Annotated in this window: 55 protein-coding genes (2 of these 55 only partly in view); 16 read left to right on the plus strand and 39 right to left on the minus strand. The window is 63.3% G+C overall.

Annotated elements, in window-relative coordinates:
• The 4 genes from BJN45_RS16550 to BJN45_RS16565 form a co-directional block, all read left to right on the plus strand.
• On the plus strand, positions 1-795 hold the 3' portion of the coding sequence (locus tag BJN45_RS16550; RefSeq protein WP_076097266.1) for a CobD/CbiB family protein. It extends 129 nt beyond the left edge of the window; 795 of the gene's 924 nt are visible here — the last part of the coding sequence; the start codon falls outside the window, past its left edge; it ends in the stop codon at positions 793-795.
• Positions 796-820: 25 nt separating this feature from the next.
• Positions 821-2,002: an acetyl-CoA C-acyltransferase family protein gene (locus tag BJN45_RS16555; RefSeq protein ID WP_076097396.1), complete on the plus strand. Its 1,182-nt coding sequence runs from the start codon at positions 821-823 to the stop codon at positions 2,000-2,002.
• Positions 2,003-2,201: 199 nt separating this feature from the next.
• Complete coding sequence (locus BJN45_RS16560) at positions 2,202-3,614, plus strand: circularly permuted type 2 ATP-grasp protein (protein ID WP_076097267.1); 1,413 nt, start codon at positions 2,202-2,204, stop codon at positions 3,612-3,614.
• Positions 3,615-3,617: 3 nt separating this feature from the next.
• Positions 3,618-4,565: an alpha-E domain-containing protein gene (locus BJN45_RS16565; protein WP_076097269.1), complete on the plus strand. Its 948-nt coding sequence runs from the start codon at positions 3,618-3,620 to the stop codon at positions 4,563-4,565.
• Positions 4,566-4,572: 7 nt separating this feature from the next.
• On the opposite strand, the gene BJN45_RS16570 is transcribed toward BJN45_RS16565, so the two are convergent.
• Positions 4,573-6,237, minus strand: a complete 1,665-nt coding sequence (locus BJN45_RS16570; RefSeq protein ID WP_076097271.1) for a Na/Pi cotransporter family protein — start codon at positions 6,235-6,237, stop codon at positions 4,573-4,575.
• Between the two features lie 110 nt (positions 6,238-6,347).
• Between BJN45_RS16570 and BJN45_RS16575 the strand changes: the two genes are divergently transcribed.
• Entirely contained in the window at positions 6,348-7,562 is a 1,215-nt protein-coding gene (locus BJN45_RS16575) for an NAD(P)/FAD-dependent oxidoreductase (protein ID WP_076097273.1), read from the plus strand.
• A gap of 22 nt (positions 7,563-7,584) precedes the next feature.
• On the opposite strand, the gene BJN45_RS16580 is transcribed toward BJN45_RS16575, so the two are convergent.
• From BJN45_RS16580 to BJN45_RS16640, 14 genes are all read right to left on the minus strand, one after another.
• Complete coding sequence (locus BJN45_RS16580) at positions 7,585-10,026, minus strand: two-component system response regulator (protein ID WP_076097274.1); 2,442 nt, start codon at positions 10,024-10,026, stop codon at positions 7,585-7,587.
• A complete protein-coding gene (locus BJN45_RS16585; protein WP_205750622.1) occupies positions 10,023-11,132 on the minus strand; it encodes a sensor histidine kinase in 1,110 nt (369 codons plus the stop codon). Before BJN45_RS16585 ends, BJN45_RS16580 begins: the two co-directional genes overlap by 4 nt.
• A 178-nt stretch (positions 11,133-11,310) precedes the next feature.
• Positions 11,311-12,927 carry an NAD(P)/FAD-dependent oxidoreductase gene (locus BJN45_RS16590; protein WP_076097278.1) on the minus strand — a complete coding sequence of 539 codons (1,617 nt, stop codon included), beginning with the start codon at positions 12,925-12,927 and terminating at the stop codon, positions 11,311-11,313.
• A gap of 6 nt (positions 12,928-12,933) precedes the next feature.
• Positions 12,934-13,395, minus strand: a complete 462-nt coding sequence (locus BJN45_RS16595; protein ID WP_076097280.1) for a c-type cytochrome — start codon at positions 13,393-13,395, stop codon at positions 12,934-12,936.
• Between the two features lie 79 nt (positions 13,396-13,474).
• The gene (locus tag BJN45_RS16600; protein WP_083651384.1) at positions 13,475-13,777 is read right to left on the minus strand and encodes a hypothetical protein; all 303 of its coding nucleotides are present in this window, start codon (positions 13,775-13,777) and stop codon (positions 13,475-13,477) included.
• A gap of 188 nt (positions 13,778-13,965) precedes the next feature.
• Positions 13,966-14,571 carry an urease accessory protein UreG gene (gene ureG / locus BJN45_RS16605; protein ID WP_076097281.1) on the minus strand — a complete coding sequence of 202 codons (606 nt, stop codon included), beginning with the start codon at positions 14,569-14,571 and terminating at the stop codon, positions 13,966-13,968.
• A gap of 7 nt (positions 14,572-14,578) precedes the next feature.
• Entirely contained in the window at positions 14,579-15,265 is a 687-nt protein-coding gene (locus tag BJN45_RS16610; RefSeq protein WP_076097283.1) for an urease accessory protein UreF, read from the minus strand.
• A 1-nt stretch (position 15,266) separates the two neighbouring features.
• The gene (locus BJN45_RS17700; protein WP_139326374.1) at positions 15,267-15,551 is read right to left on the minus strand and encodes a hypothetical protein; all 285 of its coding nucleotides are present in this window, start codon (positions 15,549-15,551) and stop codon (positions 15,267-15,269) included.
• Between the two features lie 10 nt (positions 15,552-15,561).
• Complete coding sequence (ureE, locus tag BJN45_RS16615) at positions 15,562-16,092, minus strand: urease accessory protein UreE (protein ID WP_076097285.1); 531 nt, start codon at positions 16,090-16,092, stop codon at positions 15,562-15,564.
• Positions 16,093-16,094: 2 nt separating this feature from the next.
• A complete protein-coding gene (locus tag BJN45_RS16620; RefSeq protein WP_076097287.1) occupies positions 16,095-16,820 on the minus strand; it encodes an LEM-3-like GIY-YIG domain-containing protein in 726 nt (241 codons plus the stop codon).
• Between the two features lie 5 nt (positions 16,821-16,825).
• Complete coding sequence (ureC, locus tag BJN45_RS16625) at positions 16,826-18,544, minus strand: urease subunit alpha (RefSeq protein ID WP_076097288.1); 1,719 nt, start codon at positions 18,542-18,544, stop codon at positions 16,826-16,828.
• Entirely contained in the window at positions 18,544-18,849 is a 306-nt protein-coding gene (locus BJN45_RS17905) for an urease subunit beta (protein ID WP_076097290.1), read from the minus strand. The genes ureC and BJN45_RS17905 overlap by 1 nt, the downstream gene beginning before the upstream one ends.
• Before the next feature lie 9 nt (positions 18,850-18,858).
• Positions 18,859-19,161, minus strand: a complete 303-nt coding sequence (ureA, locus tag BJN45_RS17910) for an urease subunit gamma (RefSeq protein WP_076097292.1) — start codon at positions 19,159-19,161, stop codon at positions 18,859-18,861.
• Between the two features lie 10 nt (positions 19,162-19,171).
• Entirely contained in the window at positions 19,172-20,014 is an 843-nt protein-coding gene (locus BJN45_RS16640) for an urease accessory protein UreD (RefSeq protein ID WP_076097294.1), read from the minus strand.
• A gap of 203 nt (positions 20,015-20,217) precedes the next feature.
• Here BJN45_RS16640 and BJN45_RS16645 point away from each other — a divergent pair, with 203 nt between their 5' ends.
• Complete coding sequence (locus BJN45_RS16645; protein WP_076097296.1) at positions 20,218-20,634, plus strand: hypothetical protein; 417 nt, start codon at positions 20,218-20,220, stop codon at positions 20,632-20,634.
• On the opposite strand, the gene BJN45_RS16650 is transcribed toward BJN45_RS16645, so the two are convergent.
• From BJN45_RS16650 to queF, 3 genes are all read right to left on the minus strand, one after another.
• Positions 20,612-22,945 (minus strand): hybrid sensor histidine kinase/response regulator, encoded by a 2,334-nt coding sequence (locus BJN45_RS16650; protein ID WP_076097298.1) that lies wholly within the window; start codon positions 22,943-22,945, stop codon positions 20,612-20,614. The two genes, BJN45_RS16645 and BJN45_RS16650, sit on opposite strands and share 23 nt — an antisense overlap.
• Complete coding sequence (locus BJN45_RS16655) at positions 22,942-24,054, minus strand: ABC transporter substrate-binding protein (protein WP_240494604.1); 1,113 nt, start codon at positions 24,052-24,054, stop codon at positions 22,942-22,944. Before BJN45_RS16655 ends, BJN45_RS16650 begins: the two co-directional genes overlap by 4 nt.
• 76 nt (positions 24,055-24,130) lie before the next feature.
• Positions 24,131-24,970, minus strand: coding sequence for an NADPH-dependent 7-cyano-7-deazaguanine reductase QueF (gene queF / locus BJN45_RS16660; protein ID WP_076097301.1), 840 nt, complete (start codon positions 24,968-24,970; stop codon positions 24,131-24,133).
• A gap of 47 nt (positions 24,971-25,017) precedes the next feature.
• On the opposite strand from queF, the gene BJN45_RS17810 reads away from it, so the two are divergent.
• Positions 25,018-25,176, plus strand: a complete 159-nt coding sequence (locus BJN45_RS17810) for a hypothetical protein (protein WP_170873116.1) — start codon at positions 25,018-25,020, stop codon at positions 25,174-25,176.
• A gap of 102 nt (positions 25,177-25,278) precedes the next feature.
• Here the strand turns inward: BJN45_RS17810 and BJN45_RS16665 are convergent, their stop codons facing one another.
• Positions 25,279-26,760, minus strand: a complete 1,482-nt coding sequence (locus tag BJN45_RS16665) for a PLP-dependent aminotransferase family protein (protein ID WP_076097303.1) — start codon at positions 26,758-26,760, stop codon at positions 25,279-25,281.
• Between the two features lie 115 nt (positions 26,761-26,875).
• Here BJN45_RS16665 and BJN45_RS16670 point away from each other — a divergent pair, with 115 nt between their 5' ends.
• The 3 genes from BJN45_RS16670 to BJN45_RS16680 all read left to right on the plus strand — a co-directional run bounded on the left by BJN45_RS16670 (position 26,876) and on the right by BJN45_RS16680 (position 30,058).
• A complete protein-coding gene (locus BJN45_RS16670; protein ID WP_076097305.1) occupies positions 26,876-28,102 on the plus strand; it encodes a benzoate/H(+) symporter BenE family transporter in 1,227 nt (408 codons plus the stop codon).
• 48 nt (positions 28,103-28,150) lie between these two features.
• Positions 28,151-28,549 carry a GNAT family N-acetyltransferase gene (locus tag BJN45_RS16675; RefSeq protein ID WP_076097306.1) on the plus strand — a complete coding sequence of 133 codons (399 nt, stop codon included), beginning with the start codon at positions 28,151-28,153 and terminating at the stop codon, positions 28,547-28,549.
• 231 nt (positions 28,550-28,780) lie between these two features.
• A complete protein-coding gene (locus BJN45_RS16680; protein WP_076097308.1) occupies positions 28,781-30,058 on the plus strand; it encodes an Hsp70 family protein in 1,278 nt (425 codons plus the stop codon).
• A 29-nt stretch (positions 30,059-30,087) separates the two neighbouring features.
• Here the strand turns inward: BJN45_RS16680 and BJN45_RS16685 are convergent, their stop codons facing one another.
• The 6 genes from BJN45_RS16685 to BJN45_RS16710 all read right to left on the minus strand — a co-directional run bounded on the left by BJN45_RS16685 (position 30,088) and on the right by BJN45_RS16710 (position 34,778).
• Positions 30,088-30,816 (minus strand): amino acid ABC transporter ATP-binding protein, encoded by a 729-nt coding sequence (locus BJN45_RS16685; protein WP_076097310.1) that lies wholly within the window; start codon positions 30,814-30,816, stop codon positions 30,088-30,090.
• Positions 30,797-31,453, minus strand: coding sequence for an amino acid ABC transporter permease (locus BJN45_RS16690; protein WP_076097312.1), 657 nt, complete (start codon positions 31,451-31,453; stop codon positions 30,797-30,799). Before BJN45_RS16690 ends, BJN45_RS16685 begins: the two co-directional genes overlap by 20 nt.
• The gene (locus tag BJN45_RS16695) at positions 31,450-32,118 is read right to left on the minus strand and encodes an amino acid ABC transporter permease (RefSeq protein ID WP_076097313.1); all 669 of its coding nucleotides are present in this window, start codon (positions 32,116-32,118) and stop codon (positions 31,450-31,452) included. Before BJN45_RS16695 ends, BJN45_RS16690 begins: the two co-directional genes overlap by 4 nt.
• A 45-nt stretch (positions 32,119-32,163) precedes the next feature.
• Positions 32,164-32,955: a transporter substrate-binding domain-containing protein gene (locus BJN45_RS16700; protein ID WP_076097315.1), complete on the minus strand. Its 792-nt coding sequence runs from the start codon at positions 32,953-32,955 to the stop codon at positions 32,164-32,166.
• A 22-nt stretch (positions 32,956-32,977) separates the two neighbouring features.
• On the minus strand, positions 32,978-33,655 hold the full coding sequence (locus tag BJN45_RS16705; RefSeq protein ID WP_076097317.1) for a FadR/GntR family transcriptional regulator: 678 nt from the start codon (positions 33,653-33,655) through the stop codon (positions 32,978-32,980).
• 253 nt (positions 33,656-33,908) lie between these two features.
• On the minus strand, positions 33,909-34,778 hold the full coding sequence (locus BJN45_RS16710) for an outer envelope protein (protein WP_076097400.1): 870 nt from the start codon (positions 34,776-34,778) through the stop codon (positions 33,909-33,911).
• Positions 34,779-35,178: 400 nt separating this feature from the next.
• Here BJN45_RS16710 and BJN45_RS16715 point away from each other — a divergent pair, with 400 nt between their 5' ends.
• The 3 genes from BJN45_RS16715 (at position 35,179) to BJN45_RS16725 (ending at position 37,840) form a co-directional block, all read left to right on the plus strand.
• The gene (locus BJN45_RS16715) at positions 35,179-36,207 is read left to right on the plus strand and encodes an ABC transporter substrate-binding protein (protein WP_076097319.1); all 1,029 of its coding nucleotides are present in this window, start codon (positions 35,179-35,181) and stop codon (positions 36,205-36,207) included.
• A gap of 65 nt (positions 36,208-36,272) precedes the next feature.
• Positions 36,273-37,052 carry an ABC transporter ATP-binding protein gene (locus BJN45_RS16720; RefSeq protein ID WP_076097321.1) on the plus strand — a complete coding sequence of 260 codons (780 nt, stop codon included), beginning with the start codon at positions 36,273-36,275 and terminating at the stop codon, positions 37,050-37,052.
• Positions 37,053-37,063: 11 nt separating this feature from the next.
• On the plus strand, positions 37,064-37,840 hold the full coding sequence (locus tag BJN45_RS16725) for an ABC transporter permease (RefSeq protein WP_076097322.1): 777 nt from the start codon (positions 37,064-37,066) through the stop codon (positions 37,838-37,840).
• Positions 37,841-37,887: 47 nt separating this feature from the next.
• Here the strand turns inward: BJN45_RS16725 and BJN45_RS16730 are convergent, their stop codons facing one another.
• Both BJN45_RS16730 and BJN45_RS16735 read right to left on the minus strand, forming a co-directional pair.
• On the minus strand, positions 37,888-38,349 hold the full coding sequence (locus BJN45_RS16730) for a nucleoside deaminase (RefSeq protein WP_076097324.1): 462 nt from the start codon (positions 38,347-38,349) through the stop codon (positions 37,888-37,890).
• Between the two features lie 52 nt (positions 38,350-38,401).
• Positions 38,402-38,626: a hypothetical protein gene (locus tag BJN45_RS16735; protein ID WP_076097325.1), complete on the minus strand. Its 225-nt coding sequence runs from the start codon at positions 38,624-38,626 to the stop codon at positions 38,402-38,404.
• Between the two features lie 202 nt (positions 38,627-38,828).
• Here BJN45_RS16735 and BJN45_RS16740 point away from each other — a divergent pair, with 202 nt between their 5' ends.
• The gene (locus tag BJN45_RS16740; RefSeq protein WP_076097327.1) at positions 38,829-40,799 is read left to right on the plus strand and encodes an ATP-binding protein; all 1,971 of its coding nucleotides are present in this window, start codon (positions 38,829-38,831) and stop codon (positions 40,797-40,799) included.
• A gap of 23 nt (positions 40,800-40,822) precedes the next feature.
• Here the strand turns inward: BJN45_RS16740 and scpB are convergent, their stop codons facing one another.
• From scpB to BJN45_RS16790, 10 genes are all read right to left on the minus strand, one after another.
• On the minus strand, positions 40,823-41,602 hold the full coding sequence (gene scpB, locus BJN45_RS16745; protein WP_076097329.1) for a methylmalonyl-CoA decarboxylase: 780 nt from the start codon (positions 41,600-41,602) through the stop codon (positions 40,823-40,825).
• Complete coding sequence (gene guaD / locus BJN45_RS16750; protein ID WP_076097331.1) at positions 41,593-42,936, minus strand: guanine deaminase; 1,344 nt, start codon at positions 42,934-42,936, stop codon at positions 41,593-41,595. Before guaD ends, scpB begins: the two co-directional genes overlap by 10 nt.
• 1 nt (position 42,937) lies before the next feature.
• On the minus strand, positions 42,938-44,299 hold the full coding sequence (locus BJN45_RS16755; RefSeq protein ID WP_076097333.1) for an 8-oxoguanine deaminase: 1,362 nt from the start codon (positions 44,297-44,299) through the stop codon (positions 42,938-42,940).
• Positions 44,296-45,216 (minus strand): ABC transporter permease, encoded by a 921-nt coding sequence (locus tag BJN45_RS16760; RefSeq protein WP_076097334.1) that lies wholly within the window; start codon positions 45,214-45,216, stop codon positions 44,296-44,298. Before BJN45_RS16760 ends, BJN45_RS16755 begins: the two co-directional genes overlap by 4 nt.
• A gap of 21 nt (positions 45,217-45,237) precedes the next feature.
• Entirely contained in the window at positions 45,238-46,293 is a 1,056-nt protein-coding gene (locus BJN45_RS16765; protein ID WP_076097336.1) for an ABC transporter permease, read from the minus strand.
• Entirely contained in the window at positions 46,280-47,821 is a 1,542-nt protein-coding gene (locus BJN45_RS16770; protein ID WP_076097338.1) for an ABC transporter ATP-binding protein, read from the minus strand. The genes BJN45_RS16765 and BJN45_RS16770 overlap by 14 nt, the downstream gene beginning before the upstream one ends.
• The gene (xdhC, locus tag BJN45_RS16775) at positions 47,818-48,840 is read right to left on the minus strand and encodes a xanthine dehydrogenase accessory protein XdhC (RefSeq protein WP_076097340.1); all 1,023 of its coding nucleotides are present in this window, start codon (positions 48,838-48,840) and stop codon (positions 47,818-47,820) included. Before xdhC ends, BJN45_RS16770 begins: the two co-directional genes overlap by 4 nt.
• Positions 48,837-51,182, minus strand: coding sequence for a xanthine dehydrogenase molybdopterin binding subunit (xdhB, locus tag BJN45_RS16780; RefSeq protein ID WP_076097341.1), 2,346 nt, complete (start codon positions 51,180-51,182; stop codon positions 48,837-48,839). Before xdhB ends, xdhC begins: the two co-directional genes overlap by 4 nt.
• Complete coding sequence (xdhA, locus tag BJN45_RS16785; protein ID WP_076097343.1) at positions 51,179-52,660, minus strand: xanthine dehydrogenase small subunit; 1,482 nt, start codon at positions 52,658-52,660, stop codon at positions 51,179-51,181. The genes xdhB and xdhA overlap by 4 nt, the downstream gene beginning before the upstream one ends.
• Positions 52,661-52,754: 94 nt before the next feature.
• The gene (locus tag BJN45_RS16790) at positions 52,755-53,249 is read right to left on the minus strand and encodes a nucleoside deaminase (RefSeq protein WP_076097345.1); all 495 of its coding nucleotides are present in this window, start codon (positions 53,247-53,249) and stop codon (positions 52,755-52,757) included.
• 162 nt (positions 53,250-53,411) lie between these two features.
• Between BJN45_RS16790 and BJN45_RS16795 the strand changes: the two genes are divergently transcribed.
• Positions 53,412-54,491, plus strand: a complete 1,080-nt coding sequence (locus tag BJN45_RS16795; RefSeq protein WP_083651385.1) for a BMP family ABC transporter substrate-binding protein — start codon at positions 53,412-53,414, stop codon at positions 54,489-54,491.
• 96 nt (positions 54,492-54,587) lie between these two features.
• On the opposite strand, the gene BJN45_RS16800 is transcribed toward BJN45_RS16795, so the two are convergent.
• Together BJN45_RS16800 and BJN45_RS16805 are read right to left on the minus strand one after the other, a co-directional pair.
• Positions 54,588-55,133: an NADPH-dependent FMN reductase gene (locus BJN45_RS16800; protein ID WP_076097346.1), complete on the minus strand. Its 546-nt coding sequence runs from the start codon at positions 55,131-55,133 to the stop codon at positions 54,588-54,590.
• Positions 55,134-55,221: 88 nt separating this feature from the next.
• Positions 55,222-55,767, minus strand: a complete 546-nt coding sequence (locus BJN45_RS16805; protein ID WP_076097348.1) for a glutathione peroxidase — start codon at positions 55,765-55,767, stop codon at positions 55,222-55,224.
• Positions 55,768-55,918: 151 nt separating this feature from the next.
• On the opposite strand from BJN45_RS16805, the gene BJN45_RS16810 reads away from it, so the two are divergent.
• Positions 55,919-56,009, plus strand: partial view of an adenosine deaminase gene (locus tag BJN45_RS16810; protein ID WP_076097350.1) — the 5' end (the start) only. The gene runs 944 nt beyond the window's last position; 91 of the gene's 1,035 nt are visible here — the first part of the coding sequence; its start codon is at positions 55,919-55,921; its stop codon lies beyond the right edge, outside the window.

Below are 56,009 nucleotides of genomic sequence, written 5' to 3' on the forward strand. Positions count from 1 at the left end.
CGGCACCATGGTATCGCCGGCTGGCTGGTGGCCGTCGCCCTGCCGGTCGTCCTGCTCGGCCTGCTTTACCTGGCACTGCATACGCTGAATCCGCTGCTCGGCTGGGTGCTCAATGTCGGTGTGCTCTACCTGACCATGGGTTTTCGCCAGTTCAGCCACCATTACACCGAAATCCAGCTGGCACTGCGCCTCGGCGATCTCGATCGGGCCCGCCTGTTGCTGGCTGAGTGGCAGGATCGCTCGACCCAGGGCATGAGCGCCCGGGAAGTCGCCCGCCTGTCCATCGAGGGAGCGCTGGGGGCTTCACATCGCCACGTTTTCGCCGTGCTGCTCTGGTTCATCCTGCTGCCGGGACCGTGCGGTGCGCTGCTCTACCGGCTGGCGCTGATCGTCCGCGATCGCTGGACAGCAGACAGTCCGGCGGAGCACAATGAATTCCCGGCGTTCGCCCGGCGCGTTTTCGGTATCATCGACTGGTTGCCGCTGCGCACAACCGCAGCCGCCTTTGCCGTCGTCGGCGATTTCGAGGATGCCGTTCATTGCTGGCGTACCCAGCCGGCGATGTGGCCGGATCGCGATCTTGGCATCGTCCTGGCGAGCGGCGCTGGTGCGCTGGGCGTCCAGCTGGGCGGCTCGGTCGTGGATGAAGGCGAGGTTTCTGATCGCGCCGATCTGGGGCTGGGCGATCCAGCCGATGTTGATTTCATGCAAAGTGCCGTCGGCCTGGTATGGCGGGCCACGGTGCTGTGGATGTTGTTGCTCTTTTTGTTGGGGCTTGCCAGCCTGGCAGGTTGATAAAAATTTTTACGAGGAGTTCTACATGAGCAGAGAAGTTGTCGTTCTGAGCGCGGTTCGTTCCCCCATCGGTTCCTTTGGCGGTTCCCTGGCCGACTTCGATACCAGCGAACTGGCCGGTATCGTGATGAAGGAAGCCGTGGCGCGCTCCGGTGTCGATCCCCAGCAGATCAACTACGTTACCGTCGGCACCACGATGCCGACCGATTCCCGCTACGCCTACGCTTCCCGTGTTGCTTCCATCCAGGCCGGTCTGCCGATGGAGTCCGTCGCCATGCAGGTTTCCCGCCTGTGTGCCTCCGGCCTGCAGGGCATCGTCACCACCGCCCAGAACATCATGCTGAACGATGCCGACTACGGTATCGGCGGCGGTGTCGAAGTCATGTCCAAGGCCGCCTACCTGCTGCCGGCACTGCGTTCCGGTGCCCGCATGGGTGATACCAAGGCAATCGACTCGATGGTTGCTGTCCTGACCGACCCGTTCGGCGTTGGCCACATGGGCATCACTGCGGAAAACCTGGCTGCCAAGCACGGCATCACCCGCGAAGCGCAGGACGAATTTGCCGTCGAGTCGCAGCGTCGTGCTGCTGCTGCCATCGCGGCCGGCCATTTCAAGTCGCAGATCGTGCCGATCGTCAAGCAGACCCGCAAGGGCGAAGTGGTTTTCGACACCGACGAATACGTCAAGGCTGGCACCACGCTGGAATCGCTGGCCAAGATGAAGCCGGCTTTCAAGAAGGACGGTACCGTCACCGCCGGTAACGCTTCCGGCATCAATGACGGCGCAGCCTTCTTCGTGCTGGCTGCTGCCGATGTCGCTGCCAAGGCCGGTTACAAGGCCCGTGCCCGTATCGCCGGTTACGCTGTTGCCGGCGTGCCGAACGACATCATGGGCGAAGGTCCGATCCCGGCGACCAAGCTGGCGCTGAAGAAGGCCGGCCTGACGCTGGATCAGATGGACGTCATCGAGTCCAACGAAGCTTTCGCTGCCCAGGCACTGTCGGTGTCCAAGGTGCTCGGCCTCGATCCGGCCAAGACCAACCCGAACGGCGGTGCCATCGCTCTCGGCCACCCGGTCGGCTGCTCCGGTGCCTTCATCGCCACCAAGGCGCTCTACGAACTGGAGCGTGTTGCCGGCAAATACGCGCTGGTCACCATGTGTATCGGTGGCGGTCAGGGGATCGCAGTCATCCTCGAACGCGCCTGATCCTTGTACGACATCCGCCAAAAACCCGCCGGAGCGATCCGGCGGGTTTTTTATTTGCACCAGCATGAATTCATTTGGCACCACAATGGGGCGGTGGCCTAAAACACGTTTTGCTAATTCGCTGATTCAATGTGCATTTGGGGCGTGGCACGGAATCTGCTGAATTCCATTCGAGAGCATCCTCAGTGACGAGTCCAAAATGAACTTCTATAACGAGATGTACGACGCCAACGGCGGGGTCAGGGAGCACTACAAGGGTTATGAGGCATGGCTGACGGCAACGCCGCCGGAGCGTATCGAGCGCAAGCGTGCCGAGGCCGATCTGGCCTTTCACCGGGTCGGCATCACTTTTGCGGTCTACGGCGAGGAAGCCGGAAAAGAGCGGCTGATCCCCTTCGATATCGTTCCGCGCATCATTCCGTCGAAGGAATGGAAATCGCTGGAACGCGGCATGCGCCAGCGGGTCAAGGCGCTCAACATGTTCCTGTGGGACATCTATCACGACCAGGAAATCCTCAAGGCTGGCAAGATTCCGGCCGAGCAGGTGCTGAACAATGCCCAGTACCGCGCGGTGATGCATGGCGTCGATGTGCCGGGTGGTGTCTATGCGCACATCGCCGGCGTGGACATCGTGCGTGCCGGTGAGGGTGAGTTCTACGTGCTGGAAGACAATCTGCGCGTGCCGTCCGGTGTCTCGTACATGCTCGAAGACCGCAAGATGATGATGCGGCTTTTCCCCGAACTGTTCGCCCGGCACAAGGTGGCGCCGGTGCAGCACTACCCGGACATGCTGCTGGAAAAGCTGCGTGCCGTTGCGCCGCAGGGGATTACAGATCCGACCGTCGTCGTGCTGACGCCGGGCGCCTACAACAGCGCCTATTTCGAACACAGTTTTCTGGCCCAGCAGATGGGCGTCGAACTGGTCGAGGGGCGCGATCTCTTCGTCAAGAACGAAACGGTTTACATGCGCACGACGCAGGGGCCGCAGCGCGTTGATGTCATCTATCGCCGGATCGACGACGATTTCATGGACCCGCTGGCCTTCCGCGCCGATTCCGCGCTTGGCGTGCCGGGTATCCTGAAGGCCTACCAGGCCGGCAACGTGACGCTGTCGAACGCCATCGGTACCGGTGTCGCCGACGACAAGTCGATCTACCCGTATGTGCCGGACATGATCCGTTTCTACCTCGACGAAGCGCCGATCCTGAACAACGTGCCGACTTACATGTGTCGCAAGAAGGATGACCTGGCCTACGTGCTTGATCACCTGTCGGAGTTGGTGGTCAAGGAAGTGCATGGTGCCGGCGGCTACGGCATGCTGGTTGGCCCGGCCTCGACCAAGGAACAGATCGAGCATTTCCGCCATTTGCTGATCGCCAAGCCGGAAGGCTACATCGCCCAGCCGACGCTGGCGCTGTCCAACTGCCCGACTTTTGTCGAGGAGGGCATCGCCCCACGCCACCTCGACCTGCGGCCCTTCGTGCTGTCATCGGGCAAGTGCGTGGACATGGTCCCGGGCGGCCTGACCCGTGTTGCCCTGACCAAGGGCTCGCTGGTCGTCAATTCGTCGCAGGGCGGCGGTACCAAAGACACTTGGGTTCTGGAGGATTAAGCCATGCTGAGCCGAACTGCCGATCACCTGTTCTGGATGTCGCGCTATATCGAGCGCGCCGAAAACCTTGCCCGCCTGCTCGACGTCACCTGGCAGATGTCGCTGGTGCCGCAATCCGAGGAAGCCGCCAACCAGAGCTGGGCCGCGATCATTGCCCTGAACAGCCTGGAAGAAGCCTATGCCGCCAAGTATTCTGCGGTCAACGGGGAAAATGTGCTGCGTTTCATGGTCAGCGACCATGACAACTACGCGTCGATTCACAGCTGCCTGCGCCTGGCGCGCGAGAATGCGCACGCGGTACGCGGCACGCTAACCACGGAAATGTGGGAAACGATGAACGCGACCTGGCTGGAAGCCCGGGAAAAGAGTTTCGAGCAGATCGTCAATGCCGGCATCGGCGACTACTGCGAATGGGTCAAGCTGCGTTCCTCACTGTCGCGCGGAACCACGCTCGGGACGCTGCTGCAGGACGAGGCCTTCCACTTCATCCGTCTCGGTACGCTGCTCGAACGCGCCGACAACACGGCACGCATCCTCGACGTCAAATACCATGTGCTGCGCCCGCATGGCGATGAAGGGGCGACCGATTTCTACCAGTGGGGCGCCTTGTTGCGCTCGCTTTCCGGTTTTGAGGTCTATCGCAAGGTCTATCGCGACGTGATTACGCCGGAGCGGGTCGCGGATCTGCTGATCCTGCACAGCGACATGCCGCGTTCGCTGCGATTCTGTCTCAACGGTGTGGTCAAGAACATCGAACTGGTCGCCAACAGCCATTCCGGCGAAACCCTGCGGCGGGCCGGGCAACTCTATTCGCAACTGCGCTACGGCCGCATCGAGGACATCCTGAAGGAAGGCCTGCACGAGTGGCTGACCGACTTCATGGATTGCATCTACCTGATCGGCGACGGCATCAGCAAGGACTTCCTGGTCCCGATGAGCGAGGCGGCCTGAGTCCGGTTCAGCTTGCCCTGATCAGCCCGTCTTCGCCGGTTTCCTGGCTGGAGACGGGCGCGCCCAGTGGTACCGGGCTCAGCGTATCGAGCAGTGCTGCCGCCTTGTGGGCCTGCTCGACCAGGCGGCGCAGGGCACTGAATCCGCTCATCACTTCGTCCATGCTGTCGATGTTGATCGTCCCGGCGGCGCCGGCTTCCAGCAGCCTGGCCTTGAGCGCGTGATAGTCCAGCTCGAAGCTGGCAAGTCGCTCGGCGTCCGGTAGCCGGAAATCCGGCAGCAGCGGATCCAGCTGTTCAAGCAGGCCAACCGCCTGATGCGCCAGCGCCCGGGCTTCGTCGTCCAGTGCCGCGTCAGCAATGGTCGGCAGGGCGGTATGAATCCTGCCGAGTTCGGCACTCAGTTCGTGGCAGGTATCGTAATAGCGATGAACGCGTAGCAGCGAGGCAAGATTGCGCGCGGTGTCCTGCGGCATCGGATGCCGATTTACCTCGGTGACGAAATCGACGATGGCCCGTGCCAGCGGCTGGAAGGGATCGACTTTCGGCCAGGCGGACGGGCCATCGCCATCGGGCGTGGCGCGCCGGCGTACGGTATCGAGAACGATGTTGCCCAGACGGGAAATTTCACGATGCAGCGCGTCGACCGCAAGAGCAGGCACCGCGCCGACGTTGCGGTCGATATAGCGTGGTTGGCCGATTTCCTCTTCCTGGGTGCGGAAACGGCCCTGGAGAAAACGGGCAAGACGTTCCGTCAGCGGCCACATCAGCACCACGCCAAGCAGGTTGAAGAGGGTATGGAACAAGGCCAGGCTGACCGCCGGCTGGGAACCCAGCTCCAGCCAGTCGCGTAGCATGCCGATGAGCGTCAGTAGTGCCGGCAGCAACAGCAGGGCGACGATGCCGGTCAATAAATTGAACATGACATGGGCGGTGGCGGCCCGGCGTGCGTTGGGTGTGGCGCCAATGGCGGCGAGCAGGGCGGTTGCCGTGGTGCCGATATTGGCGCCGATGACTGCTGCTGCGGCCTCGTTCATCGGCAGTACACCAGCTTCCGCCAAGGTCAGCACGATGGCCAGTACTGCAGCGGAGGCCTGCATGACCACGGTCAGCAGGATGCCAGCCAGCACGAAGGCAAGGATCGACAAGATCCCGTGCCCGGATAGCACGCTCAGGTCGAGCCCGCTGCCGCCGCCGGCAAATGCCTGCTGCAGGAAGCCGATGCCGAGAAACAGCACGCCAAAGCCGCCGATGGCGTTGCCGATTGCGCCGCGCCGGGTTTCCGCACCGGAAATGCGCAGCATGATGCCGATGCCGATCAGGGGCAGTGCCGCCGCTTCGAGTTTGAGCTTGAAACCGATGACGGCGACCAGCCAGCCGGTGAAGGTGGTGCCCACGTTGGAGCCGAAGAACACCCACAGCGATTGTCCCAGCGGCAGCAAACCGGCATTGACGAAACCGATGGTGGCCACGGTGATCGCCGTCGACGATTGCACCAGCGCCGTCGAAAAGATACCAAACAGCAGGCCGCGCAGCCGGGTCGAAGTCCATGCATGGAGCAGGCGCGCCAGCGAAGGGCCCAGCGCCAGCTTCAGCCCGTCGGTCATCATCGTCATGCCGAGCAGGAAGAGGCCGATGCCGCCAAGCATCGCGGGCAGGTTGATTCCGTCCATAACGCACCATACTGTTTGTCTGCCCATAGCGTGGCGCCAGATGTCCCCGCCGTCAAGCATTGCCACCGATGTTAGAATCCGCCGCCTGATGCCGAGCGAAGCGACGTGCCATGCAATTTGACGTGATCATCATCGGTGCCGGTGCCGCCGGCATGATGTGTGCCGCCCAGGCCGGCGCCCGGGGGCGGCGCGTGCTGCTGGTCGATCATGCCGAAAAGCTGGGCGAGCGCATCCGCATTTCCGGTGGCGGTCGCTGCAATTTCACCAACCGGACCGTCAGCGCCGACAACTACCTGTCGCAGAACCCGCATTTCTGCCGTTCGGCACTGGCCCGTTTCACCCAGCATGACTTCATCGCGATGCTGGACAAGCGTCGCATTGCCTATCACGAGCGCGAACACGGTCAATTGTTCTGCAACGATTCGGCCGAAGAGATCATCGCCATGCTGCGCGATGCCTGCGAGGATGCCGGCGTGCGCTGGGCGATGCCGTGTGCGGTGCAGGGCGTCGAACGCTTGGCCAATGACGCGGCGCTGCCTTGGCAGGTGCTCACCGACCAGGGCGCCTTCCGCAGCCAGTCGCTGGTCGTTGCCACCGGTGGCCTGGCGATCCCGAAAATCGGCGCTTCGCCCTTCGGTTATCAATTGGCCGAACAGTTCGCCATTCCCGTGGTGCCGCCGCGACCGGCGCTGGTGCCGCTGGCGCTGGCGCCGGAACTGCTCGAACCGCTGAAGCCGATGGCCGGCGCCACGCTCGATGCCAGCGCCAGTTTCGCCACGGCGGCCTTCCGCGAAAACGTGCTGATCACCCACCGCGGCCTGTCCGGCCCGGCCATCCTGCAGATTTCCAGTTACTGGCAGATGCAGGAATATCGCAGCGGCAAGAAGCTGCCGGTGGAGATCGACCTGCTGCCCGGCATCGACGCCGGTGACTGGCTGGAACAGCAGCGCCAGGGCCGCATTCATCTGCCCAACCTGCTGGCCGAACATCTGCCCCGGCGTTTCGCCCACGAATGGTGTGCGCTGGTCGGCGGCGACAAGGCCGTCAACCGGCCGATCGGCGAACTCGGCCGCCGCGACCTCGAACATATCGCCAGCCAGCTCAATGCCTGGTCGCTGATGCCGGCGGGCACGCTGGGTTTCGCCAAGGCGGAAATTACCCTCGGCGGCGTGTCGACCGCAGCATTGTCGTCAAAGACCATGGGAGCCCGGGAAGTGCCCTGCCTCTACTTCATCGGTGAAGTTGTCGATGTCACCGGCTGGCTGGGTGGCTACAATTTCCAGTGGGCCTGGTCGTCGGGCTGGGTTGCCGGGCAGTTCGCGTGAAGGTGCCGGCTGTGCATGGGGTTCAACGGGGCGGCAGGCCGCTGGCCAACAGCCGGAGCAGTTCGGCGTGGGGGATCGGGCGGGAGAACAGATAGCCCTGGCCTTCCTGGCAGCCAAGTTTTTCCAGCACCTCGGCTTGGGCGGCATGTTCGATGCCCTCGACGGTGATCGACATGTGCATCGCCCGGCTGAGTGCGACGATGGCTTCGACCACGGCGCGCTGATTTTCGCTTTCCGGCAGGCCGACGATGAAGGAACGGTCAATCTTGATGCGCTGGATCGGCAGGTCACGCAGTACGCTGAGCGAGGAATAACCGGTACCGAAGTCGTCGATGCTGACGGCGACCCCCAGATTTTCCAGTGCATGCAGTACGGACAGGCTGCGTTCGGTTGCCTGCAGTGTGCTCTCGGTGATCTCCAGTTCCAGGGCTTGTTCCGGAAATCCGGTTTCCGCGAGTACGTCGTGCAGGATGGCAATGAAATCGCTGCCGAGGAACTGGCGGGCCGAGACATTGACCGCCAGATGGAAGTCCACGCCCGCCGGCAGTGCGGCAACGAAGGGTCGCATCTCAACGCAGGCGTGCTGCAGTACCCAACGACCGAGTGGTTCGATCAGGCCACATTCCTCGGCGATGCCGATGAAGCTGGTCGGGAAAATGAGGCCGTGTTCCGGGTGTTGCCAGCGGACCAGGGCCTCGACGCCGACGATCCTGCGGCTGGTGAGATCGACGCGTGGCTGGTAATGCACCCGCAGGGCATCGGTGACCAGCGCTCGGCGCAATCCCTGTTCGACCTCCATGCGCTGTTGCGCCCGCTCAGCCATGTCGTTGGCGAAAAAGTGGTAGCGGTTGCGGCCCTCGGACTTGGCCGTGTACATGGCCATGTCGGCGGCGCGCATCAATTCCTGGCTGGTGGCACCATTATCCGGGTAGACGGCAATGCCGATGCTGCCGGTCACAGCCAGTTGCTCGTTGCCGAGCCGAACCGGCAGGCGTAGCTGTTCGAGGATCTTTTGCGCCAGCTGGGCGGCATATTCCGGATTGATGCTGCCGGCCAGGATGACGAACTCATCACCGCCCAGGCGGGCGATGGTGTCGCTGCTGCGCAGCAGCTTGCGCAGGCGTTCGCCGACGATGCGCAGCAGTTCGTCGCCGGCGGCGTGACCGAGCGTGTCGTTGATCACCTTGAAGCCGTCGAGATCGAGGAACAGCAGCAGGCAGCGCTGTTCGTTGCGCATCGCCTGCTCGATCGCCAGGCGCAGCCGGTCGTCGAACAGCAGACGGTTGGGCAGGTCGGTCAGCGGGTCGTGGTGGGCCAGGTGGTGCAAGCGTTCCTGTGCCTCGTATATGGCCGTTACGTCGGAAAAAGCAGTGACGTAGTGGGTCAGCCGGCCGGCACCGTCATGTACGACGCTGACGCTCTGCCAGGCGGGGAAAGCCTTGCCGTCCTGGCGGTGGCAGCGTACTTCACCCTGCCAGAAGCCGGGGCCGTTGGCCTGCAGGCAACTGCTGTGGCGGTCGAGCGCCGGCTTGGTGCGCAACAGGGTGTCAGGGTCATGGCCGATGGCGGCTTGTTCGCTGAATCCGGTGATGCGCGAAAAGGCGCTGTTGACAGCAACGGTACGCCGTTCGGCATCGGTGATGATGATGGCTTCTGCCGTCGTCTGGAAGACGACGCTGGACTGGCGCAGCAGGGTCTCGTTGCGGTGGCGCTGGGTGACGTCCTGGAGGATGCCGACCACCCGCCGGGCGTTGCCGTCGGCAGCGTAGGCCTTGGCGTGTGCTTCCATCAGCCGGGGTGGCGAGCTGTTGCCGGCAATCTGGAAAGTGAAGCAGACCGCCTCGCTGCTGCGCAAGGTGGTGCACAATGCAGTACTGATGCGTTCGCGGTCGTCTGCGGCGACACGGGCGAGGAAGCTGTCCCACGGTTCGTCCAGTGGCTGCGGCTGGTGGCCGAAAAGCATGCTCAGGTAACTGTCGCCTTTCAGGCGGTTGGAGCCGGCGTTCCATTCGAGCACGCCGAGGGAGGCGGCATCGAGGGCGAGTTTCAGGCGTTCTTCGCTTTGTTCGACGGCGACTTCATCCTCACGGCGGGCCAGCGCCATCTGGATCGTGGCGTGCAGTTCGCGCCCCTCGCAGGGCTTGATCAGGTAGCCGAAGGGGCGGCTGTCGAGGGCCCGGCGCAGGGTGTCATCCTCGGCATAGGCGGTCAGGAAAACGACCGGAATCTGGTGCCGGGCGCGGATGGTAGCGGCGGCCTCGATGCCATCCATGCGGCCTTCGAGGTGAATGTCCATCAGCACCAGGTCGGGCTTTTCCTCGGCCACCCGGGCGATTGCCTGCTCACCACTGGCGACCACGGCGCCGACCTGGTAACCGAAGCCTTGCAATTGGCGTTTCAGGTCGAAGGCGACGATGCGTTCATCCTCGACCAGCATCAGGTTGACCGGTATTCGGGCGGTCATGGCGCCTCCTTTGGATGGGTGTGCGGAAAGCTGATCGACATGCGAGTTCCCGTTCCGCGCGTGATTTCAGCAGTGCCGTGCAATTGTTCGACAAACAGCTGGACCAGTTGCAGGCCCAGCGACGAGCCTTGCGCCAGATCGGCATCCGGCGGCAATCCGACACCGTTGTCGCTGATGCTGAGGCGGATGCGATCAGTCGCCTTCTTGCAGAGTTCGATGACGATTTCGCCGCAACGTTCCCCGGGAAAGGCGTGCTTGTAGGCGTTGGTGACCAGTTCGTTCAACAGCAGGCCGCAGGGAATCGCACGTTCGAGATCGAGCTGCACTTCCTCTTCCGGCAGCGCCAGGCGCAGCGCGATGCGGTTGCCGCTGCTGCGGTAGCTGGCGCGGATCGACTGGACCAGGCGTTCCAGATAGTCACCCAGTTGCAGGCGGGAGAAATCCTTGCGTTCGTAGAGTAGCTGGTGGGTCAGCGCCATCGCCTTGACGCGGTTGCAGCTCTCGGCCAGGATCGCCCGCAGGCGCGGGTCGGCGGCATAGTCGGCCTGCAGGTTGAGCAGGCTGGTGATGACCTGCAGGTTGTTCTTGACCCGGTGATGGACTTCGTTGAGCAGCACGGTCTTTTCCCGCAGCGCGTCTTCCAGACGCTGCTGGGCGCGCTGGCGCTCGGTGATGTCGATGATCGACGCCAGCACCATGATGCCGGCTTCGGTGGCGATCGGGTTCAGCCCGATCTCGATGGGAAATTCGCTGCCATCGGCGCGGCAGCCGGCCAGGTCGCGGCCGATGCCCATCGGCCGTGGCTGCGGATCGCTGAAGTAACCGGCACGGAAGCCCCGATGGTGCTGGCGGAAGCGCTCCGGCACCAGGATTTCGACCGACTGGCCGATCAGCGCCGCGCGGCCGTAGTCGAACATGCGTTCAGTCTGGGCATTGACCAGCACCATGATGCCTTCCGGGTCGATCATGACCATGGCGCTCGGTGCCCACTCGACCACCCGGCGAAAGGAGTCTTCGCCAAGTTGCGGACTGCCGGGCAGCATGGGGGCGATCGGACACGACGAGCGCAGGGGCGTGGAAGGCGTGTCGGCGGGGTCGGCAGTCATGGCGAGCTCCTGGCAGGGCGAGCAGCAGGAATGGCGGGGCGGCTACAGGGAAAGCCACTGATTGGACAGTGCTTGCCGGTAAATGATTCACGCCGCATGCGCGATACTTGCGCAAGCCGCCCGCGACTGGCCGTCGTTGCTCCGGTTGATTACCGGTGAAACCAGGACGACGAGGGCTTCAGGCCCCGGCCAGCATCGCCTTGGCCACTGCTTCCGCCACCTTGATGCCATCGACGCCGGCCGAAAGGATGCCGCCGGCGTAACCGGCGCCTTCGCCGGCCGGGTAGAGGCCGCGGGTGTTGATGCTCTGGAAGTCGTCGCCGCGCTTGATCCGGATTGGCGATGAGGTGCGCGATTCGACGCCGGTGAGCACCGCGTCGGCCATGGCGAAACCGCGGATCTGCTTGTCGAAGGCCGGGATGGCCTCGCGCAATGCGTCGATGACGTAGGCCGGCGCGCAGGTGCTCAGGTCGGTCATGTGCACGCCTGGCTGGTAGGACGGATCGACCTGGCCGAGTGCGGTCGACGGCCGGCCGGCGAGGAAATCGCCGACGCGCTGGGCCGGCGCATCGTAGCTGCTGCCGCCGGCGATGAAGGCCTGGCTTTCCCAGTGGCGCTGGAAGTCGATGCCGGCCAGCGGGTTTTTACGGTAATCGCCGGGGAAGTCTTCCGGCTCGACATTGACCACCAGCGCCGAATTGGCGTTGCGTTCGGCGCGCGAATACTGGCTCATGCCGTTGGTGACGACGCGGCCCGGTTCCGAGGTGGCGGCGACCACCTGGCCGCCCGGACACATGCAGAAGCTATAGGCGGCGCGGCCGTTGGCGCAATGATGCACCAGCTTGTAATCGGCGGCACCGAGCAGTTCGTTGCCGGCGCTGGGACCGAAGCGGGCGTGGTCAATCAGCGTCTGCGGGTGTTCGATGCGAAAACCGATGGCGAATGGCTTGGCTTCGACATAGACGCCGGCTTCGTAAAGCATCTGGAAGGTGTCGCGGGCGCTGTGGCCGATCGCCAGCACGACGTGTTCGCTGGCAATCTGCTCGCCGCCGGCCAGTTCGACACCACGGACCTGGTGATTGTCGATGATGATGCGGTCGACCTTGCTGCCGAAGCGGATTTCACCGCCCAGCCCGGTGATCGTCGCGCGCATGTTCTCGACCATCTTGACCAGCCGGAAGGTGCCGATGTGCGGCTTGCTGACGTACATGATCTCTTCCGGCGCGCCGGCCTTGACGAACTCGGCCATGACCTTGCGCCCGAGGAAGTTCGGGTCCTTGATCTGGCTGTACAGCTTGCCGTCGGAAAAGGTGCCGGCGCCGCCCTCGCCGAACTGGACGTTCGATTCCGGATCGAGCACGTGCTTGCGCCACAGGCCCCAGGTGTCCTTGGTCCGTTCGCGCACGGCCTTGCCGCGTTCGAGGATGATCGGCCGGAAACCCATCTGCGCCAGCAGCAGACCGGCGAGCAGGCCGCAGGGGCCGGTGCCGATGACCACCGGCCGCATCTGCAGACCGGTCGGCGCCTGGGCGACATGACGGTAGGTCATGTCCGGGGTCGGCACGACATGGCGGTCATCGTGCAGGCGTGCCCGCACCGCGTCTTCGTCACGCAGCGTGACGTCGATCTGGTAGATCAGCACGATCGCCGATTTCTTGCGGGCATCGTGGCTGCGCTTGAAGATCGTGAAATCGAGCAGCTCGGTATCGGCAATGCCAAGGCGCTGGCAGATAGCCGGGCGCAATGCGTCGGCAGTGTGATCGAGCGGCAGTTTGAGTTCGGTCAGGCGCAGCATGGCGGATCAGCGGCTCTTGAAAGGCTTGTGGCAGTTCTGGCAGGTTTCATAAACGGCCTGGTAGGCGCTTTCGACCTGGGTCGGCGCCTTGTCCTTGCGCTGCGCGGCGACGAGCAGCGCATCGGTGGCGACGAAGAAGGCCTGGCGTTCGCGCTCGAATTGTTCCGGCTCGCGCCACACCTTGTCGGTGGCCTTGGTCGGCGGATAGTTGGTGTCCGGCCCGAAATGCGCCCACGGTGCTTCCCGCCGTTCGACCAGTTGCGTGGCCAGGGCGAGGAACTTGTCCGCGTCGTAGCGCTTCTCGCGCAGCATCACGCCCATTGGCTCGAAGGTCTTGATGATTTCCTTGAACGCGGTCTGCCGGGTTTTGACCGGCTGGCCGGGGCGGGTGTCCTCGACTTCGCCGCAAGCGGCGAGCAGGAGCAGCGATGCCAGGGCAAGCGCTTGAAATTTCTTGGTTTTTTGCATTTGAGCGAGTCGGGGAAATCCTTGGGGAAGGCCGGATTATACCCGCCCGCATGGCGCATCCCGATGCCCGACGCGCTTTCTACCAGGCGCGCGCGCCCTTCAGGTAGCTGCGGGTGGTGGCCGGTCGGCTGACGCTTTCTGTCGGCGCCGCAGTTTCCACGGCAGGAGTCTCGGCGGCGAGCGGCAGCAGGTGGTCGCGCAGGCGCAGCACCAGGACCAGCAGGTCCTCGTCCTCGGCCGCATCCTCTATTTCGTTCAGGCGCTGGCGGGCATAGGCCGGTTCCCGGGTCAGGCGTTCCAGGTCGACCGATGCGCCCAGGTTGCGTTTCACCTGCAGCTTGAAGCGTGCCAGCAACTGGGCCATTTCCATCTGCTTGTCCATTGGCGCTATCTCCATGTCGAAAACGATGGACTGAAGTAGCGAAAATCATGCCTGATGTTGCAATGCAATATAGGATTTTAAAAACAGGGGCTTGGGTATTCGTCCATTGGTTTGGAAGGGTTTTTGTTGTCTTGGTGTGGTGCGGTCAACGCCCGGAAATGGCCGGTTTTGGTGCGCTGCGGTATTGCTCAGAGCATGCCGCGCTCGCGAATGAAATCGATCACCGTCGGCAGGCCGTGGCCGGTTTTCAGGTTGGTGAAGACGAAAGGACGTTCGCCGCGCTGGGCCTTGGCGTCGGTCGCCATGACTTCCAGCGAGGCACCGACCATCGGCGCCAGGTCGATCTTGTTGATCACCAGCAGGTCGGACTTGGTGATGCCGGGGCCGCCCTTGCGCGGAATCTTCTCACCGGCGGCGACGTCGATGACGTAGATGGTCAGGTCGGAGAGTTCCGGCGAGAAAGTCGCCGCCAGGTTGTCGCCACCGGATTCGACGAGGATCAGCTCGACGCCGGGGAAGGCACGCTGCAGCCGGTCGACCGCTTCGAGGTTGATCGAGGCGTCCTCGCGGATCGCCGTGTGCGGGCAGCCGCCGGTTTCGACGCCGATGATCCGCTCCGGTGCCAGCGCCGAGTGATTGACCAGGAACTTGGCGTCCTCGGCGGTGTAGATGTCGTTGGTGACCACGGCCATGTCGATCTGCTCGCGCAGCGCCTGGCACAGGGCGAGGGTCAGGGCGGTCTTGCCGGAACCGACGGGGCCGCCGATGCCGACTCTGAGGGCTTGTTTGCTCATGTTTTTCCTAGGATCTGAAGAGACGGGAGTATTGGGTTTCGTGGCGGGCGCAGGCAATGGCGAAGGCCGGCGTGAAGTTCGACCATTCGCTTTCCGGCAGTTTCAGCGCGTCGACCGCAATATCCGGGATGCGCCCGCCGAGTTCGGCAAGCAGGCGCTGGCCGCTGGCCTGGCCGAGCGGCACTGCCTTCAGCGCAGCCATCACCTGGTTTTCCGCCCACGACCATAAATATGCGGTCAACGCCGCCGACGGCTCGATTTTCCATGCCGCGGCAATGCCCGACCAGCCGGTCGGAAAAGCGAGTTCGCCGAGGCCGGCCAGTGTTTCTTCCACGGTCGACAGCCCGGGATCGCGCAAATCGCGCACCAGCCGGTGCAACGAAAACCCCATCTGGGCCGTTTCCGCACGCAGTTCGGCGGATTCGCGACTGGCCAGGAATTCGGCGTTAAGGCGGGCAATTTCAGCGTTGTTTGCTGCGGTCCACGCATTCATCAGCGCAAAAACCAGCGGCGCTTCGTAGCGGCCGATGCCGTGTGCGAGCAGATCGGCAATCCAGCGTCCGGCACTGGCTTCATCGCGGATGACGCCAGCTTCGACCGCCCATTCCAGGCCTTGCGAATAGGTGTAGGCGCCGACCGGCAGTGCCGGGCTGGCCAGTTGCAGCAGGCGGGCGAGTTGGAGCGCCGGAGGCATATTACGGTTTCGCTGCCGCGTCTAACGGTGCTTCGTACGCTCGATCTTGACAGTACTTCAACGCTTTTCGCCCCGAGGGAACACCGTTTTTCATGTTTTTTGGGGCAATTGATGTGGTGTTTGACTCAGCTGCCATAATTTCACTAATCAGTTGTTCCGCTAATTTGCGCAGTTCATGGTCGTCTGATTGTGCTGCTACGGTATTTAGCTTGTTAACGATGCGGGCTCTTGGTGCCATCATTCCCAACGCTTCTATAGTTTCGCGATACCAATTTTTCCGACTCATTGAATTCTTTCTAGCACGGTTTGAATTCGTGGATTTTTGGCACCGACCGGTGTGGCCCATGGCCCGGGTTGTGCAGGTCGGCCGCGGGTTCGTCGCCATGATGCTGGTGACCACCGCCGTAGGCACCGGATTCCGGCTGGAACGGTGCCTCGGTTTCTCCGATCGTGCAGCCGAGGCCGCGCACCATGTCGGCGAGTACGTGGTCGGTCTGGAAGCGCAGCTTGCCGCCGTTGTCGGTTGGCAGGATGTGCACCGGCACGTGCCGGTTGCCGAGGTGGTAGGCGGCGCGGGCGAACAGCAGCGGGCTGTCGGCGACGGCCTCGATCAGTTTTTCCGGTGCGGCGAGAATTTCGACGACGGCCGAGCCGTCTTCGGCCGCCAGCTTGTCGCCGCCGTGCAGGTGGTCGCCGCGTTCGAGGAAGATGCCGGCTTCTTGGCCGGAGGCCAGCGTTACCTTGAGGCGGCTGCGTTTGCGTTCGTCGTAGGCGAGCGCCACCGAGTCGGTGGCGGGGGCATTGGTGCGTTGGTTGAGGATGAGCATGATTAAATATTGGCGTATCGGATTGGATTTTGACCGCTGAGTCCGACAGAGAAGCCGACATACATATTCCTTATCGACTCTGGTGCTACTCGTCCTTTGAACTCCCAGCGTCCGGATATATTGACCGTCGACACCTCTCTTGTTGAGTAAGGCAAGGTACCGGCGGGAAACCAACTCTCAACCTGATAAACCTCTCGTACCACTCCTTGATAAACGGCAAAAGCAAATTCAACTTCGTCCCGTTTTGGGCCAATTTTCCAGACGCCGCGTGTGGCTTCGTACAACTCTTGAGAGGACATGTCGCTTCGGAAGCGTTTGTTGATAGTAATAAACAGTGCTTTGTGCACAACTTTGACCGGTTTGGCCGTGAGCATCGAGATGATTTCTTTCGAGTGGATTCGACCGAACGAACGGCTGTGCAAGCCTGAAACCTTGTTGGTTAATTGCATCTTGCCGATGAGATCAATTGCGGATGCTTCCACTAGGGCAGCCTCGGCGTCAGACAAACCGTAGCGGAGAATATCGATCCTGGGTTCCTGCCCTGCATCTCTCAGTTCACGAATTTTCTGCACCTTTTCCGTTTCCGACACATCTTTCAAATGGTCGAATGCTCGATTGCCGACGCCTTTGCCGATGTAAAACGGCGTGTTGTTTCTGGGGTCGATATACAGGTAGACATACGAGCCGAGAACGGCGGTGACCTCAGGCGGAAAACCGATGAATGCCATATCTGTCAGAACAGGAAGTAACGTTGGGCCAGCGGCAGTTCGGTCGCCGGTTCGCAGACCAGATGCACGCCGTCGGCCTTGACCACATAGGTTTCGGGATCGACGGTGATTTCCGGGGTGGCACCGTTGTGCACCATGTCGGATTTCTTGACCGTGCGTGTGCCGGAGACGGCGATCAGCGGTTTTTGCAGATTCAGCGCGTGGACCGCAGGATTTTTCAGCGCCGCCTGCGAGACGAAGGTGACCGAAGTCTTCAATGCCTTGCCGAAGCTGCCGAACATCGGCCGGTAATGCACCGGTTGCGGCGTCGGGATCGAGGCGTTGGGATCACCCATCGCGGCGGCGGCGATCATGCCGCCTTTCAAAATCAGGCTCGGTTTGACGCCGAAGAAGGCCGGTTTCCACAGCACCAGGTCGGCCAGCTTGCCGACTTCGATCGAGCCGACGGTATGGGCGATGCCGTGCGTCAGTGCCGGGTTGATGGTGTATTTGGCAATGTAGCGCTTGATGCGGAAGTTGTCGTGGCGGGCATTGTCTTCCGGCAGCGTGCCGCGTTGCAGCTTCATCTTGTGCGCCGCCTGCCAGGTGCGGATGATGACCTCGCCGACTCGGCCCATGGCCTGCGAGTCGGAACTCATCATCGAGAAGACGCCCATGTCGTGCAGGATGTCTTCGGCGGCAATCGTCTCGCGGCGGATGCGGCTTTCGGCAAAAGCGACGTCCTCGGCAATGCTCGGGTCGAGGTGGTGGCAAACCATCAGCATGTCGAGATGCTCGTCGATGGTATTCACCGTGTACGGCATCGTCGGGTTGGTTGAACTGGGCAGCACGTTGGCCAGGCTGGTGGCCTTGATGATGTCCGGCGCGTGGCCGCCGCCGGCGCCTTCGGTGTGGAAGGTGTGGATGGTGCGGCCTTTGAAGGCGGCCAGCGTGGCTTCGACGAAGCCGGATTCGTTCAATGTGTCGGTGTGGATTGCGACCTGCACGTCCATCTCGTCGGCCACCGTCAGGCAGCAGTCGATGGCCGCCGGCGTCGTGCCCCAGTCCTCGTGCAGCTTGAGGCCAATCACACCGGCCTCGACCTGTTCGCGCAGGGCTGCCGGCAGGCTGGCGTTGCCCTTGCCGAGGAAGCCGAGGTTCATCGGGAAGGCTTCAGCGGCTTCGAGCATGCGGTGGATGTGCCACGGGCCGGGCGTGCAGGTGGTGGCATAGGTGCCGGTCGCCGGGCCGGTGCCGCCGCCGAGCATGGTGGTGACGCCGGACATCAGCGCTTCTTCGATCTGCTGCGGGCAGATGAAATGGATGTGGCTGTCGATGCCGCCGGCCGTGACGATCATGCCTTCGCCGGCGATGACCTCGGTGCCGGGGCCGACGATGATGCTGTTTTTGCCACTGAGGCCGGGCTGGATGTCCGGGTTGCCGGCCTTGCCGATGGCGGCGATGCGGCCGTCCTTCAGGCCGATGTCGGCCTTGACGATGCCGGTGACGGCGTCGACGATCAGCGCGTTGGTAATGACCGTATCGGCAGTTTCGGCGGAGACGCGCTGGCTTTGCCCCATGCCGTCGCGGATGACCTTGCCGCCGCCGAATTTCACTTCCTCGCCGTAGATCGTGTAGTCCTTCTCGACCTCGATGATCAGTTCGGTATCGGCCAGGCGCAGGCGGTCGCCGGTCGTGGGGCCGAACATTTCGGCATAAGCCTGACGGGTGATTTTATTGGCCATCACAGTGCTCCTTGAACGAGACCGCGGAAACCGTAAACCTTGCGTTCGCCGGCCAGTGCGACCAGTTGCACGGTGCGCGTCTGGCCCGGCTCGAAGCGCACGGCGGTGCCGGCGGCGATGTCGAGGCGGAAGCCACGGGCGGCATCGCGGTCGAAGCTCAGGCCAGCGTTGGTTTCAAAGAAGTGGTAATGCGAGCCGACCTGGATCGGGCGGTCGCCGGTGTTGGCCACCACGAGGGTGATTGTCGGCCGGCCGCTGTTCAATTCGAGTTCGCCGGGTTCGGCGAGGAGTTCTCCGGGGATCATGTCAGCTCCTCAAACAATCGGGTTATGCACGGTGACCAGCTTGGTGCCGTCCGGGAAAGTGGCCTCGACCTGGATATCCGGGATCATCTCGGCGATGCCGTCCATGACATCGGCGCGGGTCAGCACCTGGGTGCCGGCGTGCATCAGCTCGGCGACGGTTTTGCCTTCGCGGGCGCCTTCCATGATCGCGCAGGTGATCAGCGCCACGGCTTCCGGGTAATTCAGCTTCAGGCCCTTCGCCTGGCGCCGCTCGGCGAGCAGGCCGGCGGTGAAGATCAGCAACTTGTCCTTCTCTCTTGGTGTCAGTTCCATGACGACTCCTTCAGGTATTCCAGATTCTGGGCAAAACGGCCGGTCGACCGCAGCAGGCCGGGCGCAGGATTTTCCATAGTTCGGCGAACCACAAGCGTGCGGCTTCGCTGTTGTCGCCGAGGTAGCGGGCGACGAGCAAGCCGGGCAGGGCGGTCAGCGCATGCGTTGCACCGTCGACCGGGGTAATGGCGCGGCAGCTGGCGAGCAGTTCCGGCGTGTGGGCGAAGGCGGCAAGCAAGGTGCCGCACACGGTTTTGCCGGCCCAGCCGGCCGGACTGTGCAGCATGGCGTCGTTGCCGGCAAAGCCGCCGCGTTCGATCCAGAGCGGCCGTTGTTCACGGTCAACCCGGTAAAACAGGTCAAAACGCCCGTGCTCGAAACGCTCGCCGGCGGCGGTGCGGCCCAGGCAGAGAATGTCCCAGCCAATGAAAACGCTGTCGGCCGCGAGCGATACCCGGGTTTCCATGCGCGCGCGCGCACCGTTGAAGACGATGCTTTCTTGCGGCAGCCATTCGAGCACGGCGCCGGCTGCAACCGTGAAATCGATGTGCTGCGAGGCTTCCGCGCCGGCCGAGCGATACCACTTGCCGGCCCCGGGCGTGGTGATTTGTGCGCGGGCACCGGTGTCGACCGCAGCAGCGATGCGCAACTGGTCGCCACCGGCGATGCCCGAGGGCGGATGCAGCAGGATGGTCTGGCACACCGCATCGCCTTCCGGATACAGCGCCTTCTGCACGCGCAACGGGCCGAAATGCTGGTTCTCGCGCAATACCGTACGTTCGCCGGCGGTAGCAAAACGCAGTCGCAGGCTGGCCTGCCAGGTCGGCGGATTCAGGGGAAGGCGGGAATTCATGGCGCGATTATGGGGCAGGCGGACGAAGCCGGGAATACGCAACAATACGCAGCCGGGCGGCGGACAGTTTTTTAGCTATAGTGCATAGGGGCATGCCCTAGGTGTATTCCACTGGCGTTGTGGCGTAATATGCCTGCAGCAAATTTCCGGGGAACAAAACTTCCCCTGCGCTGTTCCAATAGCGATTTGAGGGCGTAACAATCATGGCTTGCGAGCTGGTCTGGGAACCCGAAGGCGTGTTGTCCAAGTTTTCCGGCAGGATCTCCGGCACGGAGTTTCTTGATACGGTTGCCCGCATCCAGAGCGATGCCCGCTATGACGACGCCCGCTATGTCATCCACGATTTGTCGGCGGTCGCGACCGATGAAATTTCCGACGCGGTGCTGACGGAGTTGTCCATCCTCCATTTCGGCGCCTGCGCTTCCTGTCCCAATTGCCGGGTGGTTTTCGTCACGACCGACGCAGCCCTGAGCGAGCGCGTCGAGCGGATCCTGATGGCCCCGAAAATGAAATCCTACGATGTCGAAATCCGGCCGACCGTGGTCGAGGCGCGCGACTGGCTGGATACCCAGCCGCAGTTGCTGCGCCTGAGCGATGTCATGGGTTTCTGGAGTCGCTGAAGGCCGGCGTTCCGGTGCCTTGTTCTCCTTGCCCTGACAGGCAACCGAGCAGCAGCGCGTAGAACATTTCGGGATTGATCGGCTTGGTGATGAACTCGTTCATGCCCGCTTCGAAACAGCGCAGCCGGTCTTCGGCGAAGGCATTGGCGGTCATTGCGGCAATCGGCAGGTCGCCGCAGTCGGGCAGGCTGCGTATCTGCCGTGTCGCCTCCAGTCCATCCATGCGCGGCATCTGCATGTCCATCAGGATCATGTCGTAGCGGTGCGTACCGGCCAGTTCGACGGCTTGCACGCCATCTTCGGCAGAGTCTGCGTGCAGTTCGACATCGGCCAGCAACATCAGCGCGATTTCCCGGTTGATCGGTTCGTCTTCGACCAGCAGCACGCGTCGGCCGGCGTAGCGCTGGCGCAGCAAGGCTTCGTTGTCAGGCCGCTCGGCCGGTTGGGGATCGACGCCAGCCTGTTTTTTCTGCAAACGGACCGTCAGCCAGAAAGTGCTGCCCTGGCCTGGCGTGCTGATGACGCCGACCTCGCCGTCCATGGCCTCGGCGATCTTGGCGGTGATCGCCAGACCGAGTCCGGTGCCGCCGTATTTGCGGGTGGTCGAGGTGTCGGCCTGCTCGAACGCCTTGAACAGCCGGGATTGCGCTTCCGGCTCGATGCCGATGCCGGTATCGCTGACTTCCAGCCGCAGCCTGACGCTGCTTGCCGTTTCTTCGATCAGGCTGCCGTGCAGCCGGATCTCGCCCTGCTCGGTGAACTTGATTGCATTGCTGGCGTAGTTGAGCAGCGCCTGCTGCAGCCGCGTTGGATCGCCGACCAGTTCATCCGGCAAGGCGCTGAAATCGGCATGCAGCACCAGGTGCTTGGCCTGTGCCTTTTCCTGGATCATCGAGCAGACGTTCTCGAACAGGCTGCCGGGGCGGAAAGGCACTTCCTCCAGCACCAGCTTGTCGGCCTCGATCTTGGACAGGTCGAGCACCATGTTGATGACTTCCAGCAGGTGTTCGCCGGCGGCTTCCAGCTTGTCCAGGCGCGCGCCTTGCTCCGGCGGCAGGCCGCCGCGGCGGATCAGGTGGGCCATGCCGCTGATGGCATTGAGCGGGGTGCGGATCTCGTGGCTCATGTTGGCCAGGAAAGTGCTCTTCGCCCGGCTCGCCGCTTCGGCGGCTTCCTTGGCTTGCGACAGCGCCGTGGTGCGTTCGGCAACGCGTTCTTCCAGGCTGGCGTTCAGTTCGCGCAAGGTGTGCTCGCGTTCGAGGATGGCATTGGCCATCCGCCCGATATCGCTGGACAGCCGGTTGAATTCGGCGATCCGGCCGGTCGGCCAGTCGGCGACGGTTTTGCCCTGGGCGATCAGGTCGGCCCGACCAATGATGCCCTGCAGCGGACGCAGCAGTCGTGAGGCACCATACATCGCCAGCAGGGAACCGATCAGCAGCGAGGCCAGGAAACCACCGCAGACGATGAACACGGTCATCCGGATTTCCGGGTGGTCGAGTCCGGCCGGCAGGCGGGCGATGAACGACCAGCCGAGCTGTTCCGAGCGGGCGCCGCCGACGTAGTAGTTGCGGCCATCGACGGCGAACTGCTTGGGTAGCGCCTGGCTGGCGAGGACGGCGGCCAGCAGCGGTGACGAGTAGAGGTTCAGGCCGCCCATCCGGGTATCCGATTCGGTATCGGCCAGCAGTTCGCCGCGCTGGTCGATGATCCAGATGGCGCGCTGGTGGTCGCCCGTACTGTGGCGGCCGATGTCGATCAGGAAGGATAGCGGTAGTTCGGCCAGCAGCATCTGCTTGTTGCCCAGCGGTACCCCCAGGCCGACGGTGACGATGCCGGTCAGTGACGACAGGTATTTGTCGCTCCACACCGGCGTCTGTTTTTGTTGAACATCGAGGAACAGCGGCGCCGACGACAGATCGCTGTCGAGCACTTCCGCCTGCAGGTGGCGGTATTCCGGCGCCAGGCCGGCGGCCGTGACACGACCCTGCGCCGACAGCACGTAGAGGGCGCGGAAGGTGCGGCCGTTGCCGACCGCCCGCTCGATCAGGCGCTGCGGCGAACTGCCGCTGTCCACCGCTTCACCGAGCAGGGCCAGCTGGTCCTGCAGGGCGCCCAGTTGCAGTTCGATGCGCAGCGCCAGTTCACGTGCATCGCCCTCGGCGGTGCTGCGGATTTCCTGTTCCAGTTGCGGAATCCGGTTGAGCAGGAAGACCGAGCCGACGATGGCAAAGGTCAGCACCGAGGTCATTGCCAGCAGGATGCCGAGGTAGCGGTGCAGGCGCCATTCGCGCCGTCGTTTTGCGCTCATCTGACCTGAACGAATTTGCCGCCGCGGATTTCGGTGAAATACACCTGCCGCGTTGTGTCGCCATTGGCGTCGAAGGCGATTTCCTGCTGCACCCCCTGGTAAGGACTGTACTTGAGCAGTGCGGTTTTCATGTCCTCGCCGGGCTGGCGTTTTTGCATTGCCGCAATGACGACATTGGCGGTATCGAAGGCCAGCAGCGAAAAGGAGCCGAATTCACGTTGGAAGCGCTGCTTGAAACCGTCACGGAAAGCCTGGTACTGGGCCTGCGGATCATCGCGATTGTAGGCGTGGGCAATCAGCAGGCCATCGACGGCTTCGCCACCCATTTCGGTCAGCAATTCGCCGGAGGCCGCCCACTCGGTCGACGTCAGCAACAGCGACGGCGCCATCCGGCGTGCCTGCTGGCTGAGGCGGGCGGTGTCGAGCGAACTGGCGACAAACAGCAGCGTATCCGGCCGCGACGGCAGCAGTTGGTCGATGACCCTGGCGAAACTGGGGGTCGCCGACGATTCGAAACTCGCAGTCTGCGTCAGCGTGCCGCCCAGATGTTCGAACTCGGCGCGGAACGCCTGCACCCAGGTATCGGAATAGGGCAGGTTGGAGGCGTCGAAGGCAACGCCGACCCGGCGCGCGCCACGCTCGTAGAGCACGCCGGCGTGGTGCAGGGCGGCTTCCCGGGTGGTCCGGTTGACGCGGAAGAAGTTGTCGTCCTTGCCGTGAAAGTCGGTCGAGGCCACGGTCGGGCTGATGATGATCTGGTTGGCCCGGTTCATCAACGGAATGACCACGCTGGCCATCGAGCTGGTAACCGGCCCGATGATGATGTCCGGTCGCAGCGCGATCAGTTCCTCGGCAGCACGGATGGCCTGTTCGCGCTCCTGGCCGTCGTCACGGACAATCAGTTCGATCATCCGGCCATTGATGCCGCCAGCCTGGTTCTGTTTTTCAATGGCGAGGATGACGCCGTTGCGCACGCTCTCGCCAAAATCCGATCCCCGGTCGGACAGGCCGGCCAGCAGACCGATGCGAATGGGCTCCTCGCCGCCGCAGCCGGCCAGAAGCAAAAGCAGGCCGGCTGTGCCCACTGCTGTGCGTAGTCGCGCTTTCACTCGTATCTCCCCCCTGGAAACGTGTATTCAGTCTACCTCTTTCCAGCGTTGACGGCACCATGCTGGTGCAGGGTGTTTACTGACGGATTTCGCGGCTGTTGTCCGCGGGCGGGAAATCGCCGCTGCTGCGGCAGGGGTTGATATCCAGTCCGCCGCGCCGGGTGTAGCGGGCGTACACCGAAAGTGCCTCGGGCGCGCAGCGGGCGGTGATGTCGCAGAAGATGCGCTCGACGCACTGTTCGTGAAACTCGTTGTGGTTGCGGAAGGAAACGAGATAGCGCAGCAACCCGGCATGGTCGATCGGCCGCCCGCGGTAGCGGATGACGACCATCGCCCAGTCCGGCTGGCCGGTGACCAGGCAGTTGGACTTGAGCAGGTGCGAATACAGCGTTTCTTCGGTTTTTTCACCGTCGACCGCAAAAAGCAGCTCGGGCGTCGGCTGGTAGGTCGTGCATTCGATATCGAGATCGTCGAGCGCGACGCCTTGCGGATAATTGACCAAAACTTGCGGTCGACCGCGCAAATCCTCGATTTTCACGCCAACCGGTGCCCCGGCCGCAGCCGACAGATCGCGCAGCAGGACGCTTTCGACCACAGAGAGATCGCTGAACACGGTCTGGTTGAAGGAGTTCAGATAGAGCTTGAACGATTTCGACTCGACCAGGTTCGGGCTGTCGGCAGGCACGCGGAACGTCGCAACGGCAACCACCGGCTTGCCCTTCGGGTTCAGCCACGAAACTTCATAGGCATTCCAGATATCCTCGCCAACAAAAGGCAAGGCGCCAGGCGCAATCCCCAGCTCGTCACGCTTCAACTGGCGCGGAATCGGATAGAGCAGTTCCGGCGCGTAGTCGCTGCGGTATTCGGTGGGTTTGCCGAGCGGGGAAAGGATGCTGGGGTCGATGGTGTGGGTCATGGGGGCGGATTTTAGCGGAAGCGGGGGCGTCTGGATGCCTGACGGACATGGAGAGCATCGTCATCAAGGATTTCACATCCACCGACCCTGCTGCCAGAACAACGGCGGAAGTCGACCTGACAAATGACGAAGCGCGCCAGTTTTTTCAGCGCACCACCCCGGTCTCGTATCGGCAGCTTCAAGATGACTATCCACATGTTCCCTGACGGTTGGAGGGCACATTGCGCCACCGTCTACAGCTTTGCGAATGGAGTATCCGTGACGCAGGAACAGGCAGCATCGTGCTGACTATATGCTGTCGCACGCCTTCAAGTGATGAACAAACGGCTTAATGTCCGAATCGCCCCCTTCATATGTTCAGCGCGGGTGTTCCCAAATCCCATCAGCAGCCCCTGTCGTTCCGTTCTGGATGCATCGACAAAATATGCAGACAGGGGCATTACGCCAATCTGTCGGGTCCGCGCTGCTGCTACGAGCGTCTGATCGTTGCAACAATCGGGTAATTCGGCGACCAGATGCAGCCCGGTCGAAGCTGTCGGCACGGTCAGCCATCCGCCGCCTTCCGAATTGATCGCGGACAGCAACGCAGCGCGCCGTTCGGTGTAAAGCATTTTCGACCGCCGGATGTGTGTGCCCAGGTGACCATTACCGATGAAGTCGGCCGCCGTGGCCTGGAGCGGCATCGGAACACGGTGATCAGTACCATTGCGCACTGCGCATAGCGCGTCGATCAAATCATCGGGGGCGACCAGGAAGCCCAGCCTCAGACCGGGGGCGAGCAGTTTGCTGAGCGTGCCGATGTAGATCACGCGCTCGTTGCCGCCATCGAGCGCCTTGAGCGCAGGTGTCGGCGCACATTCATAGCGAAATTCGCTGTCGTAGTCGTCTTCGAGGATGAATGCCCTGGCATCATTGGCCCATTGCAGCAACGCGAGACGCCGTGCCAGGCTCATGGTGACACCCATCGGGTATTGATGCGATGGAGACACCATTGCGAGTCGCGCGTCGGGAGCGCGATTGCGTCCATCGTCAACATCCAGGCCCTCGGCATCGACACGGATACCCACCGCAGCGACTCCGGCAAGAACCAGGCTACGGTAAGCGGCATCGTATCCGGGATTTTCGACCCAGACACGATCGCCAATATCAGTCAGCGCCAGCGTTGCGATCGAAACAGCCGCTTGCGCCCCGGGCGCGATGATGATCTGGTGCGCATTGCAGACAACGCCGCGCGCGGCGCCCAGATACTCTGCCAAAGCCTCGCGTAATGGAAGAAAGCCCTGAGGGTCGCCGTAAGAGAGATCGGGAATCGGTCGGCGACGCCAGAAACGGCCTTCGAGTCGACCCCAGAGCGCATAGGGGAACGCATCCAGCGCCGGCAGGCCGGGCGTGAGCGGCCAGGCTGCACGCGCCATTGACATTGAATCCAATCCGCTCAGACGGCGCGCCCGTACCGAGATCGGCTCGCGTTGCCGCTGCTGAGGCGAAGATGCAGATGAAAGCGGCTTGGGGTCGGCAATCCGTGCCGCGACGTAGGTGCCGGCTCCCTGACGCGCCTCCAGAAAGCCCTCTGCGACAAGTTGCTCGTAAGCCCCCGAGACGGTAATCCGCGATAAACCGAGTTCCTGCGCCAGCACGCGCGAGGCCGGTAGCCGAATACCGGGTTGCAAGGTACCGTCGGCCACTCCTTTGCGAAAGAAGCGCACGAGTTGCTCGCGCAAAGACAGTGGATCATCGGGCGACCGCTGAAAGCGGTTCCAGATCGGATAAGCGGTAGCACGTGTCTTCATGCAGGATTTCTGTTCAAAGTGGCCTTAAATATTTACATAAGTGGATATTTTAACAAGGCCATTTTGTGGGCATTCTGTGCCTCATGCAACCCAATCACACTCAAAGGCCCAGCGTATGAATACCCCTTCCATCCGGCCTGCAGATCTGACGCACCCGATCATCGCGGCGCTCATCTCCGTTATCGTCAATTACGGCGGCACCTTCATATTGGTTTTTCAGGGAGCGAAGGTGGCGGGGCTCACCCCTGAGCAGACCGCCTCGTGGATATGGTCGGTCTCGATCGGCGTCGGATTGACGGGCGCCTGGCTGAGCTTCCGCTATCGCGAGCCGATCATCACCGCTTGGTCGACGCCCGGCGCTGCCTTCCTCATTGCCGTGCTGCCAAATACGCCTTACGCGGAAATGATCGGCGCTTACATGTTGTCCGCCATCGGCTTCATCGTGCTGGGAGCGTCGGGCTATTTCGAGCGGGTCGTGAAAATGATTCCACCCGGTATCGCCGCTGGGCTTCTCGCCGGTATTCTGCTGCGCTTCGGTATTGGCGCTTTTGACGGTGCAGGCATGGACCCATTGCTCGTCGGCGCGTTGATTCTCACCTATGCTTTGTTACGCCGGTTTACGGCACGCTATGCCATCGTCGGTGTACTGATCGCCGGCATCGCGCTCCTGCTCGGGATGGGACAGGTCAGTTTCGGAAGCGTGACTCTGGAACCGGCCATGCCCGTATTCACGTACCCAGTCTTCTCGATGAGCGCGTTGCTCAGCGTTGCGCTCCCCCTGTTCGTCATCACGTTGACCGGACAATACATGCCGGGCATGCTGGTTCTGCGCAACGATGGTTTCAAGACGAGTGCCAATCCAATCCTCACCGTGACGGGACTCGGCTCGCTATTGATGGCACCGTTTGGCTCACATGCCTTCAACGTTGCGGCAATCACGGCGGCGATCTGCACCGGCAGAGAATCGCATGAAGAAGCCGGCAAACGGTATATCGCCGGTCTTGCCTGCGGTGTGTTCTACATCCTGGTTGGCGTCTTCGGCACGACGCTGGCAGCCTTGTTCGTGGTACTGCCGCCGACCTTCATCACGACGCTGGCCGGCCTTGCCCTGCTCGGGGCGATTGGTGGCAGCCTTGCTACAGCACTGGTCGATTTGCGCGGACGCGAAACGGCACTGATCACCTTCCTCGCAACGGCGGCCAATATCACGCTGTTCGGGCTGGGGGGCGCGTTCTGGGGACTGGCGGCAGGCCTGATAGCACACGGGCTGATTCATGGCGACTTTAGCCTGTTGCGGCGGTTCCCGCGCTTGAGCCGATCCGTTGTCGGGGATGGACGATAGGCATGGACAAGCAGTCCCCATGTTTCGGATAAGGACAAGAAAAGTACAATGGCAATTGAATACTGCGACAACCAGCCGCTTGACCCTGTCGAAGTGATTCGCGTCTTCGAAGCTTCTGGAATAGTCAGACCGATAAAAGATATTTCGCGCATCGCGCAAATGTTTGCAAACGCGAATGTTGTCATTTCAGCCTGGGACGGAACCCGCCTGATCGGAGTCAGTCGGGGGCTGACGGATTTCAGCTATTGCTGCTACCTCTCCGATCTTGCAGTCGACGTCGCCTATCAGAAACGCGGCATCGCCCGGGAGTTGATCCGCCGCACCCGGTCGATTCTTGGAGAGAGAATCTCCCTTGTCATTCTGGCCTCACCAGGTGCGATGGCCTGCTACCCGAAGCTCGGTTTTACGCTGGCAGACAATGCATTTTTCATTCGACGGAAGTGCTGATGGCTATCCGCTACGCAAGGGGTTGCCCACCCCCACACTGTTCTTTGAGTAACTGAAGCCGGCAAGCAGCCATTCGCTCAACCCCGAAATCATCGATGGCAGCAATACCGCACTACCTAGCCCGATTGACCCTTACCAGCCAGCGGATTCCAACACTCGTTTGACAGAGATCAAACTGGACAGCCCGGCTTGAAGGACGTAGCATCGCCGCCCCTCCAGGAAAGCCCGCTGATGTCCGTCCCTTTTTACGCCCGCGCTTGTGGCATTGATTTCGGTACCTCCAATTCGACCGTAGGCTGGCTGCGCTCGGGGCAAGCCACATTGTTGCCGCTGGAGGAGGGCAAGCCAACCCTGCCTTCGGTGGTCTTTTTCAATGCCGAGGAGTCTTCGGTCAGTTTTGGTCGCGCCGGCCTTCGCGAGTATCTCGACGGCTACGAGGGCAGGCTGATGCGTTCGCTCAAAAGCCTGCTGGGCAGCTCGCTGATCGATGGTCGTACCGAGGTGCAGGGGGAAGTCGTGGCTTTCCGCGACCTGTTGACGCAGTTCATCGGTACCTTGAAAACCCGCGCCGAAGCGGAAGGTCGGTATGGGTTCGAGCAGGCCGTTTTCGGGCGGCCGGTGTTTTTTGTCGATGATGACTCGGCGGCGGACAAAGTGGCTGAGAGTACTTTGGCGGATGTGGCTCGTTCGGTCGGCTTCAAGGAAATCAGTTTTCAATATGAACCGATTGCGGCTGCCTTCCACTACGAAACGACCCTGGCCCGCGAAGCGGTGGTCCTGGTTGCCGATATCGGTGGTGGTACCTCAGATTTCTCGATTGTCCGCCTTTCACCAGAACGTGCCCGGCAGGCGGAGCGGGGGAGCGATGTGCTGGCCAATGCCGGGGTGCATATCGGCGGTACCGATTTCGACAAGGAGCTGAGTCTCGCCGCCGTCATGCCCTTGCTGGGTTATCGCGGTCAACTGACGAACGGGCGGAAAATGCCCGCCAGCATCTATTTCAATCTGGCGACCTGGCACACGATCAACTTTGTTTATGCGCGTCAGGTCTGGGCCGAGCAGCAGCGATTGCTGCTCGACGCTATGGAGCCGGAATCGATCAAGCGGCTTTTGGCGCTCATCAAGGAACGTGCCGGGCACTGGCTGGCCAACGAAGTCGAGCAGGCCAAGATCGCGCTGTCCGAGGGCGAGACGGCGGTCCTGCCCCTTGAGCGCTTTGCCCCCGGCGAACGGAAAATCCTGACGCGCATCGAGTTTGATCTGGCGACGGAAATGCTGGTGGACAAGGTGGAAACCACCGTGACCCGCTTGCTTGCCGATGCAGGCTTGCCGGCAGCAGGCATCGATACGATCTTCTTCACCGGCGGTTCCAGCGGCATTCCGCTGCTGCGCCGGCGTATCGCAGCGATGCTGCCGCAGGCGAGCGTCGTGGAAGGCGATCTCTTCGGCAGTATCGGGTCAGGCCTGGCCGTCGATGCGGCGCGTCGATACGGCACGCAGCATCACTGACCTGTTTCTAGTGGCGATCCCCGGTTCGCTCAGTTGATCGAGCCAATGAAACTCGCCAGTTCCGGCGTCTGCGGGTTGGCGAACAGGGCTTGCGGGTCGCCGGATTCGTGGATGCGGCCCTGGTACATGAATACCAGCTTGTCGCCGACTTCGCGGGCGAAGCGCATTTCGTGCGTCACCATGATCAGCGTGATGCCTTCGGCCGCCAGTTTCTTGACCACCGCCAGCACTTCGTTGACCAGTTCCGGGTCGAGCGCCGAGGTGATTTCGTCGCACAGCAGCACGCGCGGCTGCATGGCCAGTGCGCGGGCGATGGCGACGCGTTGTTGCTGGCCGCCGGACAACTGGTCCGGGTAGGCGTCGAACTTCTCGGCCAGGCCGACCTTGTCGAGCATGGCCAGCGCCAGTTCGCGGGATTGGGCTTCCGGCATCTTCTTGACGATGCGGGTGGCGAGCATGACGTTCTGGCCGGCGGTCAGGTGCGGGAACAGGTTGAACTGCTGGAAGACCATGCCGACTTTCTGGCGCAGCGCGCGCAGGTCGGTTTCGTGCGGGTGGATGCGTTCGCCGTCGACTTCGATGCAACCGTCGTCGAAGCTTTCCAGGCCGTTGATGGTGCGCAGCAGCGTGCTCTTGCCCGAGCCGCTGCGGCCGATCAGGGCGATCACCTGGCCTTCCTCGATGTCGAGGTCAATGCCCTTGAGCACGTGGTTGGAGCCGAAATGCTTGTGCAGGGCGTCAATGCGCACGAGAGCCATGGATTTTCCTTTCGAGGATGCGGGAATAGGCGGAGAGCGGGTAGCACAGGGCGAAATAGCCGAGCGCCACCAGGCCGAAGACGAGGAAGGGTTGGTAGGTGGCGTTGGCGAGCATCGAGCCGGTCTTGGTCAGTTCGACAAAGCCGATGATCGAGGTGACGGCCGTGCCCTTGACCACCTGCACCGAGAAGCCGACGGTCGGTGCGATGGCGATGCGCAGCGCCTGCGGTAGGATGACGTAGCGCATCTGCTCGACGTGGGTCAGCGCCAGGCTGGCCGAGGCTTCCCACTGGCCCTTGGGGACCGATTCGACGCAGCCGCGCCAGATTTCGCCGAGGTAGGCGCTGGTGAACAGCGTCAGGCCGATGGCGGCGGCGATCCACGGCGAGATTTCCAGGCCGATCAGGCTGCCGCCGAAGAAGATGATGAACAACTGCATCAGCAGCGGCGTGCCCTGGAAAACCTCGATGTAGGCCTGGGCCAGCCGGCGCGGGATGGGGTTCTTGGCGATCCGGGCGAAGAGCAGGATCAGCCCGGCGATGCCACCGAGGATGAAGGCGGTCAGCGACAGGCCGACGGTCCACAGCGCGCCGTCGAGCAGGTTGCGGACAATGTCCCAGCTGGAAATGTCGTTCATTTGACCCTCCGGGCGATCAGTCGCTGGCCGGCCTGGATCATCACCTGGCGGATGGCGATGGCGAGCACGAAGTACATGGCGGTGACGACGAAATAGGTTTCGAAGGCGCGGAAATTGCGCGACTGGATGAAGTTGGCGGCGAAGGTCAGTTCCTCGGCGGCGATTTGCGAGCACACCGAAGAGCCGAGCATGACGATCACCACCTGGCTGCAGATTGACGGCCAGACCTTGAGCAGCGCCGGTGGCAGCACGACGTGGCGGAAGATCTGCGCCCGGTTCATGGCCAGCGATTGCGCTGCCTCGATCTGGCCCTTGGGCGTGGCTTCGATGCCGGCGCGGATGATCTCGGTCGAGTAGGCGCCGAGGTTGATGACCATCGCCAGGATCGCCGCCTGCCATTCGTTGATCTGGACGCCGAGCGACGGCAGGCCGAAGAAGATGAAGAACAGCTGGACCAGGAAGGGCGTATTCCGGATCAATTCGACGTAGACCGTGAAAATCCGGTCGAAGGGCGCCAGTTTCCAGGCCCGCGAAACGGCGCCGAGAATCCCGAGGGCGAGCCCGAAGACGGTGCCGATCGCGGTCAGCGTCAGCGTCTTCAGCGTACCGTCGATGAGCACTTCGCGGTACTCAAGGACGGATGAGAAATCGAATACGTAAGCCATCGGCTATCCTCCGGCACCGCCCGCCGGGCGGTGCCATTCGCGTTATCAGAGACCAGCCGGCAGCGGGGCCAGCAGCCAGCGCTGTGAAACCTGGTTCAGTTCGCCATTGGCCTTGAGCTTGGCGATGACTTCATTGACCTTCGCCAGCAGCGCCGCTTCGCCCTTGTTCACACCGACGTAGCAGGGCGAGTTCTTGATCAGGAACTTGGTGTCGAGGCGGCGGATCTTGGTGCGTTCATTGACCGCAGCGGCGACGACGTTGCCGGTGGCGATCAACTGCACCTGGCCGGACAGGTAGGCCGAGATGGTCGCGTTGTTGTCCTCGAAACGCTTGATTGTTGCGGTCGACGGGGCAATTTTGCTGAATTCCAGATCCTCGACCGAGCCGCGGGTAACGCCGACGGATTTGCCGGCGGTATCGGCAGCGGTCTTGATGGCCGCGTCGCTCGGTCCGAAGATGCCGTTGAAGAACGGGGCGTAGGCGATCGAGAAGTCGATGACCTTCTCGCGGTCCGGGTTCTTGCCCAGGCTGGAAATGACCAGATCGGCCTTGCCGGTGCTCAGGTAGGGAATGCGGTTGGTGCTGGAAACCGGAATGATCTCGACCTTGAGCTTGAGTTCGCGGCCGATCAGGTTGGCGACGTCGATGTCGTAGCCGCGCGGCTTCATGTCCGGGCCGACCGTGCCGAACGGCGGGAAATCCTGCGGCACGGCAACGCGCAGCACGCCGTTCTTTTGCGCATTGGCCAGCGCATCGGCTTGTGCCGTGAGCGAGAAGGTGGCGCTGCCGATCAGCGCGGTGGCAAGCAGGGTGCGAAGAAATTGACGTTTTTGCATGGTGGGACTCCTGGGCAGCGGTTCAAGGGTGGATGAAAGTGATACCGACCCGGCCGGCGGCCGAGATCAGGTGTTGTTGCATGGCTTCGCGGGCCGCGTCGGCATCGCCGGCGGCGATGGCGGCAAGGATGGTGTCGTGTTCGTCGGCCGGTTGCCAGATATGGCTGCGGTCGGCGAAGGGCAGGCGCAGGCTGTAGGCGAGTTGTGCCTGGAACTGGTGGGTGATCGCGGCCAGCGCCGGGTTGCCGGAAAGCTCGGCCAGCGCCAGGTGAAAACGCAGGTCGCAATCGGCCGCGGTGACCAGGTCGCTGCTATCGAGCGCCCGTTGCATTTCGCGCATGCACTCGCGCAGTGCGGCCAGTTCGTCGTCGCTGCGCCGGCGTGCGGCCAGGCCGGCACTGGCCGGTTCGATGACGAAGCGCATCTGGAAAATGGCGTCCGGCGGCATCGCGTTCGGGCCGGCGGGCAGATCGGCGGCCTCGATCCGGCTACCGCTGGTGATGAAGACGCCCTTGCCGGGCTGTGAACGCAGCATGCCCAGCGCTTCCAGCATCGAGATTGCCTCGCGTAGCGAAGCGCGGCTGATGCCGAGGCTTTCCGACAGGTCGCGCTGACCGGGCAGGGCTGAGCCAGCCGGGTACTGGCCATCGAGAATGCGGCGTTGCAGGGTTTGGGCGGCGATGTTGGATACGGAGGGCATGTGCTTGACAGTTCAGACCGGTCAGACCAGATGAGGGCTGTTAAGCGGTTTTCGTGCCAATCGCGCCAGAGGGTGGGTTTGTGACTTTAACTAGCTGATTTTAAAATAAATTGTTTTGCTGTGCGAAACGGCGTGGGAGCGCCAGCCATGCCCCGTTTCCGGGAGGCTTCGCGACAATACAGATGTTTTTGGTGCATTGCGGAAAAGCGCGGCCGCCGAAGCGGACCGCGCCTGTGCGACACCAGCAAGCGACTTAGAAGTGGTACTCGGCGCGCAGCATCGGGGTCTTGGCGAAGGCGCCATCGCCGGCCGCACCGTTATGGTCGTTACCGAACTTGTTCTTCCAGTACTGGTAACCGACACCGGCCTTGAAGGTGTTCTTCTGCGCGCCGATGATGCCGCTGAAATCGTAGAGCAGCGCCATGTCGATGTTGGTTTCGGCCTTGGTCTTGGTCTGGACGACGTTTTCGTTGTTGCCCTTGGCGGCGATGAAGTTGGCGTAGCCGCTGAACGAGAAGCCGCTGTCGCCGAGCGGGATGCCCCAGGCCAGGTTGAGCATCGGGTGCGGATCGTAGTCGTAACGGCCCTGCTTGCGGAAGGCGGCGGTGGCTGGTTCGTTGCTTTCCCACAATTGCAGCAGGCTGATGTTGAGGAAGCCCGGCACGTTCATCATCACCGTCGGGCCGGCGACCAGCATGCGCTTCTTCGACTGATAGCCGTCACCGCTCTTGTTGTTGTAATCGAAACCGGCGGTGAAGCCGAAACCGCGGAACGGACCGATGGCCAGGCTCTTGCCGGCGATCTTGCCGAAGTCGAGCGTATGGCGATAGACGATATAGGCTTCGTGTGCCTGGCTTTGCTTGTTCGGCACCCCGTTGACCGTCGGCGAATCGTTGTTGTCCGACATCAGCATGTCGACGTTGAAGTAGTTGCTGCCGTACTTGTAGCCGCTGGCGTGGGTCAGGCTGAAGATGTTCTTCTTGATGTCGTTGTTGTTGAACGGCTCGGCGAACTTGGTGCCGTAGCGGTAGCCGATCGAGGTGTCGCTCCAGTCGGCAGCCTGGGCGGTCATGCCGGCTGCCAGCAGGGCCAGGCCGATGATCGAGGATTTGCGGGAAAACATGATTGAACCTCCTGTATTGATGAATTTGATTTGCTCGGCGCAGCGGATGTTGCAAAGCAGCATTGAACCGATGGGCAAAATTTATCAGGCAGGCGGCTTGTGGCGTTGTATATCCAGTATCAGTGATTTTGTATAAAGCGACTCTTATATCCCATTGAATATAATAGGATTAGCCGAATGTAAATATGCAAATAAAATGCACCCGAAAGGGGCGCCGAAGGCTTTTCTGCACCGAATTAAGGCGGGGTTTTCGGGTGAAACGGGCAAAACTGGCACCGCTGCGATCCGCGGGCGTGCCGGAAAATTTCTGAAGCTATTTTAGTTGTTTATAAACAATGGCTTATTATGTGGCATGGCGATTGCTATGAGGGAGTCACATTACTTCCACAGGAGCAACACCATGTCAGTACCCTTCAACGTATGTCGTCGTCTCTTCATCGCTGCCAGCATGGCTTTCCTGACTGCACCGGCGCTGGCAGATGCGCCGCAGAAGATCAAGTTCACGCTCGACTGGCGTTTCGAAGGTCCGTCCGCGCCTTTCCTGCTGGCCAAGTCCAAGGGCTATTTCGCGGCTGAAGGCCTGGATGTCGAAATCGACTCCGGTGCCGGTTCTGCCGGTGCCGTGACGCGCGTCGCCACCGGCGCCTACGACATGGGCTTCGCCGATTTCAACGCGCTGGTCGAATATGAAGCGAAGACCCCGGGTTCGAAGATCCAGTCGGTATACATGGTGTACAACGCCACGCCGGCCGCTGTCTTCGTGCTGAAGAAGTCGGGCATCACCAAGCCCGCCGATCTCGTCGGCAAGACCCTGGCCGCACCGATCTTCGACGCCGGCCGCAAGGCCTGGCCGGCTTTCGCCAAGTCGAACAAGTTGGCGGTCGATGCCGTGAAGTGGCAGACCGTCGAACCGGCGCTGCGCGAAACCCTGCTGGCGCGCGGCGATGTCGACGGCATCACCGGTTTCTATTTCACCAGCCTGCTCAATCTGGAAGCACGCGGCGTCAAGAGCGAAGACATCGTCGCGCTGAAGTATCCGGATCATGGTGTTGCCCTGTACGGCAACACCATCATCGCCAGCCCGAAGATGATCGCCGAGAAGCCGAAGGCCGTTGCCGGCCTGCTGCGTGCCTTCAACAAGGCGTTGAAGGAAGTCATCGCCAATCCGGCGGCGGCGGTGGCCTACGTCAAGGAACGTGATCCGCTGATCAACGTCGATCTGGAAACCCGTCGCCTGAAGCTGGCGCTCGAATCCAGCGTGATTACGCCGGAAGTCAAGGCCAACGGTCTGGGCGCCGTTACTGCCGAGCGCATGCAGCGTTCGCTGGCCGAGACCGGCGAAGCCTACGGGCTGGCGAAGGTGCCGGCAGCTGCCGACCTAGTCAATGAAAGCTTCCTGCCGGTGAAGGCCGACCGCCTGCTCAAGTAAGTTGCCGCGCCTGCCCCGGTGCCGACCGGTGCCGGGCAGGCCGATTCAACCCACAGGAATTTCCCATGTCTTTTGTCTCCTTTGAAAATGTCAGCCTGGCCTACGCGCCGGGCGGCGCCAACGCCATCGAGAACGTCACGCTGAGCATCCGCGAAGGCGAGTTCGTTGCCGTGGTCGGCCCTTCCGGTTGCGGCAAATCGACGCTGATGAAACTGGTCTCCGGCCTCAAACCACCGAGCGAGGGTTATGTCTTCGTCGACGGCCGCGAAGTCGGCGGGCCGCTGAAAATCATCGGCATGGCCTTCCAGGCCGCCAACCTGCTGCCCTGGCGCACGACGCTGGACAACGTGATGCTGCCGCTGGAAATCGTCGAACCCTTCCGCAGCAACCTGAAGAAGGAGAAGGCCAAGTACACCGCCGATGCCGAAGCCCTGCTCGCCAAGGTCGGCCTCGCCGGTTATGGCGACAAGTTCCCGTGGGAACTGTCCGGCGGCATGCAGCAGCGGGCGTCGATCTGCCGCGCGCTGATCCACCAGCCGCGCCTGCTGATGCTCGACGAGCCGTTCGGCGCCCTCGATGCCTTCACCCGTGAAGAACTCTGGTGCATGTTGCGTGACCTGTGGCAGCAACAGCCATTCACCGTCGTGCTGGTGACGCACGACCTGCGCGAAGCGGTCTTCCTGGCCGATACCGTGTACGTCATGAGCAAGCGCCCGGGCCGCATTCTGGTGCGCAAGGAAATCGACCTGCCGCGTCCGCGCCCGCTCGACGTGACCTATACCGACGCCTTTGCCGGCTATGTTCACGAACTGCGTGAACACATCGGCCGTATTCGTGAATCCTGAGGAGCGCCAGCATGGCCGTTAAACTTCCCCCGCTGATCAAGGTCGCGCCCTGGGCCCTGACCATCGCCTTGTTCCTGTTCTGGGAGGCCGTCTGTACCGGCCTGTCGATTCCCGATTACCTGATGCCGGCGCCGAGCGCGATCTGGGTGGCCGGTGTCGAGTACGCCGGGCCGATCATGATGCACGCGACGCAAACACTGTTCACGACGCTGGCCGGCTTCGCCATCGCCGTCGTCGTCGGCATGGTGCTCGGGCTGGCCGTCGGCGCCTCGCCGCTGATCTACCAAGCCTGCTACCCGCTGCTGGTCGGTTTCAACAGCATTCCCAAGGTCGCCTTCGTGCCGGTGCTGGTGGTCTGGTTCGGTATCGGTACCGTACCGGCGATCCTGACCGCCTTCCTGATTTCCTTCTTCCCGGTCGTGGTCAACGTCGCCACCGGCCTGGCGACGCTGGAACCGGAACTTGAAGACGTGCTGCGCTCGCTTGGCGCCAAGCGCTGGGACATCATGACCAAGGTTGGCCTGCCGCGCTCGCTGCCGTATTTCTTCGCTTCGCTGAAGGTCGCCATCACGCTGGCCTTCGTCGGCTCGGTGATCTCGGAAACGGTCGCCTCCAACCTCGGCATCGGTTACCTGATGATGTCGGCCAGTTCGTCGATGAACATGCCGCTGGTGTTCGCCGGCCTGATCGTCATCGGCGTCATGGGCGTCGTCATGTACGAACTGTTCGCCGTACTGGAAAAGCGCTTGACCGGCTGGGCCCACCGCAACCCGAACGCGCCGGGCTGATTCCTGCCAGTCGCCAGCAAAACGGCGCCCGCGGGCGCCGTTTTTGGTCAATTATTGCGGTCGACCGCAGTATCGACACCAATATCCTCGTTCCACAATTCCGGCCGCGCGGCGATGAAATCGCGCATCAGGGCGATGCAGGTTTCGTCCTGCAACACCTCGACGGCAACGCCGCGTGAGCGCAGCAGATCTTCTTCGCCCATGAAAGTCCGGTTCTCGCCGACGATGACGCGGCGGATGCCGTAGAGCAGCATCGCGCCGCTGCACATCGCGCAGGGCGACAGCGTGGTGTACAGAATCGCCTCGTGATACACCGAGGCCGGCTGACGTCCGGCGTTCTCGAAGGCATCCATCTCGCCGTGCAGGATGGCGCTACCATTCTGCACGCGCCGGTTGTGGCCACGGCCGATGATGCGGCCGTTGTGCACGATCACCGAACCGATCGGAATACCACCCTCGGCCAGTCCCTGGCGCGCCTCATCGATGGCGGCCTGCATGAATGCATCCATGCGCGTTCTCCCTGAATAGCTGTCGGTGACATTGTGCCACCGGCCGCCGGCATCAGGTGGCGGGGGTGATGAAATGCAGGTTGTCCTTGTGCAGGAAGGCCAGAGCGGCTTCATAGCGGACCGCCAGTTCACGGGTCAGCGGATCGTCGGAGTGTGCCGCGTGGCCTAGCAGATCGGCGTTGCTGGTATTCACCAGGCACTCTGTCAGCGCTTGCAGGCTCAGGCTGGACGGGAAGGAGTCATGCTCGGCTGGGTGGGTTGTCGTGGTGGAAGTCATGATGTCACCTCATCGGGTGGGGGATGATTTCATCTTAAAACTTTTAACTAAATTGTCAAATTTGTTTTATTTGAGGTTTTTGTCTTCGCTGCTTTGACTCGCACGCTCAGGTACCCGCGTCCCGATAACTGGTGATGTATCGTCGGAAGGGGTATATATTCTTCTGTAATTATTTATTTGATCTGAGTATTCGGGGTTCCCGATGGCTTACGGAAATTTGACGCTACGTTTGTCGATCCTGACGGCGATCATATGGACGGCCGTACTGGCCCTTTCTCTCGCCTGGAATCTGCGCCAGGTTCGAGAGCAGGCGATGTCGATAGCGTATTCCGAGGCGCGTGCCAACCTCAACAAGGACATCTCCTTCCGTCGCTGGGGAACCCTTCATGGCGGTGTTTACGTACCGATCACCGAAACCCAGAAATCCGTCCCCTGGTTGTCCCATGTGCCCGGTCGGGATGTCACGACCAGCGACGGACGCGAGCTGACCCTGCTCAATCCGGCCTCGATGCTGCGTCAGATGATGGATTTTTATGCTGACGAATACGGGATCCGGGGACGGATCACCGGCCTCAAGTATCTCAATCCCGGCAATGCGCCCGACGACTGGGAGCGCCGGCAACTCGAGGCTTTCACCCGTGGTGACAGGAACGAGGTCTGGGAGGTTACCGAAATTGGCGGCGAACCTTACCTGCGCTATTTACGGGCGATGTACATGGAAGATGGCTGCAGCAAATGCCACGCCATCCTCGGCTACAAAACCGGTGACATGCGCGGTGCGACGGGCTTGAATCTGCCGCTGGCGCCCTATCTGGCACGCATCGACGAATCGCGGATGCAACTTGGCCTGAGTCACGCCCTGATCTGGCTGATCGGTATGGCCGGCATCGCGCTCGGTGCCCGCATGTCGGCACGCTGGGACAGGGAGCGGGAGATGGCGCAGCGCGAACTCCTGCATCACCGCGATCAACTTGAGTCGCAAGTCGAAGAGCGCACGCTGGCGCTTTCCGTTGCCAAGGAGGCCGCCGAAGCGGCAAGCCGGGCCAAGAGCACCTTCCTCGCCAACATGAGCCACGAATTGCGGACGCCGATGAACGGCATCATGGGCATGCTCGACCTGGCCTACAAGCGCAGTACCGACGACAAGGTCCGGGAGCAGTTGGTGAAGGCCAAGCACTCGTCGAAGATACTGCTGGCCGTCATCAACGACATCCTCGACCTGTCGAAGATCGAAGCCGAACGCCTGGTGCTCGAAAGCACCGAGTTCAAACTCGGCGAAGTTCTGGAAAATGTCACCAGCCTGATGTCCGAACGGGTCATCGAGAAGGGGCTGCAACTGCGGGTCGAGGTCCTGCCTGAACTGGCCGGGCAGACGCTGCAAGGCGACCCGCTGCGACTGGGCCAGGTACTGCTGAACCTGATCGGGAATGCAGTCAAATTCACCACTGCCGGCAGTGTCACCATTTGCGTCCGGCCGCTTGAGGAAGACGCCGGCGCGCTGCTGCTGCGCTTCGAGGTAAAGGATACCGGTATCGGGATTTCACCGGCAGATCAGTTGCGCCTGTTCTCCCCATTCGAGCAGGCAGACAGCTCGACGACGCGAAAGTACGGCGGGTCGGGGCTGGGGCTGGCGATCTGCAAGCAGTTGTCGCAACTGATGGGCGGAGAGATTGGCGTCGACAGCACACCCGGGCAGGGCAGTACATTCTGGTTCACCGCGCGGCTGGCAAAATGCCAAGGCACTGACCAGCCCAGCAGCTTGCCGCCTCAGCCCGTAGCTGCCGATACCGGTGTCAGGCGCGATTTCACCGGAGTGCGCGTGTTGCTGGCGGAAGACGAGCCGATCAATCAGGAGGTTTCACGCTGCCTGCTCGAAGATGTCGGCTTTGTTGTCGACCTCGCCGTCGATGGCCTGGCCGCCGTTGAACTGGCCAGCAGTCGCTCCTACGAACTGATCCTGATGGACATGCAAATGCCCAACATGAACGGCCTCGACGCCGCCCGGGCAATCCGCAGCGGCGTACTGAACTGGCAAACGCCGATACTGGCAATGACGGCAAACGCCTTCGACGAAGACCGGAAAACCTGTCTCGATGCGGGCATGAACGACCACATCGCGAAACCGGTTGATCCGGAACGGCTCTACGCTACATTGGCTCGCTGGCTTGGCTGATTTGCAGTAGCGGCATGGCCTGTCTATTCACCGAGGTAGACCGGCTTGCGTTTTTCCTTGAAGGCATTGATCCCTTCGGCGTAGTCACGGCTGTTGTACACCACCCGGCGCAGGCCCTGGATGCGCTCGAAGTCGGCCGGCGACAGGGCGTGTGCGGCGGCCAGGATGCGCAGCTGCTCTTTCATGACGCCAATCGCCAGCGGCGAGTTGTGGGCGATGGTCTGCGCCATGTCGTGCGTGAATTCGGAAATCTCGGCAAGCGGTACGACGTGGTTGATGATGCCCTGGCGTTCGAGGCGGGCTGCAGTCATCGGACGGCTGGTAAACAGCAGTTCCTTGGCGATGTGCGGTGGCGCGGCGTTGAGGAAGGTGAGCAGGCCGGTCGCGTTGTAAGGCACGCCGAGCTTGGCCGGCGTTGCGGCAAAAGTCGCTTCGGGCGTGGCGACGATCATGTCGCAGGCAAAGACCAGTTCGCAGGCGCCGCCCCAGACACTGCCCTCGATCAGCGCAATGACCGGTGCCGGAAAAGCCTCAACCTCACGGATCAGCATGCGCAGCGGATCCTGCCAGCCGAGCGGGTCGAGACCGCCGAGCGGCAGTTCGGCGACATCGTGGCCGGCTGACCAGACCTTGGCACCAGGCTGCGCACGCAGGATGGCAACGCGCGCCCCGGCTTCCCTGAAGTCGGCGAGGGTGGCGGCGATGGCATGGACCAGTTGTTCGGACAGCGCATTGCGCTTGATGTCGTGATTCAGCGTGATGGTGCCGATGCCATCGCTGATTTCGGCAAGGATCAGGGACATGGAGTTTCCTGTGGGTAGTGTTGCAAAGTCCGCTCTCCCAGCACATGCGTCGCCGTCACGCAGCGCTCGTCGCCGAGGATCATCAGCGCGAACAGCGTCGTCGCCAGTTCGTCGGTTTTTTCCAGGCGGAATTCTAGTTCCGGGGTGGCGCGCGGGTCGAGGACGACGAAGTCGGCTTCCTTGCCGACCGCGAAATTGCCGATGAACTCGTCGAGGTAGAGCGCATGGGCGCCGCCGAGCGTGGCGAGGAACCAGGCGCGCAGCGGCGGTAGCGGGCGGCGGTGGACTTGCGACACCTTGTAGGCCTCGTCGAGCGTGCGGATCATGCTGAACGAGGTGCCGCCACCGACGTCGCTGGCCAGGCCGACGCGGATGCCGGCGTCGACGGCGGCGGCGTGGTTGAAGAAGCCGCTGCCGAGAAAGAGGTTGGAGGTCGGGCAGAAGGCCGCCGCGGTGCCGGTTTCGGCCAGGCGCGCGGCTTCGGCCGGCGACAGGTGGATGCAGTGGCCGTAGATGCTGCGCGGGCCGAGCAGGCCGTGGCGGTCGTAGACGTCGAGGTAGTCGCGCGCTTCCGGGAACAGCGATTTGACCCAGGCGATCTCGTCGAGGTTTTCGGCCAGGTGCGATTGCACGTGCAGGTCCGGTTTGCTCTGGTAAAGCTCGCCGGCCAGGGTGAGCTGGGCCGCGGTCGAGGTCGGCGCGAAGCGCGGCGTTACGCAGTAGCGCAGCCGGCCTTTGCCGTGCCAGCGTTCGATCAGCGCCAGGCAGTCGCGTTCGGCGTCGGCGACGGTGTCGCAGAGTGCCGGCGGTGCGTGGCGGTCCATCATGACTTTTCCGGTCAACATGCGTAAACGGCGTTTTTCCGCGCCGGCCATGAAGGCGTCGACCGACCCGACATGGACCGTCGAGAACACGGCGGCGGTGGTCGTGCCGTGGGCGAGCAGGCGGTCGAGGAACCAGTCGGCGGTGCGCGTGGCGACTTCCGGGTCGGCGAAGGTGGTTTCGGCCGGGAAGGTGTAGTCGTTCAGCCAGTCGAGCAGTTGCCGGCCGAAGGAGGCGATGACTGCTGATTGCGGGTAGTGGCAGTGAGTGTCGACCAGGCCGGGCAGGATCAGCTGCTCGCCGTAGTCGATGACTTCGGCGGCGGCACGCTCGGCCGGGGCTATGCCGGCTTCGACTGTGGCGCGCGGGCCGGCGGCGGCGATGCGGCCGGCGACGATCCACAGCGCGCCGTCGGGAAAGTACTCGTAGCTGTCGGCGGCGTCCTGCTCGCCCGGGTCTTTCAGGAAGTGGAGGACGCGGCCGAAGACCAGTTGTTTGCGGGTGGCGTTCATGTCAGTGCGTGCCGTTGGCGAGTTGCCGCGCCAGGCGGTTGTGGGTGGCGACCAGCGGCGGCAGGTCGAGCGGCAGCAACTGGCCGTCGGCGACCACCGGCTTGCCGTTGATGATGGAGTGGTGCACCGTTTGCGGCGTGCAGAAGACCAGCGCCGCGACCGGGTCATGCACGGCGGCGCCGGCGAGGTCGAGGCCGCCGGTCGGGAAGGCGACGAGGTCGGCGCTCATGCCCGGGGCGAGCGCGCCGATGTCGTCGCGGCCGAGGACTTTGGCACCGCCCAGCGTCGCGAGTTCGAGCGCCTGACGGGCATTCATCGCCGCCGGGCCGAAACCGACGCGGGCCAGCAGCATCGCCTGGCGGGCTTCGCCGAGCAGATGGGCGGCGTCGTTCGAGGCGCAGCCGTCGACGCCGAGACCGACATTGACGCCGGCTTCGCGCATCGCCGGGATCGGCGCGATGCCGGAAGCCAGGCGCATGTTCGAGCAGGGGCAGTGGGAGACGCCGGTGCCGCTGCGGGCAAAAAGATCGATGCCAGGCGCGTCGAGCTTGACGCAGTGGGCGTGCCAGACGTCGTGGCCGACCCAGCCCAAAGATTCGGCGTATTCGGCCGGGGTCATGCCGAACTTCTCGCGGCTGTAGGCGACATCGTTGTCGTTCTCGGCGAGGTGCGTATGCAGCGAGACACCGAAACTACGCGCCATTTCGGCCGCGTCGCGCATCAGTTCGCGGCTGACCGAGAACGGCGAGCAGGGCGCGACGACGATGCGCTGCATGGCGTGGCGCTTGGGATCGTGCCAGGTTTCGATCAGGCGCTGCGTGTCTTTCAGGATCGCCGCTTCGTTCTCGACCAGCCGATCCGGCGGCAGGCCGCCCTGGCTTTCGCCGACGCTCATGCTGCCGCGCGCCGCGTGAAAGCGCATGCCGATCGTCGCGGCGGCTTCGATGGAATCGTCGAGGCGGCTGCCGTTCGGGTAGAGGTAGAGATGGTCGCTCGACGTGGTGCAGCCGGAGAGGATCAGCTCGGCCATTGCGGTCAACGTCGAAATTTTGATCATTTCCGGCGTCAGTCCGGCCCAGATCTGGTACAGGCGGCGTAGCCAGCCGAACAGCTCGGCGTCCTGGGCGCCGGGGATCGCCCGGGTCAGGCTCTGGTACATGTGGTGGTGCGTGTTCACCAGGCCGGGCAGGGCGACCGTGCCGGCCAGCGAAATGACCTGGTCGGCTGCGCCTGGCAGTTGATCGCTGCTGCCGACCGCCTCGATCACGCCGTCGCGGATGAAGACGCCGCCGCCGGGGATTTCGCGGCGGGCAGCGTCCATGGTGACGAGGACGTCGGCGTCCTTCAGTAACAGTGTAGTCATGGCAAGAAAGGCTTGCCGAGCGAGGCCGGCAGGTTCAGTTGCAGCAGTTTGCGGTCGCGCGAAATGACGACGAGCACGACGATGGTCGCAACATAGGGCAGCGCGGCGAGGAACTGCACCGGCACGTCGATGCCCAGACCCTGGGCGTGGAACTGCAGGATGGTGACGGCGCCGAACAGATAGGCGCCGAGCAGCAGGCGGGTCGGTTTCCAGGTCGCGAAAACGACCAGCGCGACGGCGATCCAGCCGCGTCCGGCGCTCATGTTCTGCACCCACAACGGCGTATAGACGGTGGACAAGTAGGCGCCGGCAATGCCGGCCATGGCGCCGCCGAAGGCGACTGCGCCGTAGCGGATGCCGAGCACCGGGTAGCCGATTGCATGCGCCGCTTCCGGCGATTCGCCAACGGCCTTGAGCAGCAGCCCGAGACGGGTTTTGGCCAGGGTCCAGGTGACCAGCGCGAAGGCGATCAGCGACAGGTAGACCACCCAGTCCTGCCTGAACAGCACCGGCCCGAGCAGCGGGATGTCGGAGAGCAGCGGGATGGAGATCGGTTGCAGGCCGGGCAGGCTGTAGCTGACGTAGTGCTGGCCGATGAAGGCCGACAGGCCGATGCCGAAGATGGTCAGGGCCAGGCCGCAGGCGGCCTGATTGGCCGACAGCGACAGCGCGAAGAAGGCAAAGATCATCGCTGCGGCGGCACCGGCCAGCGCTCCGGCGGGCAGGCCGGTGACCGCGCCGTAGCCGGTTTCGGCGGCGAACGCGAAGCCGGCGATGGCGCCGATCAGCATCATGCCTTCGACGCCAAGGTTGATGACACCGCTGCGTTCGGCGACCAGTTCGCCGAGGCCGGCAAAAATCAGCGGCGTGGCGGCAGCCAGCGTGCCGGCGAGGATGGGAATCAGGTGGTCGATCATGATGGTTTCCTCAGGGGGCGATCACGCGGGACGGCGCAGACGGTTGTCGATGAAGGCATCGGCGCCGAGCAGGAAGAACAGCAGCATGCCCTGGAAGATGCCGGTGATGGCCGACGGCATCTGCAGGCTGACCTGCGCCGCTTCGCCGCCGAGGTAGATCAGCGCCATCAGGCAGCCGGCCAGCACGATGCCGAGCGCGTGCAGGCGGCCGAGGTAGGCGACGATGATCGCCGCGAAGCCGTAGCCCGGCGAGATGTTCAGGTTCAACTGGCCGACCGGCCCGGCGACTTCGCCGACGCCGGCCAGGCCGGCGGTCAAACCGGAAATCACCAGGCTGAACCACACCGTCCGCTTCGCCGAGAAGCCGGCGTAGCGCGACGCGGCCGGCGCCTGGCCGCCGACTTCGAGGGTGTAGGCGAGGAAGCTGCGGGCATTGAACAGCCAGAAGGCGAGGACGGCAAAGATCGTGATGAAGATCGAGGTATTGACCCGCGAGCCTTCGATCAGCAAGCCGAACAGTGCGTTGTCGCTGAACATGATCGATTGCGGAAAGTTCATCCCTTCCGGATCGCGCCACGGGCCGTTGACCATGTAGGACAGGAGGTGGATGGCGACGTAGGTCAGCATCAGCGTGGTCAGCGTTTCCTCGGCGTTGAAGCGGGTTTTCAGCAGCGCCGGGATGGCTCCCCAAAGTGCGCCGCCAATGGCCCCGGCGACGACCATGGCCGGAATGACCCAGCCGGAATCGCTGCCTTCCAGCCAGATGGCGACGCCGCCGCCGAACAGCGCGCCGACGATCAACTGGCCTTCGGCGCCGATGTTGTAGATGCGCGCCTTGAAGCCGATGGCCAGGCCCTGGGCGATCAGGATCAGCGGGCAGGCCTTGATCAGCAGTTCGCTCCAGCCGTAGCTGGAGGTCAGCGGTTCGATGAAGAACACGTAAAAGGACGCGAGCGGCGATTTGTCGAGCGCCCAGAACAGCAGGGAGCCGGTCAGCAGCGTGGCGCCGATGGCGATCAGTGGCGCCGTCCAGCGCATCAGTTGCGACGGCTGGGCGCGGGGTTCAAGCAGGTGCATGGCCGGACTCCGTGGGCTGGGCGGTTTCGTTGAACAGGCCGGACATCTGCAGACCGACCGATTCGGCATTGGTCGCCGCCTTGGGCTGGGCGGCGGAGAGCTGGCCGGCGGCGAGGACGGCGATGCGGTCGCTGATTTCGAACAGCTCTTCGAGTTCTTCCGAAATGACCAGGATGGCGACGCCGGTGCGCGACAGGTCGAGCAGCGTCTGGCGCAGGAAGGCGGCGGCGCCGACATCGACGCCCCAGGTCGGCTGGGCGACGATCATCAGCCTGGGGGCGAGCATGATCTCGCGGCCGACGATGAATTTCTGCAGGTTGCCGCCGGACAGCGAGCGGGCGAGCGCGTCCGGTCCGCCGCAGCGCACGTCGAAGCGGGCGATGCATTGCTCGGCAAAGGCTTTCGCCTTGCTGTAACTGACCAGACCCCAGTGTTTCATGTCCTGGCGGTGCGCGGTCAGCAGCGCGTTGCGGGTCAGCGACTGCGCCGGCACGGCGCCGCGGCCGAGGCGTTCTTCCGGCACGAAAACCAGGCCCTTGCTGCGCCGCTGGCCGGCGTCGAGATGGCCGATGGCTTCGCCGGCAAGCCAGATGGTTTCGCGGTCGACGGTGTTCTCGCCGGAAAGCGCAGCCAGCAGTTCGGCCTGGCCGTTGCCGGAAATGCCGGCGATGCCGAGGATTTCGCCGGCATTAACGGTCAGTGAAACATGGGAAAGCGAGGTGCCGAACGGGTCGGCGGAGGCCAGGCTGAGCCGGTCGACTTCAAGTACCGGTTTGACCAGGCCGGTGAATGCCGGCGCTTCGCACACCGGCAGTTCGCGCCCGATCATCATCCGCGCCAGGCTGGCCGGCGTTTCGTCGCGCGGGATCGCGGTGCCGGTGACCTTGCCGCCGCGCATGATGGTCGCCGAATCGCACAGCGACTTGATTTCGTGCAGCTTGTGGCTGATGTAGAGGATGGAAACGCCTTCGGATGCCAGCCGGCGCAGCGTCTCGAACAGTTTCTGCACTGCCTGCGGCGTCAGCACCGAGGTTGGTTCGTCGAGGATCAGCAGCTTCGGGTCCTGCAGCAGGCAGCGGACGATCTCGACGCGCTGGCGCTCGCCGACCGACAGGCTGTGCACGCTGCGGTAAGGGTCGAGAGGCAGGCCGTAGCGTTCGGAAACCTCTTTTACGCGGGCGGCCAGCGCCGGCAGATCGAAGGGCTCGTCGAGCACCAGAGCGATGTTCTCGACCACCGACAGTGTCTCGAACAGCGAGAAATGCTGGAAGACCATGCCGATGCCCAGCTTGCGTGCCTGCGCCGGGCTGGCGATGGCAACCTGGCGGCCGTTCCACAACATCTCGCCGGCGTCGGCCTTGACCGCGCCGTAGATGATCTTCATCAGCGTGCTCTTGCCGGCGCCGTTTTCGCCGAGGATGGCGTGGATCTCGCCGGGTTCGACCGACAGGCTGACGTCGTCGTTGGCGACGACGCTGGGGTAGCGTTTGCTAATGTGCAGCAGTTGAAGTCGGGCGGACTGGCTCATGGTTCCTCCGGCAAACGATGGGGATCGCTCAGCCGGCGCTGGCCGGCTTGTCTGAGCAAATGGCGGCTATTTTCGATCTGCAGCATCTGCGCGGCAACCGCCAGCGCGATGGCGGCCGGTTCCTTGCCGACGATGCCGGCAATGCCGATCGGGCAGGTCAGTTCGTCGAAACGCTCCGCCGGCAGGCCGCGGTCGCGCAGGCGGTGCTCGAAGGACGCGCGCTTGCTGTGCGAGCCGATCAGGCCGAAGTAGGCAAAATCGCGGCGTTTGAAGATTTCCTCGCAGAGCGCGAAATCGAGGCTGTGATTGTGCGTCATGACGAGGAAGTAGCTGCCGGCCGGCGCATTCCGGACTTCGCTTTCCGGGATGTCGGTAATCAGCGTGCAGATGCCGTCGACCGCAACATCGGCGAAGGCATCGTCGCGACTGTCGATCCAGGTGATGCGCGCGCCCAGCGGCTGCAACTGGCGCACCAGCGCACGGGCAACGTGGCCGGCGCCGAACAGCATGACCGGGAAACGGCTGTCGACAATCCCCTGATGGAAACGCCAGTCGGCCGCATCGCCGTCGAGTCGGTTGCCGCTGCCCGGTTGTTCGCTCAGTCGCCAGTCGGAAGCGGCGCTCCGGTACGTCAGCCGGCGTTCAAGGCAAATGTTGCGGTCGACCGCCGAAATCCGCGATTTCCAGGCGTCCGCGCTGGTGGCCGGCAGGCTTTCGAAAAGCAGCCAGACGACACCGCCGCAACACTGGCCGAGCCGGGCGCCGAGGTTGTAGCGCAGCAGCGCCGGCTGGCGGTTGCCGGCGTCGAGCAGCCGCCGAGCGTGGTGGATCGCCTGCCATTCGAGGTGGCCGCCACCGATGGTATCGATGCAGTGCGCGGTGCCGACCAGCATGCTGGTGCCGGCGCCGCGCGGTGCCGAACTCTGCGTGCGGGCGACGGTAACCAGCACGCAGTCGCCGCCGGCCAGCATGCCTGGCAGCGCGTGCAGCCAGTCGTCGGGCAGGCGGCTGTCGGTCATGGCGCCTTGTCCTGGTTGGCAGTCAGCGCGCGCAACACGGCTTCCGGGGTTGCCGGTGCCGCCAGTTGCACCGGCGTGCCGGCCGGCAGCGCACTGGCTACGGCGTCGCGCAGCGCGAAGAAGACCGACAGCGCGAGCATGAACGGCGGTTCGCCAACCGCCTTCGAGCGGTGGATGCTGTCCTCGACGTTGGCGTTGTCGTAGAGGCGGACGTTGAAGATTTCCGGCAGGTCGCTGGCGGTCGGGATCTTGTAGGTCGACGGTGCGTGGCTCATCAGCCGGCCGGCCTGGGCGCCGTCGGTCTTCCACCACAGCTCCTCGCTGGTCAGCCAGCCCATACCCTGGATGAAACCGCCCTCGATCTGACCGATGTCGAGCGCCGGGTTGATCGAGCGGCCGACGTCGTGCAGCAGATCGACGCGCAGCACGCGGTATTCGCCGGTCAGCGTGTCGATGGCGACTTCGCTGCATGACGCTCCGTAGGCGAAGTAGAAGAACGGCCGGCCGAACTTGGTCAGCGGGTCGAAATGGATTTTCGGTGTGCGGTAGAAACCGGCGTCCCACAACTGGATGCGTGCCCGGTAGGCGGCCATGACTAGTTCGGCGAAGGGCACGTCGTAGGCGTCGCCGGCCTGCACGCGACCATTGGAAAATCGCACTTTTCCGGCGTCGACCGCAGCATTGTTCAATTCGGCGACAAACGCCGCCAGCCGTGCCTTGATGTTCAGGCAGGCGTTCTGCGCCGCCTTGCCGTTGAGGTCGGCACCGCTCGATGCCGCCGTCGCCGAGGTGTTGGCGACGCGGCTGGTATCGGTCGACGACAGTCGCACGTCTGCCAGCGGCAGGCCGAATTCGTGGGCGACGATCTGCCGGATCTTGGTGTACAGGCCCTGGCCCATTTCGGTGCCGCCGTGCGAAACGAGTACCGTGCCGTCGGTGTAAACATGGACCAGCGCGCCGGCCTGGTTGTAGTGCGTGGCATTGAACGAAATGCCGAACTTGACCGGCGTCAGCGCGATGCCGCGCTTGATCACCGGGCTGCTGGCGTTGAATTCGGCAATCGCCGCACGGCGGGCGGCGTAATCGCTGCTGGCCGCAAGTTCGGCAACCAGCGCCGGCGCGACGTTGTCTTCGACGACCATGCCGTAGGGCGTCGTGCTGCGCGCGCCGGGGACGACGTCGTAGAAATTGGCTTGCCGCACGGCCAGCGGATCGCGCCCGAGGTGGCGGGCGATGTCGTCGAGCACGGTTTCGATGACGAACATGCCCTGCGGCCCGCCGAAGCCGCGGAAGGCCGTGTTCGACACGGTGTTGGTCTTGCAGCGCAAGCTGTTCAGGGCGACCGCGTCGAGATAGTAGGCGTTGTCGATGTGGCAGATCGTGCGGTCGTTGACCGGCCCGGAGAGGTCGGCCGAATAGCCGCAGTTCGAAGCCATGTCGAGCTTCAGGCCGAGCAGCCGGCCGCTGTCGTCGAAAGCCGATTGCCAGGCGTACTGGAAGCCGTGACGCTTGCCGGTGGCGATCATGTCGTCGTCGCGGTCGAGGCGAATTTTTACCGGTTTTCCAGTGTTGACCGCAAGAATCGACGCCAGGCAGGCCCATTGCGCCGATTGCGATTCCTTGCCGCCGAAACCGCCGCCCATGCGCCGGATTTCGACGCTGACCTGATGCGCACGCCAGCCCAGCGCGTGCGACACGAGTTGCTGCATCTCGGTTGGGTGCTGGGTCGAGCACAGCAGGTGCAGGCTGTCGTCGTCCTTCGGCAGCGCGTAGGAAATCTGGCCTTCGAGGTAGAAATGTTCCTGACCACCGACGACGGCGGTGCCGCTCAGGTGATGCGGTGCATTGGCAAACGCCGCATCGACCGGCCCGCGCTGCATGGCGAACGGCGGCAGCACCCAGGATTCGGCGGCGATGGCCGCATCCATGTCGAGGATCGGCGTTTCGGTGTCGTACTCGACTTTCGCCAGCCGCACCGCCTGGCGCGCTGCGTCGCGGGTGTCGGCGGCGATGGCGAAGATGACCTGGCCGTAGAACTGGATTTCGTCGCCGGCGATGATCGGATCGTCGTGCAGGATCGGCCCGCAATTGTTCTCGCCGGGGATGTCGACCGCAGTAATGACGCAGCGCACGCCGGGGTAGGCGCGCACGGCGGACAGGTCGAGCCGCCTGATCCGGCCACGGGCGCAGGTCGACAAGCCGGCGGCGGCGTGCAGCGTGCCGGCCGCTTCCGGCAGGTCGTCGATGTAGCGGGCTGCACCGCTGACATGCAGGCGGGCGCTTTCGTGCGGGATCGATTTGCCGATCAATTCACCGATCAGGCTGGTGGTCGGCGCGCTCATGATTGCACCGGTGCCAGCTGGCTCAGTCGGGCTGGTGTCTGACCCGTGCTGCCGGTTTCCAGCCAGAAACGCTGCAGCAGGTTGCCGGCGACATTCAGCCGGTATTCGCTGCTGGCGCGCACGTCGGCCAGCGGCCGGTAATCTTCCCGCAGCACCTGCATCGCGTGGCGCACCGTGTTCAGGTCCCACGGCCGGCCGAGCAGCGCCAGCTCGCAATTGACCGCGCGTTTCGGCGTTGCCGCCATGCCGCCGAAGGCGATGCGGGCGCGGCGGATGATGCCGTCGCCGTCGACATGCACGGCCATGCCGGCGCAGACGGCGGAAATGTCCTGGTCCAGCCGCTTTGCCACCTTGTAGCTGCGGAACACGCGGCGCAGCGCTTCGGCCGGCGCGTCGAGACGCAGCGCGCGGACGAACTCGCCGCGTTGCAGCGCCGTCTTCTGGTAATCGATGTAGAAATCCTCCAGCGGCAGTTCGCGCAGGCTGTCGCCGTGCTGCAGCACGATGCGCGCGCCGAGGGCGATCAGCGCCGGCATCGAATCGCCGATCGGCGAACCGTTGGCGACGTTGCCGCCGAGCGTGCCGGCGTTTTTCACCGGCGTCGAGGCGAAGCGCCGGGCCAGTTCGGCCCAGTTCGGCTCGAACGCGGTGAGCGCGGCGAAGGCGTCGGTCAGCGTGACGCCGGCGCCGATTTCCAGGCGCTCGCGGCCGATGCTGACGGTTTTCAGTTCGGGCACGGCGCCGAGGTGGATGATTTCGCCCAGGTCGCGGCCCTGCTTGGTCACCCACAGACCGACATCGGTGCCGCCGGCCACCAGCCGGGCGTCGGGCAGGGCGACGCGCAGCGCCGCCAGTTCGGCCAGGCTGCGCGGGCTGTGGCTGCGCTGGCCGTTGCCCTGATAGTCAAGCGGCGGCAGCGCGGCCAAGGCCTTCAACGCGGCGATCACCGGCTGGCGGTTCAGCGGCCGGCGAGGCAGCGCGTAGGCATCCCGGGTCGCATCGACGATCGGCCGGTAGCCGGTGCAGCGGCACAGGTTGCCCGACAGCGTGTGGTCGATCTCGTCGCGCTCCGGGCATTCCGGCTGGTTTTCGTAGAGCGCGAACAGCGACATGGCGAAGCCCGGCGTGCAAAAACCGCACTGCGAACCGTGCCGGTCGACCAGCGCCTGCTGCACCGGGTGCAGCTCGCCATCGCTGGCCAGGTCCTCGACGGTGAACAGCGCCTTGCCGTCGATGGCGGGCAGGAACTGGATGCAGGCATTGACCGCACGCAGCTGCAGCATTTCCTCGCCATCGCCGCCCGACAGTTCGCCGATGACGACGGTGCAGGCGCCACAGTCGCCCTCGGCGCAACCTTCCTTGGTGCCGGTCTGGTGCAGGTCTTCGCGCAGGTACTGGAGCAGTGTGCGGGTCGGGGCGCTGCCCTCGATCCGGTGAATGGCACCGCGAAAATAAAACTGGATGGGACGTTCTGACATGGTGCGGAAGTGAATCAAAAGACGATGCTTGAAGGTAGCACAGCCGGCCGCGCAGGTTGAGCGGCCGATGGCGATAAGGAGTATCTGCCCGGCATTATGGTTGTTGCCAGAAGCCGGCATGCGGTGCTGCCGCTTCGTCTTCCAGGCAGGGGCCGGTGACGGCGATGCGGCGCTGGCCGCGGGCGAAGACCTCGCGGCAGGGCAGCGAGAAGGTGGGATTTTCCGGGTGGTCGCCGGTCAGGCCGAGCAGCTTGTGTTCGGACAGCGCATAGACGACGCGGCCGATGCCGCACCAGTAGATCGCACCGGCGCACATGGCGCAGGGTTCGGCGCTGGAGTACAAAGTCGCCTGCGCCAGTTGCTCCGGCGTCAGCCGGCGTGCCGCCAGCGCGGCGGCGACCAGTTCGGCGTGGCGCGTCGGATCGCCCCCCGGTGGCAGTGAATCGTTGCCGGCCTCGGCGACGATGTTGCCGTCGCCATCGACCACCAGCGCAGCAAAAGGATGCTTGCCAGCGGCCCGCACCTGGCGGGACAATTCGATGCTGCGGCGCAGGAAATTCAGGTCAGTGCCGGACAGGGTTTCGCTCATCAGTGTTCTCCTCAATGTCCGGCAATTATCGCGGCAGGCCGCTGCCGGGCATGACAGCGTTGAGCAATACTGGTCATAACGCTGGCGAGATAGGTCTGGCCCCGCTGGATTGCTACAGTGCAGCAACCAGATTTCATAACCCCCACCCAAGGAGAACCAAGCATGCTGCTTTCCCGTCTCAAGACACTGACTGCCGCCGCCGTGCTGGCGGTTTCCGGCCTTGCCGGCGTGCACGCCGCCGACCCGGTGAAGGCCGGTTTCGTCTACATCGGCCCGACCGGCGACCATGGCTGGACCTACTCCCACGATGTCGGCCGCAAGATGCTCGAAAGCCAGTCCGGCGGCAAGGTGAAGACTGCCTTCGTCGAGAACGTGCCGGAAACGGCGGACGCCGAGCGGGTTTTCCGCGACCTGGCGCAGAAGGGCAACAAGGTCGTGTTCGGTACCTCGTTCGGCTACATGAACCAGATGCTGAAGGTCGCCAAGGCCTTCCCGAACACCATCTTCATGCACGCCACCGGCTACAAGACCAGCAAGAACCTCGGCGTCTACGACGTACGCACCTATGAAGGCGCCTACATGCTCGGCGTTGTCGCCGGCAAGATGAGCAAGGGCAACAAGCTCGGCGTCGTCGCCTCGATCCCCATCCCGGAAGTCATCCGCAACATCAACGCCTTCACCATCGGCGCCCGCAGCGTCAATCCGGCGGTGACGACCCGCGTCATCTGGGTGAACAGCTGGTTCGATCCGGGCAAGGAACGTGAAGCCGCGCTGGCGCTGATCGCCCAGGGCAGCGACGTGCTGATGCAGAACACCGATTCGCCGGCAGTCGTTCAGGCCGCCCAGGAAAAAGGCGTGCTCGCCTTCGGCTGGGATTCCGACATGAGCAAGTTTGGCGGCAAGGCACACCTGGCTGCGTCGGTGCTCAACTGGGGAGTCATCTACAAGAAGACGATGGATGAAGTCCAGGCCGGCACCTGGAAGAGCGGCGATCTGTGGTGGGGCGTCAAGGAAGGCGCGGTCAACATCGAGAGCTTCGGCCCGGGCGTCCCGGCCGATCTGAAGAAGCTGGCCGAACAGCGTCGTGACGACATCAAGTCGGGCAAGCTGCACCCCTTCACCGGCCCGCTCAAGGACCAGACCGGCAAGCTCATCCTCGCCGCCGGCAAGAGCTACACCGACCCCGAACTGAAGAAGATGAACTTCTACGTCGAAGGTGTCGAAGGTTCGATTCCCAAGTAAGGAACCGTCTGCCGCAGCCCGTCATTGCGAGCGCAGCGCGGCAATCCAGCAGTTCCGGACAGTACCCGCCCCCGGTTGATCCGGGGGCTTTTTCGTTTACCGCCGGAGCGTCTGGCTCCAGTCAGCGAGTGCCTGCATCTGCTGGCCGACCAGTTGGGTCAGGCGTTCGTCGGTCAGGTTGCCGTCGGCGTCGAAGGCGCCAGCGAAGGCGTTGGCGAAGACTTCGGGTTTGTTCAAAGGGTGCAGGTCGAGGAAGACGCAGACCTGGCGCAGGTGGTACTGGGCCCGTGAGGTGCCCATGCCGCCGCCGGCACCGAGGATGGCCGCGGCCTTGCCGGCGAGCAGCGCATTGTCGGGTTCGCGCGAGGCCCAGTCGAGAATGTTCTTCAACGCCGGTGCCAGCGAATAGTTGTATTCAGGGCAGGCCAGGACAAGGGCGTCGGCAGCGCCGATCTGCGCCAGCACGCGCTGGACGGCGGCGGGCTTTGCCGCGATGTCGGCGTTGTAGAAGGGAATGTCGGCGAGATCGGCGATTTCCATCGTCACGCCGGCCGGCAGCTTGGCCTGGGCGACTCGCAACAGGCCCTTGTTGGCGGATTTCTGCCGCAGGCTGCCGGCGATGCCGAGAAATTTGAGCGACATGTGCGTCTCCTTGTTGTTCGTTGTCGGGCTGCTGCCTGAAACCGCGCCGGGCGGATGGTCTGCCCGGGCGCGGCGGTGGTTTCTGCGCTTACTTCGCCAGCGCGGCCTCGATGGCCTCGACCAGTTTGCCGGCATCGGGCAGGGTGTCCGGGGCGAAGCGGCGGATCACCTGGCCATTGCGGTCGACGAGGAATTTTTCGAAATTCCACAGCACTTCCGGTGCCGACGTCGGCTCGATCTTGTAGCCGCGCAGCGCGGTTTCCATGCCGGCGCGGTCTTCGGTCTGCGGTTGGGCGGCGATCAACTGGGCGTAGAGCGGGTGCTTGTCGGCGCCGGTGACGGCGATCTTGCTGTAGAGCGGGAAGCGGACGCCATAGGTCAGCGTGCAGAACTCCTTGATCTCGGCATCGCTACCCGGTTCCTGGCCGGCGAAGTCGTTGGCGGGAAAGCCAAGCACGGCAAAACCGCGCTCGCCGTAGGTTTCGTGCAGCTTTTCCAGGCCGGCGTATTGCGGCGTCAGGCCGCATTTGGAAGCGACATTGACGATCAGCAGGACGTCGCCGGCATGGTCGCGCAGGCTGGTCGGCGCGCCGTCGATGGCTTTCAGCGGAATGTCGTAGAGGGAAGTGCTCATGGGGTCTCCTTGGTTAATGCCGTTTGACAGGTTTGCGCGGCAGAGTTCCGGCGGGCGGAATATCGAATTGCAAATGCCTGTTATACGCCACTGGCGCGCCGGCTTCTCGTAGAATCGGACGAAACCCGCGCACTTTCCGGAGAATTCGCCGATGAACGCCACGCAAGACAAGGATGTCGCCCTCGAACTGGCCTGCCGCATGCCCAAGGCCGAACTGCACGTGCATATCGAAGGCACGCTTG

The organism is Azonexus hydrophilus (assembly GCF_001956855.1).
GTDB lineage: Bacteria > Pseudomonadota > Gammaproteobacteria > Burkholderiales > Rhodocyclaceae > Azonexus > Azonexus hydrophilus_A.

Coding starts and splice junctions, on each gene's coding strand:
- BJN45_RS16555 (WP_076097396.1), top strand. CDS start 821: ATGAGCAGAGAAGTTGTCGTTCTGAGCGCGGTTCGTTCCCCCATCGGT.
- BJN45_RS16560 (WP_076097267.1), top strand. CDS start 2,202: ATGAACTTCTATAACGAGATGTACGACGCCAACGGCGGGGTCAGGGAG.
- BJN45_RS16565 (WP_076097269.1), top strand. CDS start 3,618: ATGCTGAGCCGAACTGCCGATCACCTGTTCTGGATGTCGCGCTATATC.
- BJN45_RS16570 (WP_076097271.1), bottom strand. CDS start 6,237: ATGGACGGAATCAACCTGCCCGCGATGCTTGGCGGCATCGGCCTCTTC.
- BJN45_RS16575 (WP_076097273.1), top strand. CDS start 6,348: ATGCAATTTGACGTGATCATCATCGGTGCCGGTGCCGCCGGCATGATG.
- BJN45_RS16580 (WP_076097274.1), bottom strand. CDS start 10,026: ATGACCGCCCGAATACCGGTCAACCTGATGCTGGTCGAGGATGAACGC.
- BJN45_RS16585 (WP_205750622.1), bottom strand. CDS start 11,132: ATGACTGCCGACCCCGCCGACACGCCTTCCACGCCCCTGCGCTCGTCG.
- BJN45_RS16590 (WP_076097278.1), bottom strand. CDS start 12,927: ATGCTGCGCCTGACCGAACTCAAACTGCCGCTCGATCACACTGCCGAC.
- BJN45_RS16595 (WP_076097280.1), bottom strand. CDS start 13,395: ATGCAAAAAACCAAGAAATTTCAAGCGCTTGCCCTGGCATCGCTGCTC.
- BJN45_RS16600 (WP_083651384.1), bottom strand. CDS start 13,777: ATGGACAAGCAGATGGAAATGGCCCAGTTGCTGGCACGCTTCAAGCTG.
- ureG (WP_076097281.1), bottom strand. CDS start 14,571: ATGAGCAAACAAGCCCTCAGAGTCGGCATCGGCGGCCCCGTCGGTTCC.
- BJN45_RS16610 (WP_076097283.1), bottom strand. CDS start 15,265: ATGCCTCCGGCGCTCCAACTCGCCCGCCTGCTGCAACTGGCCAGCCCG.
- BJN45_RS17700 (WP_139326374.1), bottom strand. CDS start 15,551: ATGAGTCGGAAAAATTGGTATCGCGAAACTATAGAAGCGTTGGGAATG.
- ureE (WP_076097285.1), bottom strand. CDS start 16,092: ATGCTCATCCTCAACCAACGCACCAATGCCCCCGCCACCGACTCGGTG.
- BJN45_RS16620 (WP_076097287.1), bottom strand. CDS start 16,820: ATGGCATTCATCGGTTTTCCGCCTGAGGTCACCGCCGTTCTCGGCTCG.
- ureC (WP_076097288.1), bottom strand. CDS start 18,544: ATGGCCAATAAAATCACCCGTCAGGCTTATGCCGAAATGTTCGGCCCC.
- BJN45_RS17905 (WP_076097290.1), bottom strand. CDS start 18,849: ATGATCCCCGGAGAACTCCTCGCCGAACCCGGCGAACTCGAATTGAAC.
- ureA (WP_076097292.1), bottom strand. CDS start 19,161: ATGGAACTGACACCAAGAGAGAAGGACAAGTTGCTGATCTTCACCGCC.
- BJN45_RS16640 (WP_076097294.1), bottom strand. CDS start 20,014: ATGAATTCCCGCCTTCCCCTGAATCCGCCGACCTGGCAGGCCAGCCTG.
- BJN45_RS16645 (WP_076097296.1), top strand. CDS start 20,218: ATGGCTTGCGAGCTGGTCTGGGAACCCGAAGGCGTGTTGTCCAAGTTT.
- BJN45_RS16650 (WP_076097298.1), bottom strand. CDS start 22,945: ATGAGCGCAAAACGACGGCGCGAATGGCGCCTGCACCGCTACCTCGGC.
- queF (WP_076097301.1), bottom strand. CDS start 24,970: ATGACCCACACCATCGACCCCAGCATCCTTTCCCCGCTCGGCAAACCC.
- BJN45_RS17810 (WP_170873116.1), top strand. CDS start 25,018: ATGGAGAGCATCGTCATCAAGGATTTCACATCCACCGACCCTGCTGCC.
- BJN45_RS16665 (WP_076097303.1), bottom strand. CDS start 26,760: ATGAAGACACGTGCTACCGCTTATCCGATCTGGAACCGCTTTCAGCGG.
- BJN45_RS16670 (WP_076097305.1), top strand. CDS start 26,876: ATGAATACCCCTTCCATCCGGCCTGCAGATCTGACGCACCCGATCATC.
- BJN45_RS16675 (WP_076097306.1), top strand. CDS start 28,151: ATGGCAATTGAATACTGCGACAACCAGCCGCTTGACCCTGTCGAAGTG.
- BJN45_RS16680 (WP_076097308.1), top strand. CDS start 28,781: ATGTCCGTCCCTTTTTACGCCCGCGCTTGTGGCATTGATTTCGGTACC.
- BJN45_RS16685 (WP_076097310.1), bottom strand. CDS start 30,816: ATGGCTCTCGTGCGCATTGACGCCCTGCACAAGCATTTCGGCTCCAAC.
- BJN45_RS16690 (WP_076097312.1), bottom strand. CDS start 31,453: ATGAACGACATTTCCAGCTGGGACATTGTCCGCAACCTGCTCGACGGC.
- BJN45_RS16695 (WP_076097313.1), bottom strand. CDS start 32,118: ATGGCTTACGTATTCGATTTCTCATCCGTCCTTGAGTACCGCGAAGTG.
- BJN45_RS16700 (WP_076097315.1), bottom strand. CDS start 32,955: ATGCAAAAACGTCAATTTCTTCGCACCCTGCTTGCCACCGCGCTGATC.
- BJN45_RS16705 (WP_076097317.1), bottom strand. CDS start 33,655: ATGCCCTCCGTATCCAACATCGCCGCCCAAACCCTGCAACGCCGCATT.
- BJN45_RS16710 (WP_076097400.1), bottom strand. CDS start 34,778: ATGTTTTCCCGCAAATCCTCGATCATCGGCCTGGCCCTGCTGGCAGCC.
- BJN45_RS16715 (WP_076097319.1), top strand. CDS start 35,179: ATGTCAGTACCCTTCAACGTATGTCGTCGTCTCTTCATCGCTGCCAGC.
- BJN45_RS16720 (WP_076097321.1), top strand. CDS start 36,273: ATGTCTTTTGTCTCCTTTGAAAATGTCAGCCTGGCCTACGCGCCGGGC.
- BJN45_RS16725 (WP_076097322.1), top strand. CDS start 37,064: ATGGCCGTTAAACTTCCCCCGCTGATCAAGGTCGCGCCCTGGGCCCTG.
- BJN45_RS16730 (WP_076097324.1), bottom strand. CDS start 38,349: ATGGATGCATTCATGCAGGCCGCCATCGATGAGGCGCGCCAGGGACTG.
- BJN45_RS16735 (WP_076097325.1), bottom strand. CDS start 38,626: ATGACTTCCACCACGACAACCCACCCAGCCGAGCATGACTCCTTCCCG.
- BJN45_RS16740 (WP_076097327.1), top strand. CDS start 38,829: ATGGCTTACGGAAATTTGACGCTACGTTTGTCGATCCTGACGGCGATC.
- scpB (WP_076097329.1), bottom strand. CDS start 41,602: ATGTCCCTGATCCTTGCCGAAATCAGCGATGGCATCGGCACCATCACG.
- guaD (WP_076097331.1), bottom strand. CDS start 42,936: ATGAACGCCACCCGCAAACAACTGGTCTTCGGCCGCGTCCTCCACTTC.
- BJN45_RS16755 (WP_076097333.1), bottom strand. CDS start 44,299: ATGACTACACTGTTACTGAAGGACGCCGACGTCCTCGTCACCATGGAC.
- BJN45_RS16760 (WP_076097334.1), bottom strand. CDS start 45,216: ATGATCGACCACCTGATTCCCATCCTCGCCGGCACGCTGGCTGCCGCC.
- BJN45_RS16765 (WP_076097336.1), bottom strand. CDS start 46,293: ATGCACCTGCTTGAACCCCGCGCCCAGCCGTCGCAACTGATGCGCTGG.
- BJN45_RS16770 (WP_076097338.1), bottom strand. CDS start 47,821: ATGAGCCAGTCCGCCCGACTTCAACTGCTGCACATTAGCAAACGCTAC.
- xdhC (WP_076097340.1), bottom strand. CDS start 48,840: ATGACCGACAGCCGCCTGCCCGACGACTGGCTGCACGCGCTGCCAGGC.
- xdhB (WP_076097341.1), bottom strand. CDS start 51,182: ATGAGCGCGCCGACCACCAGCCTGATCGGTGAATTGATCGGCAAATCG.
- xdhA (WP_076097343.1), bottom strand. CDS start 52,660: ATGTCAGAACGTCCCATCCAGTTTTATTTTCGCGGTGCCATTCACCGG.
- BJN45_RS16790 (WP_076097345.1), bottom strand. CDS start 53,249: ATGAGCGAAACCCTGTCCGGCACTGACCTGAATTTCCTGCGCCGCAGC.
- BJN45_RS16795 (WP_083651385.1), top strand. CDS start 53,412: ATGCTGCTTTCCCGTCTCAAGACACTGACTGCCGCCGCCGTGCTGGCG.
- BJN45_RS16800 (WP_076097346.1), bottom strand. CDS start 55,133: ATGTCGCTCAAATTTCTCGGCATCGCCGGCAGCCTGCGGCAGAAATCC.
- BJN45_RS16805 (WP_076097348.1), bottom strand. CDS start 55,767: ATGAGCACTTCCCTCTACGACATTCCGCTGAAAGCCATCGACGGCGCG.